Raw genomic sequence first — 57,671 nt, forward strand, 5'->3', positions numbered from 1 at the left:
GGAACTGGGGATCTAGGTCTCGGTGCCGGAGGCGACGCCGGTTTCCCATTCGGCTAGTGGATCGACGGGGAACGGTGGAAAATCAGCTTCAAATGTTCTGATTTGTCCTTCCGAATTCTGTGTGAGCAAGAGCATATTGCCCCGGCGCCTTATCTGGCGCGGGCGAAATGGGTGCAATTGACATCAGACAAGGCCATGATTGACGAGGATATCCGGGCTTATATCCGTGAAGCCTATACAATTGTCTCGGCAAAACTGACCAGGGCGGTCCGAAAGGAACTGGGGATCTAGGTCTCGGTGCCGGAGGCGACGCCGGTTTCCCATTCGGCTAGTGGATCGACGGGGAACGGTGAGATTTTCTTAAAGACAAGTTGTCCGCGCATGCCGGAGATTTCCATATTCTCGCTAAATAATGACAGAATATGTTGTTTCATATGCCCTGGAATTTCCTGCTCGCTGCGCAAGATCAGGTCAAATTGGCGGGGCGAAAAAATACCATCTAGCTGTAGCGGGCCCGATTGCGACAGGCTGAGTTCAATGACGAAACGGGTGGACGGATTGTCTTCGTCCGATCCATCTTGTTGATGGTTCTGGCGGTGGAACATGCGTATCTGGCGCAGGTTCTGCCCGTCGAAAAACGGAAAGTTGAGGCTTTTCCAATCTTGCCCACCGGAGTCGCTCTGCAGCCGTGAAAAAGTCGCAAAGTCTTCATCCAAAGCACGAAGCAAGGCGGTTCGGCCGCTGGCTTCCAGGGCCATCTTGAAGTCCTGCCCCAGCCATTTTTCGACAGAGCCGAGTTTCAGAGCCGCCATAAAGAACAACAAGCCCGAAGAAAGCTGACTGCTGGCCTGCGGAATAATCGCATTGGCAACGGATTGCGCCAGCACCGGATCCTGTAACGCAACGACATTCATGGCTTGCCGTAGATTCTGCCAGTCGCCCATGATCCGCATCATTGGCTCGCGGCTACCTGGTTGTTGAATATCCGTATATGCCAGCGGAAACGCGGTGATCTTGTCGGCGACGGCAAACTCGATGGTGCCACCCACTGCCGGCGGTGATTTACTGCCATAAGACATGACACCCAGCGGTGTATTGAGGTGAACCAGCTGGTTTCCACCGCTGGTCGGTGGTTGAACAGACATGACAGTCCCCCGCAATATGTCGGGGCGATTTACAGTGTTGGCCACCGATTGCTCTGTTCGGAATATCAAGTCGATTTTTTGCGGTTTCACTGCTATCAGCCCTTCTGGCCGGGCAACCGCAGCGGCAGTTGTGTCTGGTGGCGGCATCAGTTCCGCCGTAACGAAATGATACATGCGTGCGGCATTACTCAGTTGTGTTGCCGTCGGCGCGAGGGAAGATGGACCCGGGGTCTGCGGCGGCAGAGCATTTACATAAGCAAGTAGATTACTGAGCCGGGCCGGCACTTCGGGGATGACAGCAGGCGAGATTCCGCCGGTCACAGAGGGGGCCGGGCGATCCGTAATGGAGGACGTTGGCGCCGGGAAAGCAGTCGTTCGTGGCAAATGCGGCAATGCGGCTTTGGCGTCTGGTGCAGGCTGGCTCGATGTTAAATTCTGTAAGCCAGCTTTCAATTCCAGGGGGTGTAATTGACCAGCCCGGATATAATTTTCAGGGCCGGGTATGGCGGCATTGATGACCGGCAACAGTTTAACCTCAATGGGTGCTGAAAAGAGTTTGCCGTCTTTGGAAATCAGCCGTGCCAGGATAATATCTTCAACAGCGTCTATTTCAAATGTGATTTGGCTGCCAACCGCCAGCGGGACTGTTGTCGTTAACCTGAAATTTCCGTATTCAGTATGCAAGATGACGCTTTCACCGGATGTTTTCGCGGTAACGACTGCTGTGATTAACGTGGCTTCCAACGGTTGACCGGGCGTCGCCGGTGCTGGCGTTACCGGCAGGCCTGTCTGTTCGCCAGTAGGTTGCGCCGGGCTTACCGGCGATACCTGGTCTGGGCCTGTTGTGGACGCTTGCCCGGAATTTGAGACGGCGGGCGGAACGCCGGATGTCGAACGAATACCACTCATATATTAGTGCTGCATTTACGCCGCAGCTCCCTTCATGATGGATGCAGCGATGTCTTCAATATTCTGAGCGACATCGCTGGTTGGATAGCGTGTGAGCAAGCCGGATTGCGCTCGGATAGCCGAGGCAACTTTGTCATCTTGCAGAACAATCCCGGCAAGCGCTGGTTCGATACCGAGGAAATTGCTGCAGGCGTTTTTCAGTTTCTCGTATATCTTCTCGCCTTCATTTACAGATTTCGCCATATTGACGATAATTTCCATCACGCAGCCAGGGGATTTTTGTTGCATGATTTTGATATAGGCATAGGCATCTGTAAGAGCCGTCGGATCTCCTGTTGTGACAACCAGTTTGGGCCCATTTCCAGATGATAAGGTCTGAACGGCTTCATCAATACCGGCGCCGAGGTCGAGAATAACGTAATCATAGGTTTCGCTGAGCTGGACGATATCATCGCGGATATGGGTGAGTTCACTTTTATGCAAGGAGCCCAGAGATCCGGAACCGGACCGGCCCGCGATAACATCGAAACCGCCTTCTTCAATTTTGAAGGTGACATCGGCCATTGAAAGTTCACCTGAAATCACCGTCGCGAGATCTTTGCTTGGCATGACGCCGAGCTGAATATCGACATTCGCCATGCCGACATCGCCGTCAAAAAGGAGAACTTTTTTGCCGGCATTGGCCAATGCGTGGCTGATGCTTACTGCCAAAACAGTTTTCCCAACGCCGCCCTTGCCGGAGGCGATAGTGATGAGGTTTTGACCCACGGCAAGCGTGGCTGGATGCGCCATTGGTCGATTGCGAAGAGGGCTTTCTGTTTGCATCATGCGAGTACCTTGTCAAATTCGTTGTTTAACCCGGCTTTTGTAGGATCCCTGAGGATGAGCCGGGCAAGATTTACGGGATTAAGAGTATGAAGACCAGTGGCTACAGACGCTGAAACACTGGTATAGGAAAAGCTCAAATTTGCGCTGTCGGCTGCGGTAAAGAGGCCGCCATAGCGACGTGTCGTATCAAGACGGGTTGCAATCATGCGTTTGGCGCCAAGGGCGGCAAAAGTTTGAGCCATATCGCTCATTTCTGCGGTATCGGTTCCGGCCGCAAGAACGACGACGGGCTCTGCTTTTGCCGAAACGATCTTTAGCGTCAGGTCCTCGATTTCGGCCTTGTCGTAGGAATTGATACCCCCTGTATCGATCAGAATATCGCCCCCGTCATTCAGCTCTGGTTTGTCGCGTATCTGAGCGAGATCTGCCGCGGTTTCGGCGACCCATAATTTGACACCCAGAATGTCTGTATATGCCTGGAGTTGATCGACGGCGCCGGTTCGACTTGTATCCGATGTAATGACATGAATTTGCCGTTCGGCCATTTTCGCCGCTGCTGCAAATTTAGCGATGGCAAGTGTTTTACCAACACCGGGCGGGCCAACGAGCATTAGCGGAAATTTGCCCGCTTTCATGCGTGTTGAATATCGAAAATGATTATCAAGCGAGGCTGCGAGGGCAATTGTCACGTCTTCCGTTTCAACGGCAAGAGCCGTTCGGCAAATGCGTTCTGCCAGGCTCGTTGGGATACCATGATACGCCATGGACTGTATGAGAACATCCATTTTGGCAGAGTTTGGAATTGCTGATTTTGGTGCAGCCACTGGTTTCTTTGCCATCAAGGATTTTATTGGGTTCTTTTGAACCTGTTTGGCTTCGGCTTTCCAGTCATCATCCCAATTCGCCGCCCAGTCAGTTGGGGCCGGCTGAGCGAGAGGCATTTCTGGCTGTTCCACAGCTGCAGTTAGCTGAACACTCCCGGTGTCAGTTTCCTGAGTTGATAAAATGATGGCTTCTGCTCCCATTTCAAGGCGTACCTGATTTATAGCCTTTTCCATGGTGGTGGCCGTGTATGTCTTTATTCGCATTCAGAGGGAGCCTTAAACTTGCGCCAGGGTTTTAAGCTTGGCTTTGGGATGGATTTCGTTTTGTGACATGACAACCGTCGTTGGCCGAAACCGCTCGACAATTGATCTCACATAAGGACGAATAGCTGGGCTGGTAAGCATAACCGGGTTATGTCCCTGGCTCGCTAATGTATCGAAATTCTGCCGCACGGTGGCAATGAATTCCTGCAACAGGCTGGGTGCCATGGAAAGCTGTCGTTCTTCGCCCTGACCGATGATGGCTTCAGAGAAATTCTGCTCCCATTGTGGGGTAAGTGTAATCAAGGGAATATAACCGTCGTCCGCTGAGTTGGTCGCGGATATCTGCCGTGACAGACGGGCCCGCACATGTTCAGTTATCATATTGATATTTTGCGTATAGCCCGTAGCTTCGGAAATGCCTTCCAGAATTGTTGGCAGATCCCGAATAGAGACGCGCTCGGATAGGAGGCTCTGCAGAATCCGTTGAACACCACTAACTGAAATCTGGTTAGGGATAAGATCCGCGACGAGTTTCTGATGCTGAGATGGTAAGTCGTCGAGCAATTTTTGAGTTTCGGCATACGACAGTAAATCTGGCATATGGTCCTTCAAAATTTCTGTCAAATGTGTCGTGATCACTGTTGCCGGATCGACAACAGTATAACCGCGGAAGGACGCTTCTTCACGCTGGCCTTCATCTACCCAAACGGCGGGTAAGCCAAATGTTGGTTCAGTTGTTTCTTCGCCGGGAAGATCAATTGGCAATCCTTGTGGATCCATCACCAACATATTGTTGGGCCGAACATCTCCAGCTCCGGCTTCGACTTCTTTCACCCGCAACAGATAATTATTGGCAGGCAATTGCATGTTATCCAGAATACGAACACTCGGCATGATGAAGCCCATTTCGCTGGCAATTTGACGGCGCAATGCCTTGATTTGATCTGTCAGGCGATAACCTTCGTTATCATTGATCAACGTCAGAAGACCGTATCCAAGCTCAAGCCGAAGATCGTCGATCAGTAGGGCAGAAGCAATAGGCTCTTCGGCTGGGGCGGCGGCCTTTTGGCTTTCGATCATCAGCTGCTCTTCTTCTACCTTTTCCGCAGCTTTGCGTTTGGTGAGCGAATAGGCGGCATAGCCTGTTCCGCCAGCCAATAACAAAAACGGAAGCATCGGAACACCAGGAAGCAAGGACAGGCCAACAAGTAGAAAGGAACTCATACCCAGAGCACGTGGATATCCACCAAGCTGTCCGAGCAAAGCTTTGTCCGCTGTGCCGGTGATACCACCGCGAGATACCAAAAGGCCGGCAGCGACAGAAACGATCAGCGCTGGCACTTGACTTACAAGGCCGTCGCCAACGGTCAAAAGCGTGTAGCTGTTGGCGGCGTCGGTAAAAGTCAGGCCTTCTTGTGCAACACCAATAATAATGCCGCCAATGATATTAATGAAGGTGATTAGCAAGCCGGCAATAGCATCACCGCGCACGAATTTTGAGGCACCATCCATGGCGCCAAAAAAACTGCTTTCATCTTCAAGGTCTTTGCGGCGCGTACGCGCAACATCTTCATTAATCATGCCCGCCGAAAGATCTGCATCAATGGCCATCTGTTTGCCGGGCATGGCGTCCAAAGAAAAACGGGCCGCGACTTCAGCGATACGACCGGAACCCTTGGTGATAACGACAAAGTTCACAAGTACCAGAATGGAGAATACGATAATTCCGATAACGAAATTTCCGCCCATGACAAAGCTACCAAAAGCTTCAATCACATGCCCTGCTGCGTCAGGTCCGGTATGCCCTTCTGATAGGATCAGCCGTGTTGAGGCGAGGTTGAGCGATAGACGTAGCATTGTTGCAATAAGCAGAACCGTTGGAAAAGAGCTGAAATCAAGAGGTTTGGAAATAAACAAACAAGTCATAAGAATGACAACTGAGAATGTGATGGATATGGCCAAGCTAAAATCCAAAAGCCAGCTGGGCATTGGCAAAATCAGGACGACCAGAATGCAAACCACGCCAAGGGCAAGGCCAATATCGCCGCGTCCTAAAACAGCATACATCCGACTTAGAAATTCGCCTGGCGAGCCTGTCGCAGCGTCTGATTCTTGGATATTACTCATTTACTTAGTGTCCTCAGGTCTTCGTCTTGTTCAAACTTATGCAGAGTAGCGATACTCGGAACCAGCCATTGGCACAGCGGCACCCTCACCTGAGTAAAGCTTCAACTTATTGCGAAGTGTCCGGATTGAAATCCCTAAAATATTTGCCGCATGCGTGCGATTTCCCAGGCAATGATCAAGGGTGTTTAAAATCAGGTCTTTTTCAACATCCGCTACCTTGCGGCCAACCAGGCCTGCATCTGTAGAACTCCGGTCTGACGCAGAACCCGCGTGACCAGCTGAACCATTTGCATGATCTGGGGTTGTTGAACCGTCGGGCATTAGAATTGCTTCGGCGGTAATCGTGTCTCCCTGACAGAGCAATACGGCACGATGCATGGTATTCTCCAGTTCTCGTACATTGCCTTTCCAAGGGTTCAGCTGCAATTTTGCCATAGCTTCGTCAGTCACAATCCTTGGAGGTAAGCCATTTGCCTCGGAATATTTTTTGGCAAAATGTTTGGAGAGAACATCAATGTCAACTTTTCGGGCCCGTAGCGGTGGGATTTTCAATGTTACGACATTCAGCCGGAACAACAGATCCTCACGAAATGTTTTCTCCGCAACCGCTTCAGCTAAATCTCGGTTTGATGTGGCAATAATCCGAATATCTACAGGCACGGGCTTAGAACCGCCGACGCGATCAATAACTTTTTCCTGAATGGCGCGCAGCAACTTGGCCTGCAACTGGATGTCCATTTCGCTGATTTCATCCAATAACAATGTTCCACCATTGGCTTCTTCAAATTTTCCAATTCGCCGGGCAATCGCGCCGGTGAAGGCACCTTTTTCGTGACCAAATAGTTCTGATTCAAGAAGGTTTTCCGGAATTGCTGCACAATTGACGCAGACGAACGGTTTATCCGAGCGATTGCTGTGAGAATGCAGATAGCTCGCCATTACTTCTTTACCGGTTCCGGTTTCACCATTGATGAGGACCGATGCAGAAGACGGCGCGATTTGTTCTGCCAGATCAACAACATTCTTCATTGCTGGATCAGCAAATACCAATCGGCTGTCTTCTTGCGCGACCGCTTCAAGAACGGCGGCGATAAGAACAGGGTCGGGTGGCAGCGGCAAAAATTCCTTAGCACCGGCCCGGATCGCGTTCGCGGCTGTCGTGGCATCCGTGTTCACGCCACATGCAATAATCGGCAGATTGATCCGCTCATTTGCGAGACTGTCGACCAACGACTTGATGGCAAGATTTACATCAATCATCGCCATATCTGCGCCTTTACCAGACCGCAGGGAACCAAGGGCCATTTCTATATCATCCACTTGGCTCACTTTCGCACCACGGGACATTGCAATCTGACTTGCTGCGCCAATTTGCCCGTTCAGGGAACCAATTATAAGCAATCTCATTTGCTCACTCTCCTAATAATCTTAAGTAAAATATTGCACACGGTTTGACGGCGGCAGCAGGGTATTGAGTAACATTTCCAGACGACGCGGATTTTCCTGTCGTCCAATCGAGGCGGCGCCCAACATAAAGACGCGATTGAGAAGAACTTCGTTAGATGAATTTCGTTCAAGCTTGGTCGCTAAAGGGCTAAAAAACATGTTGGCAAGAACGGCACCATAAAAAGTCGTCAACAAGGCAACGGCCATAGCCGGTCCGATTGTTGTTGGATCATTCAGATTGCTGAGCATTTGAACAAGTCCAACCAACGTACCAATAAGCCCCATCGCAGGGGCAACTTCGGCGGCTTTGCGTAAAACGCCTGAACTTGAATTATGCCGTGCGACCATGCCATTTAAATCGTTCTGCAAAATGCGATTTACCTCGTCGGCGGGCAGGCCGTCGACAACCAGTTGCAGTGATTTGCGTTGAAAGCTGTCTTCTTCCAAAGCCTGCATATGTTGCTGTAGATGCAAAACACCTTTACCGCGGCATTGTTCAGCCAATTCTAGCATTGCATATGCGGCATAATTAGGTTGAACGCTGCGTCCAAATAATGTCAAACCGATGAGCTTTTGAGCGCGCATAACTTCGCTCATGGAAAAACTGATCGTTGTGACCAAATAGGTTCCACCCAGTACGATTAATACGGCGGGCAGATTGAAAAACGAACTCATAGAGCCGCCAATCAATACTGCGGCCGTGATCAGCGTAAAACTGCCGAAGAGTCCGATAATTGTTGCATAATCTATTTTATTCACGACTAAACCCGTCTCTACTAACGTCGATCTGACTTGATAATTTCCGTCATGGTGACACCAAGACGGTCTTCAACCACCACCACTTCGCCGCGGGCGACCAGGCGGTTATTGACATAGATATCAATTGCTTCCCCAACTTTGCGGTCGAGTTCGACAACAGCACCCCGGCCAAGTTTCAACAGCTGACTAACTTGCATTCTTGATTTGCCGAGGACCGCTGTTACGTTCACCGGAATATCAAATACTGCTTCAAGATCAGTAGCCGTTCGAGCAAGTTCGGTATCTTCTTGGACCGATGGCTCTACCATTTCTGCGGACGCAGGTGCCTCATTGACGGCTACATCACTCGCGGTGTTTGCAGCGCCTCCAAGATCTTCAAGATTTAAATCTTCTTCTTCAGCCACGTTCTTACTCCTTACTTATCGTCGATTGAGGTGTTTACTTGTTCCTCGTCGACCAAATTACCTGTTCCAGTTTTGCCACGAACGAATTCGCTTATAATGGCGTCTAATCTGTTTTCAGTGTCTCGGATATTGCGCTCGACACCGCCATCTGCCCATTCAACCCGGCATTCACTCGGTTGCATTGCGTCTTCCGGCAGGAGAATGATGTTCCCTTGAAACCCGGTTTGCGCCGACATTGCATCAACTTTTCCTTTCAGGAAATCGCATGTCTGTTCTGACGCGCGGACAACAATCCGTGGTTCTTCGGGTAGCTCCGAAAGGCAATCCTTGAGGATTTTCTCAACTTCACTGTTTGGGGAGTGCTGGATTAATGCAGGCGCCAGTTTACCGGCAGCCGCTAAGGCAAGAGAAGCGGCATCTCGCTTGATAGCATGAAGTTGTGACCCTTGAATTGTCATCAGTTGTTGAAGCTGCATTGCGACGGTTTCAAGAGAAGAGGCAAGGGAGTTTTCGAGAGTTTGCATTGCTTGGCTCTGACCGGATTTCACACCTTCTTCAAAAGCTTCAAGCTTTTGCTCAGTAAGATCCTGTTCCGTATATACGGCAGTTCCTTCAGAAACCTTCTGCGCACCATTTGCGGGTCCATCAGAGTCGCTGAATTCTCTATCAAATAGGAATCGGGTGCTCGTGTTCATTGACGCATTCATCCTAATAGACCAACTCGTCATCGCCGCCGCCATCTGCGAGCAGGATGTCCCCATTATCGGCCAGATCTTTGGCGATATTCACAATTTCCATTTGTGCTTCGTCTACATCTTTAAGTCTGACAGGACCCATTGCGTCCATATCTTCCCGCAGAATTTTTGCTGCGCGTTCCGACATGTTGGTGAAGAATAAATCTCGGAGGCTATCGGAAGCACCTTTTAAGCAAATACCAAGGCGTTCCTTGTCGACGTTCCGGAGTAGTGTCTGAACGCCTGCAGGGTCAAGTTTGAGGAGGTCTTCAAAGGTAAACATCAAGGCTTTGATTTTTTCAGCGGAATCTCTGTTTCTTTCTTCCAAAGCTGAAATGAAGCGGCCTTCTGTGTTGCGATCGAAATTATTAAAAATTTCGGCCATCATTTCGTGACTGTCGCGCTTATTGGTTTTTGCCAGATTGCTCATAAATTCACTGCGAAGCGTGTCCTCGATTTTATCGAGCACTTCCTTTTGAACAGCTTCCATTTGCAACATTCTGTTGACGACTTCCAGGGAAAAATCCTCTGGTAAAGTGGCGAGAACTTTCGCCGCGTGACCAGGGTTGATCTTGCTCATGACGACTGCAACGGTCTGCGGGTATTCGTTTTTCAAGTAATTTGCCAATACCTGCTCATTCACGTTGGCCAATTTGTCCCACATGGTGCGGCCGGCCGGGCCGCGAATTTCTTCCATAATGCCTTCAACTTTTTCGCCGGATAAGGCTTTCATAAGCAGGCGTTCTGTCGCTTCGTAGCTGCCCACAATATTCCCGGTTGATGAAATTCTTCCTGCAAATTCGACAAATAGGGATTCCATGGCGTCGGAAGAAATGGACCCTAAGTTAGACATCGCCTGTGAGATCTCTTTGATTTCTTCTTCATCTAAACGCGACCATAATTCCTTGGTGTGTTCTTCACCAAGCGCCAGCATCATTACTGCTGCTTTATCAGGTCCGCTTAGGTATTTTGAGTCAGTTATATTCATTGTTTTTGCTCCCCTTACGCGTCGTGATATAGCCAGTTGCGCAGGATGGAGATTGCCTCATCCGGATGTTTATCAACAATTTCACTTACCTTGTTCAGTGTTGAAGTCTTGACTTGGCCGTCGACCTTGTCGATATCGATCATGCCGTTGACTTCATTTAGAGTTTCCGCGCTGTTACCTCCGCCGGAATGACCAATTGCCGCTGTTCCCGCTGCGGCCGCATCATAGGCCCCATTGCTTGCACCTGGCAGAGCCATTGCAGCCCCAGCTGGGCCCGCCAAAGCTGGTGTCGCGCTGCCAACAGCGAGCGCACGATTAAGAAGCGGACGAACAACTAAGAGCAAAGCCAAGAGCGCAACAACTACCAAAACACCCATTTCTCCCATTTTAAAGAGATCGGCTTTGGTGAGGCCCATGAATATTTCGTCCGTTACTATTTCTTCATCGGAGAAATCTTCAATCTTTTGCGCGAATTGCATATTTACAACTTCGACAACGTCACCCCGTTCTTCATCATACCCAATAGCCGATTTAACCAAGCGGCCAACTTGTAATAGAGCGTTTTCTTCCAACGCGGTGTATGTGGTATTGCCATCGGCAGCTACTTCCGAATTCCCATTGACCAGCACTGCGACAGTTAAACGGCGGACGAGGCCAGATTCTCTTACCTCTGTCGTAATGGTTTTCGAAATTTCATAATTCACAGTTTCTTCTGTGCGCGAAGCTGCGCTTTCAGAATTGCTGCCGTCGCCTGCACCGGCTTCAGCTTCGGGGAGGTTATTGGCAACTGTGACGGCCTGGTCTCCAGCGAGACCTTCATTCGAGGAGCTTGTCTCTTCGACCAGTTGGGTAGAGCGAACAACCTGGCTATCAGGATCGTAAGATTCAGATTGCACAGTCCGTTGATCGAAGTCCATAATGGCACTGACTTCCGCACGAACATTTCCGGCGCCTAGGGTTTTTTCCAAAAGCGCCTCGATTTGCTCCTTTAACCGTGTTTCATAGGTAATTCGCATGAAATCGGTTTGGCTGCTACCGCCTGTACCGGGAGCATCTTTCCCGTCGCCACGTGCTAGCAGGTTTCCGTTTTCATCAACGATTGAAATATGTGTAGGTGTTAGGGAGGGAACCGCAGCTGCAGCAAGATGTTGAATTGCAGAGACCTGATCATCAGTCAGTCGGCCCCGGCCTTTTAGTTTGAGGACGATCGAGGCGCTGGCTTCCCGTTTATCACGACTAAAAACTTCGCGTTTTGGCAGAACAAGGTGAACGCGGGCTGCGGATACATTATTTAATGCCCGGATAGTTCGCGCAAGTTCTCCTTCAAGTGCTCGAATGAAATTAACATTCTGAACGAAACTTGTTGTGCCAAAGGTATCAGAGCTGTCGAAGATCTCGTATCCTACGGAGCCGCCATTTGGTAATCCAACCTCGGCCATTCCAAGCCGCATGCGTGCTACTTGATCTTGCGGGATTAAAATATCGCGCCCATCGTTCTTAATTTGAAAAGGAATTTTGTCAGCTTCGAGTCTGCTAACAATCGATGATGAGTCTGCCGGTTCAAGGCCACCATAAAGAAGCGCATAGTCAGGCGTTGTAATTCTATTCGCCATTAGCATGATGAGGCCGATCAATCCGACGGCAACTACACCGAGGATGATTATTCTTACTGATCCCAAACTTTGGAGAAGTTGGCTTATTCCATTCACGTCGAGCATCCAATGTTTATGTAAAATACGCGTAAAATATTATTTCTATGAAAGAAAGTACGCGGACTTGATAAACAAGAAGTTAACGTGCGGCAAAAATTGCCCAGTCAGAGGAAATTTTTTCCTAGTAAGATTCCGAGAACCAGAAAGGCCGGTTAAGAGCAGTTTTATAAAGCTGACTTAAAATGGGTGCAAATTGTTCATCTATAGGGCGATCAACAATTAAAAAAGCCCGACACCAAATGGGCCGGGCTAGAATAAATTATTTAACAAATAAATTTAATCAATCATCATCCAACATAACTTCGCCGGGACGATACTCTTGTGTTCGCGTAGTACGCAGTCCGGGAAGGCCGTGGCGATCAATAGCCTTCTGCCAAGAAAGAAACTCCTCAACAGAGAGAGTATAGCGTTTACAGGCGTCGTCGAGGCTGATTAATCCGCCTCGTACGGCAGCGACTACTTCTGCCTTACGCCTGATGACCCATCTCTTCGTATTGGTAGGCGGCAGATCATGAATAGTCATGGGCTGCCCGTCCAAGCCGATTATCCGGTTTACTTTGCGGTCAATATGCGACTGCATTTGCATTTTACCTCGTTACAACATTTGTCTTCATTACAGATATTAGCTGCATCGTTTTAACAAACCGCTAACTTGGTTGGTTAATTTTGTCTTCATGGCAAAAGAGGGATTTTTGCCATGAAGATCATTGGAGCTAGGTTAGGAGACCTATCGTTTCAGCCGAATGAGTTCTTCTAGCATTTCATCCGCTGTCGTGATGATTTTACCTGCTGCAGAATATGATCGCTGAGTAATGATCATGCGGGTAAATTCTTCGGCGATATCCACGGTTGATGCTTCGGTCGCAGATGAGATTATTTTACCGGCGCCGCCCATGGTAGCTTCACGTAAGGTGAAAGTTCCTGAGTCAGGCGTTTCGTCATAGGAGTTCCCATCCTGATTTCGCATGCCATTCGGATTGGCAAAGGTTGCGACTGGAATTTTATAGATCTCTTTTGAGGTACCATTGTCAAACTTCGCAATTACTGTGCCTTCTTCGTTAATGAAAACAGAGTTGAAGGCTCCGAAGAGAGCTCCATTTACGTCTGAAGAAACCAGCTCCGAGTTTGAAGCGAATTGCGTAAAGCCATCTGATTGACCATCCGTGCCAAAATTCAGATTGACAACTTGCGGGGAATCGATGCCCAGAGAAGCGGCCCAGGGGACCGTAACCGTGTTGCTTAATGCTGAACCGGCCAAGTCAAGTGTGCCGTCTGAATTAAACGCGGCGACTTGGGAGGCGAGAACATCTTCATTACCATCGCCATCTGTATCTGCGGTGATTTCGACGGTCCATTCATTTGGTGTGCCACCAGAACCAGTTCTCAAGAAATTAAACGTAATCGCATGCGCCGATCCCATACTATCGTACACTTGGAATGAGCGAACGAAATGCGGTGCAGTTGTTCCGTTTGCCATATCACCAGAAACGTAACCAGCGCCAAATGTCGCTTGGTCGGAGGACAGGTTTGCTTTCAGGTTAATAGTAGACGTCGCTTCTGCGTTACCTGTTAGTCCAGTGATATTTACCGGGCTCAGTGCCGCCAAGTCCGATTGGTTCGCTGGAATATTACCGTTGGGATCAATTTCCCAACCTTGCAAGTAATAGCCTTGTGCATTTCGGAGGAGGCCGTCGGCGTCGGGCTCAAACGTGCCTGCACGTGTATATGTATAATTGCCACCAGTTGTTGCTGGATCGGGCACGGTGTTCACGACAAAGAAACCATCTCCGGCAACGGCCATATGAGTTGTTGAGTCAGATGCGGTGATTAGACCTTGTTGGTCGACTTGTGCTCGCGGATGCACCAGGACACCGCCAGCGGAGTAAGATGTGTCCGTGGCGCTTTCTGTAACCAACGTCGAAAAGATCGCATTGGTCCCTTTATAGCCGACGGTGTTTGTATTTGAGATATTGTCGGAAATCATGGCCATCGCTGTTGATTGCGCGGCCAGGCCCGATACACCTGAAAACATTGCTGCTGTTAAACTCATTTTGTTACTCCTTATATAGCGCCCGTCTCAAATGAGATGAAAGCGTATTCGTTAGCCGCTTTTAGGCGGGTGAATTGTTATTGTTTGTGACACTGACGGTGGTTATCTGCTCAAGGGTGAGATAAACACCGCCTACTTTCAGAACGGGCTTACCGTTTACGGTTTCCATACTTTCGGCTTCACCTTCAAAATTGTAAGAAACGTCCACGGTATTTCCGCCAGCAGATTCTGCTTTGACGACAAGATAATATTGACCGTTGCCTGCGGTGGCTCCGCTGGTCTGTTCCCCATCCCAGGAAAAGACCTGGGCACCAGCTGATGCGCCACTAGCTTCTTCTGAATAAACTTTTGTTCCGTTGACATCGTACACTTCGTATTCGACGCTAGCTGCGCCGCTACCGAGATCGATATTCCAAGAAGCACCGGTTTCATCAAGTGCGGCAACATTCAGATAAGAGCCGACGGTCTTGCCAAGATAGTTAATCATGGCAGAAGCAGTTCCATTTTGCTGATTAAGCTGCTGCAATTGAAGCAGCGCTTCCAAATTCTGGTTTGTCGCAATGTTCTGCTCGACGTTGGTGAAATTTACCAGCTGATTGGTGAACTCGTTTGAATCCGTTGGATTGAGTGGATCCTGGTTCGTCAATTGTGTCGTCAGCAATGTTAGAAAATCGTCAAAATTGCTCGCAAGATTTGTTGACGCTGTGTTCGCAGCGCTATTAACAAGCCCTAATCCAGCATTTATTTCTGCTATCGTCATTTGCTTATCCTCATGTCATAAAATCTTGTTTTCATGGGTTTTACCTAGACCTGAATATCCAAATTGCTGTTACCGGTACCGTCGGCCGTCACTCGTGACGGAGCAACTGGCGGAAGATCCTCATTTTCCATTAACGTTTGTAGGGATGGATCGTTGCCGGCGAAGCCCATGGGCTCCTCTTGGCCGTCTTTGCTTAAACTGAAATTCAAGCTTCCCGATCCCGTTTCGAAACCGGCGTCCTGCAGCGCTTTTTCAAGGCTACGGGAATCGCGTTGCAACAAATCAAGGGTTTCTTGTTTGTCGACCGCGATGGCGGCAATTAAGCGTCCATCCTGACCAATTTCCAATTTGACATCGACCCGACCCAATTCAGATGGATGAAGGCTGATTTTGATCCGATCGGCACCTTCCTTGGCAGCGTTGCTAATCTGTAGGGAGATCTGTTCCGTGGCCGGTGTTTGTCCGGCAATCCGGGCGGCGTTGCTTGCTTGGCTTGCCGAATTGGTCGCCGTTGCATCAACACCCTGAACCGCTGCTACGGGAGGTGGCGGTGCCAGGCTTTGAGTGGTGTCTCCGGGCATCATCTGTGCCTGTGCAGCCCCTGCGATTGTCTGGCCGAACGGAATATCACTCTTAACGGCGCTTGCCTGTACCGTCATTCCAAAGGGTGTCGGGGTTGCATCGGCCGTTGCGGCAGTTATCAAGTTTGTACTAGAAGCTAGTGACGACTGGAATGACTTAGCCGCATTATTTGATACAAGAGAAATTTTGCCTTTTCCGTCCTGTAACAACTCAGCAACTTTAGACGACAGAGTAACTTTTTCAGACACTCCAGCGGCTGCTTCAGTTCTGATTTTCTCTAACGCGTCTGTCGGTGCGGGTTTAACCGTCGCAGCATTTTCAGGGATAGTGATTGGCGTTGCCTTTTTAGCGTCTGTAGAAGGTTCGGTCTTTTTTGCGGGTGTCGTTGCCTGCGCTATGTTGGGCGCAGTAATTTGATTTGTTGCCTGATTGGTTACCTGCGCAGCCGCACCATCTTTAGCGAGTGTGGCCAAAGGTGATGTTTGGTTAGCGGTTGCCGTCTTCTGTCCACTGTTGGTAGGAGCGACGCCATTTGCAGGTAACGCGGCATTTCCAGCGGTGTGAGCGGGAGCTGTCGCAGAATTGACTGCGGCAACCGCAGAACTAACAGCAAGGTTCGGCTGCGGTGCCATGACGTGTGAAATTGTTGCTGATGTTTTATTGGAAGCGGCATCTGTTGTCGCTGATGTTGGCTCCTTAGCAGGGCTTTCAAGGGCTATCGCCGGTTTAGTGGGCTCAGTGTCAGCCGGGGTGGCCTCTGATTTTACAGTAGGGGTATGAGCATCTTCAGAAACAGGGCTTTCGCCATCCATAGCAGCAGCTTCCACCATTGAGGAATGATGCTCCTGATCTGGCGCGCGCACCGTTTTCACGGGCGCTTCATGCGGCGTGGCCTGATCTTCCAGATAATTTGAAAAATCATCATAATCTTCGTCTCGTACTTCCGGATTCTGCCGGTTAGCAGTCGAAGTGGTGCCAATTATTTGCCCAACATCCATAGTATAAACTCTTCTTTTCTCGCAACTGTGCCAAAATGTGGCTCGCCCTTTACTAAGCAAAGTTTGGGCCAGTTTTGAAATCTGAAATAATTTCAATTAAAACAACGTGTTATGAAATTTAGATGTTCGGGTATGCGGGTAAAAAGGTTCCTGTTCGGCAAGATGTTCCGACAAAGACAGTCGTTTTTGCCGCAATAAACCGTCGGGATAGTCGCAGCGCTGATCAAAGGTCAATTTCACACCCCCCTATATAGAAGTGTTGTTTTTGTCGGGTCGGGGCATGTGGACAAGCTCTTCCAGCATAAGTTGGCATCGATATTGCTTATTAAAGGGGTGAAGGGCCTGCATAAGGGTTCACTATAAGTGCCACTAAAATCGGTAAATTTGATGAAATATGAAATAGAACAACGAGTTAGATGTTTTGTGGCGGACGAAAGATCTGACCAGATCAGAAAGCCTAAACAGGTAGTAATTACCCGGTGTGGGCTGAATTTACCGTTGATCGACCGAAACTTCCGGCAGTTGAAGGATAATTGATATGAGCTTGAATGCCATTTTAAATGCAGGTGTGACGGGGATGCTGAGCCACCAGGCCGCTCTCAATGTGACAGCGAACAACGTTGCCAATGTTCAGACAGAAGGATATGCCCGCAAGGTCGTGGACTACGGGGCAATTGTGGTCGATGGCATCGGTGCTGGTGTGGAAATCTCAGAAGTGCGTAGGGTAACTGACGAATTTATTGCTAAAGAGCTTCGGTTAGCGACTGCCGGATCTGAGCAGTACAAAGCCATGTCGGAAATACATGCGCAATTACAATCCCTGCTTGGTGATCCCGCAGACAATAAGTCCCTTACCGGTAAGCTGGATAGCATGAACGCTGCCTTTGCCGCATTATCTGTCGATCCAACAATGTCTATAGCCCGGTCATCAGCATTATCTCAGATCGAAAATTTTGGCGTCGAGACGAACCGGTTACTGACACAAATACAGGACCTCCGCAAAGAAGCGGACTCCCACATCGCCGAAGAAGTTGAGGTTGTAAATCAGGCTATCTTGAGGATTTACGACTTAAACCAGGAAATCAAATCGGCAACATTGAGTGGTCAGCCTGTAGGCGAATTGCTGGATCAACGCGATCAGGCGCTTACGGATATTTCCAAAATCATGGATGTTAAAACATATCCAATGAATGACGGCGCCATTGCGGTTGTTACAGATGCCGGACAGCAGCTTCTTGATTTTCAGCCAAGACAGTTGGTCTATTCACCCGCCGCAATCGTGACGGCTGAGACCCAGTTCGAACAGGTTTCTATTAATGTATATGACGTGACAACGAAGACGGTCGCGGCAACCGGTCAGCCACTTGACCCAGAATTGCAAAGCGGATCGATGCGCGGTTGGCTTGATATGCGTAATATTGAGCTGCCTAACATGGCTGCGCAGATTGGGGCCTTGGCGTCTGGTGTCGCTGAACAATTCAATGCTGTTCATAATGATAATATTTCGGTTCCGCCACCGGCCAGCATGACGGGTCGGAGTTCCGGTGTTGTGGCTGGTGACGCTCATGGTTTTACAGGCCAAGCAACTTTCTACAGCTTTGATGCCGCAAACAATATTCAGTCTTCCTATACCGTGGATTTTGACAATCCGGGTACGTCGACAGTGGCCAATGTACTGGCCGAGGTAAATGGTGCGCTTGGTGGGGGAACCTTATCTCTTGCCAACGGAGTGTTGACCATGACGGCGCAGGGCGGTGCGACGGGCGTCGGCATTGCGCAAGATGCGAGCAGTCCTTCAGAGCGTGGTGGCCGCGGGTTTTCCCATTTCTTCGGTATGAACAACTTGATTGATGCCAAAATTGATACGTCGTTCGACACTGGACTGAGTGCTTCGGATGCGCACGGATTTACGGGCGTCTCTGAGCTTACTTTCCGTGGGCCAGACGGACAGGAGCCCATATCAGTGACCGTGAATTTCGGTGCTATCGGTGGCACTATGGGTGATGTTGTAACGGCTCTTAATGCGGGGCTTTCTCCGTATACGACGGCCTCTTTGGATGCTGATGGTGCCTTAAAGTTTTCCAGTGGTTCTGGTTTTGATACGTATTCAATAAATGTTGTATCGGACAGCTCGGACCGCGCTGGAACAGGCACAAGTTTTCCTGATATGTTCGGTGTCGGGGTTAGGTATCCCAGTGATGCCGGGCTTGAATATGGTGTGATGTCGAATATTGGCGACAATCCAGAATTGCTGGCATTGGCAAAAATTGATCCAACAGGAACCCCGGCCATAACGCTTGCGGATAACCGCGGCGCATTGGCGTTTCAGGATCTGGCAACAACGGCCATGACTTTCGATTCGATTGGTGGCCTGGTTGGTTCGACCGTAACCGTCACGGATTTTGCTGCTCAGGTTCTTGCCAAAGCAGGCCTTGATGCCGCACGGGCTGACAGTTTGCAGTCTGACAGGGCGGCGCTGTCCGGGGCTTTGAACAGCCGCATGCAGGAGGTGTCCGGCGTTAACATGGACGAAGAGCTTGCCAATCTTATTATTTATCAGAACGCGTACAACGCTTCTGCGCGGCTTATTACTACGGCGCGCGAAATGTATGACGTTTTGCTGACCATGGTTTAGGAGAAATAAAATGACTCGAATTTCGACCGCACAGCAAAGCCAGATGCGTATCACGGACATGATGAATAGCCAGAAACAGGTAGCTGACGCCCAGCGGCAAGTTACCACTGGACACGTTGCCGAATTTTACAAAGATATCCACATGGATGTCACAAGTCTTGCCGGCGCTAAATCCTTGCTGGCAAGGTTGGACCAGCATGAGGCCAATAACAGTCTCATCCTTAATCGGTTATCCAGCTATGACCAGGCCATGGCCGGCATCGAAAGTTCGGGTAATGATATTAGAGGCGCCGTTATGTCCGCCATTAACACGGCATCAACACAAGGACTTTATGCGACCGTCGAAGGCGCATTCGAAAATGTTCTGAATTTCCTTAACAGTCAAAACACTGAAGGTTATCTTTTCGCCGGTACCAACCGTGATGTTGCACCTGTGAATATTTCGTCAATTAATGATCTCCTGTTAGCAGCGGAGCCGCCGACAGATATATTCCAGAACAACGATCTTAAATCCGCCGTTCGCATTGATGAGAATAGAACCTTGGAAGTTGGTGTTCTCGCTGAAGATTTGGGGCTTGAAATTATGACGGCCTTTCAGCGCATGGCCATGTGGCAGAATGGTATCGTACCAACGACAACGCCGGTTCCAACCGGTCCTTCAGGAAATTTTACAACGCCCCTGAGTTCAGAAGATCAGGATTTCCTGATTGGTGAAATAGCCAATATCGAGCAGCTCGTGAATAACATAAGCGCCTTTCGCGGGGATAATGGTTTGAATCAAAAAACCATAGAGGAAGCGCAAGAAGTTCTCTCCTTGCAGATTAATCAGGCTAAAGGGTTGGTTAGCGGTATTGAAGATGTCGATTCTGCAGAAGCTATTACTAATCTAAATCAAAAGAACTTTGCGCTGGAAGCTTCCTACAATGTGTTAAGCCAGATTAACCGGTTGAGCTTGCTCAACTTCATCTAGTTTGGATCTTTAAGATAATCTCGGATATTCCTCGCCTTTCGGCGAATTTTGCCGAAATACTTGCATAATCACTGGCGGCGCCTATATTGCGCGCCATGAATTCATTAGGTTTTGATACAGCACCAGAAGATACCCGTATCGTCGTCGCCATGTCAGGTGGTGTCGATAGTTCGGTAACGGCTGCGTTGTTGAAAGATCAAGGTTATGATGTGGTTGGCATTACCCTGCAACTTTATGACCATGGCGTGGCCGTGCAGAAAAAAGGCGCCTGCTGCGCTGGGCAGGATATTCATGATGCGCGCCGTGTCGCTGAAGCCATTGGTATTCCCCATTATGTTCTGGATTATGAAAGCCGGTTTCAGGACAGCGTTATGGAGGAATTTGCCGACAGTTATCTTCGTGGTGAAACGCCAGTTCCTTGCGTTCGCTGCAATCAAACAGTGAAATTCCGCGACTTGTTGGAAACGTCTCGAGATCTTGGGGCCGTGGCGCTGGCCACAGGTCATTATATCCGGCGGGATGATTTAAATGGATCCGCACGTCTTTATCGTGGTCGAAATGCTGTCAAAGACCAGAGTTATTTCCTGTTTGCAACAACCCAGGATCAAGCAGATTATTTGCGTTTTCCACTCGGCGATTTGACGAAAGAGGAAACGCGGGCCTTGGCCGATAAGTATAACCTGGAAGTCGCTGCGAAGCCTGAAAGCCAGGATATCTGTTTTGTACCGAACGGGAATTATGCGCAAGTGATCGAACGGATGCGCCCCGGTGCCGGTGTCGCTGGCGACATTGTCGATTTACGAGGACAGATCCTGGGTCGGCATACGGGCATTATAAATTACACGGTTGGCCAACGCCGCGGTTTGGGTGTGGCGACGGGAAGTCCACTTTATGTGACCCGCATCGACCCAGATCAAAACCGAGTAGTTGTGGGCCCCGCAGACGCTTTGCTTGTATCCAAATTGACATTGCGCGACATGAACTGGATCGGCGATGCTTCGCTTAGTCTCAATGGAACAGAAGTTCTGGTCAAAGTACGCTCTACGCAGACGCCGATGAAGGCAACTGTTTACGGGGCGCAGAAAGATTGGGCGGAGGTTCATCTGGAGAATCCGGAAGGCGGCGTTTCACCGGGACAAGCTTGCGTTATGTATGAAAATGACCGCTTGCTGGGTGGAGGCTGGATTGTCGGAACCGAGGCGCCCATAACAATTGCAGCAGATACAGCGCTACAGGCGTAATTATTCTTATTTCCTCGCTTGACAGCGCACCGGAAAAACCCTAAAAACCGGGCTTCGAAACGCCCCCTTGCGTGTATTTGGTTGGTGAGGAGGGCGCCTCTCGGCTCCTTAGCTCAGTCGGTTAGAGCAATGGAATCATAATCCATGTGTCCCCAGTTCGAGTCTGGGAGGAGCCACCACTACCCTCGTTGCAATAGCCGATCTTGCATCCGCTGTCCGAACCTCTCCAAAAACCATAGTCTTTAGACGCAAATGCGTACACATTTAGGCGCCTCACTGTGGTGTTCACGCCTAATTCCCGCCCGAGTTTTGCCACTATTTTGACATTTTGTTACAATGTAAAGCTTCAAATATCCAAATCTTTTACACATATTAAGAGCATTAGGAAACCGAAAGACGTGCGTTGTTGTATTGCCGAACGTCGACGCAAAATTATTGCCGAAACTCAAAGTAAAAAACGTTGAACGAGCTTTTGGGGGATTGCCTGTTCAGTATTTTTGGAGAAAAGCGTGTACAACAGAGTTTGGTTTTTCAGGACCGTCATAGTTCTTTTAATGGCGGTTTCGCCGTCCCACGCGTGGGCGCAGAGTTCGGCAAACCCCAGTCGAATTGACGAACGGGTTCGCCCACGACCGGAAACGCCGACGTTGCAGGCCCCGCTGAAGCTCCCGGCCGTGCCGGAAACGCGGCCAGAGGGCAGCACGAACTTGCAAAAGTTTGAAATTGAGGGGGTCGTATTTGAAGGGTCGAAAACCCTGCCAGATGCGCAGTTGCAGGAGACAGCCAAATCTTACCTCAACCGCGAGATAACCTTGCAGGATGTCTATGATTTGGCAGACAAGGTTACGGCCTTGTATCGGGCAAGTGGGTATGTTTTGTCACGGGCAATTGTGCCGGCCCAACAGATCGACGATGGTTTTTTGAAGATCCAGATCGTTGAGGGTTTTATCGATAAGATTGACATTCAAGGGGACGCTGGCGGTGCCCGCAGGTTGCTGGAGGAGCAAGCCCAACGCATCAAAGAGACCCGTCCGCTCACCGCCGCCATTCTAGAGCGCGAGTTGTTACTCGCGGGGGATCTTGCCGGATTGACAGTTCGTAGTGTGCTGACGCCGTCGGAAGCCGAGATCGGTGCCGCGGATTTGACTTTGATCGTCGAGATGAAACCCTTTGATGCCTATTTAGCGGTGGATAATTACAGTAGCCGATATCTTGGACGTGAAGAAATCATTGGCCAGGTATTTGCCAATGATATGTTCGATTTGGCAGGGCAGGTTGGTGTAACCGCAGTGGTTACGCCAGATACAGGCCCGGAAATGGCCTATGGGGCCTTGAGTTACCAAGTGCCTCTAACGGCCGACGGTTTGTCGCTTTTTTCCTCGTACAGTTATTCACGAACTCGGCCAGGAGAGGAGCTGAAAAATATTGACACGAAAGGCAAGGCTGAGGCGCTGAGGGTCGAGCTATCCTATCCTTTCTATCGTGCCCGGGATTTCAACTTTAGTGGAACAATAGGTATGTATGGCGGCAATGTGTCGTCAGAAAACGTCGTGTTGCAGCCGGCATTCGATGATAAGATACGACATGCCTATCTCCGGCTGTTTGTAAACGGACTGGACGATCAGGGAGGGTATAATACCGCCTCTGTCAGCTATTATCGCGGCGTGTCCTGGTTTGGGGCGTCGAAAAATGGGGATGCCAATCTTTCTCGGGCAGGTGCAGATAATGATTATCAAATCCTGAATTTCGATGTTTCTCGGTGGCAGCCGCTTGTCGGCGATTTCAGCCTCTTGTTAGCGGCAGCCGGACAGACTTCTTTTAACGATACTTTATTATCATCGGAAGAGTGGAGCGTTGGCGGCAGTTATTTCAGTCGCGCTTTTGATCCGTCGGAAATCTCTGGTGAAAAAGGTTTGGCTGGCAGTATTGAGCTTCAATACACGCCACCAGAACAAGCTCCCTGGATGTCCAATTCTCAGTTTTTTGGATTTTATGAGGGTGGCGTGGTTGCCCAAACCGACACGTTGGCAGGAGACAATACAAGGGAGTCAATCCTATCTCTGGGCGCCGGGTTTCGCACAACGATCAATGATCAGGTGAATGCCGAAATGTTTGTTGCCCAACCCTTTAGTCGCAATGTCAATGCGGAAGGGGATCGCAATACTCGATTGTTCTTCTCTGTCAGTACCTCTTTTTGAGTTTTTTAATGTTCGCGCCGCCCATTCAGGTCAGGAAATAAAATGAAGACAAATTTTAGAAAAGAAATTTTAAGCTCGCTTCGATGCTCGACGATTCTGACGCAATCTGTGGCAACGGCCAGTATGATGGCGGTTGCTTTTGGCAGCACCGGTGCGATGGCGCTGGATAATAATGCCTTGCCGACGGACGGAAAGGTGACAGGCGGCGCCGCAACTTTCAAGCAGAGCGGTGCGAAACTCAATGTTAAACAAACGTCTAATCGCGCAGTGATCGATTGGCGTACCTACGATATTGGTGAAAAGGCGCATGTAAATTATGACCAACCGAATTCAAGCTCAATTGCGGTCAATCGCGTCTCCGCCTCAAGTAACGCGTCGCAGATAAACGGAAATCTGACAGCAAACGGCCAGGTATGGATCCTGAATGCCAATGGTGTGATGTTCGGACGCAATGCAAAAATTGATGTGGCCGGCCTGATTGCGTCGACCGCGAAAATAAATACCAACAAATTTATGGCAGGGGATAATAGGCTTGTTCTTTCCAAAGGTGGCCGTGGCTCGGTTGTCAACGAAGGGCAGATCACCATCAGGGAAGGCGGGCTTGCTGCCTTTGTCGCACCACATGTCAGAAATAACGGTGTCATTCTGGCCAGTCTGGGCAAGGTCACATTGGCCGCTGGCGAAACCTTTACCTTGGACCTTGCCGGCGACCAATTGATTGAAATCGGGCTTGGCGCGGATACGGCGAAAGCCGAACAGCTTGGTGAAATTATTGCGGCGGGCGGGACAATAGAAATTTCCGCCAGGGCCGCTGGCGATCTGGTCGATGCGATTATTAATCTTGATGGCGTGACAAGTGCCGCATCGGCAACAATTGTTGGCGGAAAGATTATTCTAGGCGGCGACCAAGTGATGATCGCAGGGACCCTAGATGCATCCGGTGCCCAGGGCGGCGGGGAAATTTCCGTCACCGGTGACAAGATAACCACTCAGGCGGCAGCGAACATAAAACTTGATGCAGGGGAGTCCGGCGACGGCGGTACTTTTGTTGCTTACGCTGACGAACTTGGCGAATATTCCGGTAGCTTCTCTGCCCAAGGCGGCGCGAAGGGCGGCGACGGCGGGTTCATCGAAACCTCCGGCAAGGCGGTTAAAATCGACGACGGTATTACTGTGAATACGCTTGCGGCGGCTGGTAAAACGGGTAGCTGGACTATTGATCCGGATAATCTGACCGTAATTGAAACGGGCGGGGATGGAACATCTACCATCGGTGCTAATACGATTGTCAGCAATCTGGCAAGCTCAAGTCTAATCTTAAAGGCGAATGAGAGCATTACTGTTGACGCGGAAATAGACAGTTCCAACCAAACCAACAGTAATACATTGTCGCTGATTGATGAGAATAATGACGGTGTGTTGACTGTCAACCTGAACGCAGACATCAACCTCGGCTCGAAACAATCGCTGGAAGGCGAGGCCAGCACCGTAAACATTACCGACGGTGCCGATATTCAGGATGGTGTGGATATCGCGGTTGCAAATTCTCAAATTAATGTAGCTGAGGGAGAATATAGTGAATTCAATACGAAAACAAATGGGCCAGAAAATGTAATCATCACCGGGAGTGAAGGTGCGACGATTAAACGAGAAGCCTCTGGCGATATACAGAAGGTTGTTTGGTTGAGAGCAGACGGGACAACGCTTGCCGGGTTTAATATTGACGGTGGTGGCCAGCATGTCGGCGTCGCCGTTGTCGGCGAAGGAATTACCGTTTCCAACAACAAAATTGATGATGTTTTGACGGGGATCCAGACGCAGACAGCGATTGTCGAAGGAAACAATGTTTTTACTGATAATTCCATTACTAACGCCGTCGTCGGCATCAGCCTGCAAAATAATTCAAACACCGTGACAGGCAATATAATTAGTGTCGACACCAAGGACATTGTTGTGAACGGTAATCCCGTTGATGTGCCGGTGGAAGCATTTGGCATCGGCTCGTCCAAGAATGTCTTTAAGAACAATGACGTGACTATGGGTAATGAGGGTGTGGTGATCAAAGTTTACACGACGGCCGACTATGACGCGCTGCCGGGGGGAGACGTTGACCTTCTCAATTTCATCAATAACAACACCCTGAATAAGGGCGTCTATATAATGGATGGTAATGATGTCACGGTCCAGACGATATTTGCGAACATTCAGGATGCTGTCGATGCCGCCTCAACAGGTAATACGGTTGAGGCCTTGGCAGGATCTTATGCCGCCGACGTGTCGATTGAGACAAGCGGTCTAACACTAAATGGGGCGCAATCGGGTGCTAGTGCAGTTGGCCGCTCTGGGGATGAAACCATTTTGACCGGGAGCATCAAAATTTCCGGTGATGCGGATGGAACGACCATTGATGGTCTCACGTTAGCAGAAGGATCTGTGGTTGAAGGATCCAAAACCGCTATTTATATCAAAGCCGGCGCAAAAGACACCACCATTCAAAACACTATTTTTACCCGCTCCGGAGATGTGGATGGTGATGCATATCGCGGTATCCTGACTGTTTCGGGTGGGGATCAAACCGGGCTTCTTATTCAAGATAACAGCTTCTCCGGCTGGGCGACGGGTGTTTACCTCAATCCCGGTGCGACCGGCGCGCAAGTATTGAACAACGATTTTAACGGAAATTATGTTGGCATGTCTGTGGACGGGCCAAGTGGCGTAAGCATTTCAGGCAATAAATTCCGCAATAACAAGTTTGAAGGATTGGGACTGGGCGCGGGATCGGATCCAGTTTCGGCGACGGTCACGAATAATGATTTCTCCTCCAATACTGTAAATATCGGTCTTTATACTGGCTCCGGAACCGAGTTCGATTTCAGTGGCAACAGTTTTGACGGCGTTACTGCTGAAAGCATGACAGTGGCGGAACTCTCGGCAGTCGCTGAGACAATAAAGGACGGCACGAATTCCGCAGATGGATATTCTGGTCTGGCGCGCCTTCGGGATGGATATGTATTCGTTACTGAAGGGGGGAGTATCAGTGACGGCATTGGCTTAGCGTCAACATCAGATATCGTCCATGTTGGGAGCGGGACATATAGCCTGTCATCCACTCTTCGAATATCAACAAGCATCTCCGTGCAAGGCGCAGGTGAAGACAGCACTATATTGGATGGGTCGGCGATTTCCGGTTATGGAATTTCTGTTTCCGCGAATAATGTCAGCTTGAGCGATTTCACTTTGTACGGTCCGGTGGCGAATGTTTCGACCAGTTATGGTATCAAGGTTAGCCCCGGCGGGGCAGCCTCTAGTCGTTTGACGGACTTTGCTATTTCAAATGTGACTGTTCGGGGATCTGGGCGAGCTGAGCTAGATCTGAATGGTGTAAATGGTGCGGTAATAACAAACTTTACGGCTGATGGTCGATCTCTCACGGATGAAGCGATCCAGACAAATGGGGCGGGCATCCAGCTGACAGATACGGCCAATGTGACCATATCCGGCTCAACAACGAAAGGAAATGCCTGGGGCGGTGTCGCGATTTATCAGGCAAACAGGTCTTATGATCAACAAACAAGTAATATCAATATTGATGCGGATAATAATACATTTGAAGAAGCCAATGGCCTCTACACACAAGATAGCTCTGACACTAATAATTTCACCGATCTCAATCTGGCTAATTTCGACTATACGGTCTTTAACAGCGATTTCCGGTCCGGCGGGAGCCAATTCACCTTCTATCAAGCGAAACAACAGGCAGCTGTGGATTTAGCTACATCACTGGGTAGCAGCGATTCCAGCTATATCCTCGGTTGGGATGGGACCGCGAATACAAATGTCTACACGGTTGGTACGGGCAGTAATGACACGGCGATGAAAATTAGCAAAGCCCTCGATACGGCTTCGTCCGGAAGTACAATTGAGGTGTTGGCAGGGACCTATGCGGAAGATGTCATCGATAACAAAGTTCTCGCTTTTTCCTTCGAAGACACCACGGTCAACGGATTGACGCTCAATACTTCTGGGTCATCTATCCAGGGAGACATCACAAGTTCCGGTAACGGGATTACGTTTGAGACTGCCGTTATTCTTGATGGAGACACCAGCCTGACGGCCGGTGCCGGTGGAATTAACGTACAGAAGATTGACGGTAACACCGCCGGCGGGCAGGCGTTGAGCATGAGCACAACCGGTACAGTAACAACGGATGCATTGGGATCGACCACCCGATTGGGTACGGTGAATGTTGAAGGAGCGGCGGTTAATCTAGAGGGTAATCAATATTCCGCAAATAATCTCACTTTCTCAGGGCCCGTTACCCTTACCCAGACAGACACGGAATTTAACACGACGCAGTCAGACAGTGCAGCAGGGGATATTATTTTTACGGGTAATATTTTTGGACGTACGAATGGCGCTCAAAGTGCGGCGTTCGTTGCCGGCTCTGGAACCGGTGAGGCAAGTGCCAATGGTTCAGTATCTCTTCAAAACGCCGGAACCAGTGACACAAGGTTAGGGTCAATGACGGTTACTGCCAATAACTTTAACGCGGCGACAGTTTATCTGGAAGGATCCTTTGACGCCGCTCAAACCGGCGATCAGACCTTTACCCAGCAAACGCTGAATGCACTGGGTGCCGTTTCCAGTATGGTGGATGGAACGATTACAGGTCCCATAAAATCCGAAAGCACTGTATCAGTCACCGCGGGACAAAATATTGACGGAAATATAACGGCAGAATCCGTGACGGCAACTGCGACAAACGGTTCTGTGACCGGCTCGTTAGAGGCGACTGATGGAACGGCTTCGGTAGCCGCTGCAACTGGCATTACGGGTGATATTACAGGAACAAATGTTGACGTGACAGCGACGACGATAGATGTGAAAGTTACCGCCACGGAAACCGCCACTGTGACGGCGGTGGAAACCGATGGCACTGTCGGGTCGGTCAAAGGGACAGTTTCAGCAACAAAGGTCGTCGTGAAGGCGAACGAGGTCTTCTCCGAAGTGACCGCGACGGGAACCGCCACCGTTACGGCAGAGGCATCAGAAAGCGGCGCCGGTATCATTGAGGCAAATGTGACGGCAAAGAGCGCCACTCTAAGTGCTGATGACATTACGTCGAATGTACTAGTGGAAGAAACAGCAACGGTGCAGGCGCAGAATACGTACTCCGGTTCAGTCGAAGCCGAAACCGTTGTCGTCGACGCGGATAACATAGAAGCCGATGTTATTGGTCAAACAGTAACCGTGACGGCAGAAAATGATTTTACAGGCTCAGTCGAGGCGGAAAGTGCGACGATTGAATCTAAAACCATCGATGCTGAGGTTAGTGGGGGAACCATAAAAATAGAGTCCGAAACAGGGACCGTCGACGGAGAACCGGACAACTTGGATACTGGCGACGGGATTCTGAAAGTAAATGATGAAGTAGTTCTGGGCGAAAGCGAGGCCGAGGTCAAACAATATGTGGTGGAGGGATTCGAACTTCCGGCTGACGCCTATATAACAGAAACCGGTGCTATTATTTTACCAGACGGTTTTGGATTGGCGGCAATAAGCCCGGCAGGAGGGGGCACAAAACCGAAAATTATAATGGTTCATGATGTTAAAAGTTTAGGGGAATTACTGGAGGCTGGATATACCGCGATTATTATTAATCTTAACCAGAGTACCTTGGTAGATAATCAAGAAGAAAGATCTCTTGATAGCCTTCATACGCTAACAGACGTCGATGCCTGATTGCGCGAATTGGCAGCATTCCATAGGTGAATGAGGGGCGGTGCGGTCGAATGGGGAATATGTTCGATCGCACATTTTTTCTTTGGTATTTGCTGTAAATGTTGAATTAGCTTGACCCTTAACCGGATTGCGTAACAATCACGGTTATGATGAATACTCGGTTTTCTCTGAAGTATACCATGGGGCTGGTGGCAGTGGCTGCCGTGCTTCTCATAGGCACGCTAATTTTTGCCTTGAACGGTGACGCCGATACGACCTCGAAGCCAGATGGGTCAAAGAAGAAAACGGAAGTCTCACAAGAAGACAAAGGCCCGAAATTTGAGCGGTATACGGGCGATTATGATGTTCTTGCAGAAAAACGTATCCTTCGTGTTCTTGTACCCTATAGCAAAACCTTTTTCTTTTTTGATGGTCCGGACCGGAAGGGGCTAACTTATGAATGGCTGAAATCATTCGAAGGGGCGTTGAATAAAGGCAGAAAGAAAAAGGCGCTGAGAATGCGGGTGGCGATAATCCCGACACCACGGGATCAGTTATTGCCGGGCTTGATCAATGGTGCCGGTGATATCGCGGCGGGTAACTTGACCATAACGCCGGAACGCTTGAAGCAAGTTGATTTCGGGGCCCCTGTGATGAGCAATATCCAGGAGATATTGGTTACCCATAAATCGGCTGGACCTTTTCAATCCATTGATGACCTGGCCGGGAAAACTGTTCATGTGCGCCGTTCAAGCAGTTATTTCAATAGTCTTGAAAAGGCCAATGCCGCCCTCAAGAAAGCCAAAAAGAAACCTATCAAACTGGTTATGGTCGATGATCATCTGGAAGATGAAGATCTGATGGCCATGATGAATAGCAAGCTTATCCCGGCGTTAATCATTGATAAGCACAAAGCTGATTTATGGGTTCAGATATATAAAAACCTGGAAATCCATCCAAAGGTAGTTTTGCGCGACGACGGAAAAATAGGCTGGGCATTTCGTAAAAACAGCCCGCTCCTCGCGAAGGCAGTAAACAGTTTTGTTAAGAAGTCCAAAGAGGGGACTTTGTTCGGGAATGTTATTATCAACCGATATTTGAAATCCACCAGCGTGATTAGTCAGGCGTTGGATCCAGGTGAACTTGATAAGGTCTATAAAAATACGGAGTTATTTCAGGAGGCGGCGGAATTATATAATTTGGATTGGTTGCTTTTGCTTGCCCAAGGATATCAAGAATCGAGGCTCGATCAAAAGGCGAAAAGTAAAGCTGGCGCCGTTGGCATCATGCAACTACTGCCCTCGACGGCGGCTGATCCAAATGTCGATATACCTGATATTTCAACAGCGAAAAATAATATTCATGCGGGCGGAAAATATCTCCGCTTCATTATGGATCAGTATATCAGCCACGCCGCAGTTGATCCGTTTAATCAGCAGCTTCTCGCATTGGCGTCTTATAATGCAGGCCCAACCCGCATCCGCAAACTTCGGAAAAAAGCAGAGGCGCAGAAACTTGATCCAGACCGATGGTTTCAGAATGTGGAATATGTCGCCGCCAAGGAAATTGGGCGGGAAACAGTTGATTATGTTTTCAATATTTATCTTTATTATACCGTATATCGTCGAGCCCAATTGCAGAATTCGGCGGCAGAAAACTAGAGCGTCCTAATTGTGACGCCGGAAATACCTTCGCTGAAAGATCAAAGTTGGCGAGTTCGCGGGATTTTGATCATAATGCTGTCTCGTATTTCCGCCTTTTCAAGAAGGTAATTGAAACATCAGACCAGCTTTGCTAGGGTAGGATTCATAAACATACATTCACGTATGAATAAAAATAACAAAGGTGCATAATTCAATGACAATTAACGGAGAAGCCTATATCGCGGGTGCGTTTGAGCATCCAACGCGGAAGGCTGTTGGCAAATCTCTTGCGCAATTGCACGCCGAGGTGGCCAAGGGCGCTCTGGAAGACGCCGGTTTAACCAAAGACGATGTTGACGGTTATTTTTGCGCCGGTGACGCGCCGGGATTAGGCGGATTGTCGATGGCCGATTATATGGGCCTCAACTTGCGGCATTTGGATAGCTCTGAAACAGGTGGGTCGTCTTATTTGTTACATGTGGGGCATGCAGCACAGGCCATTAAGGCAGGAAAATGCAAGATCGCTCTTGTAACTCTCGCCGGGAAACCCCGAGCCGAAGGGATGGCAACCGGTACCAAGCCCAGAATTTATGGAGATGGCGTTCCAGACGTACCGTTTGAATTTCCGTATGGACCGGTTATTGCCAATATGTATGCCATGTGTGCAAAGCGCCATATGTATGAGTATGGAACGACCAGCGAACAGTTGGCCTGGATCAAGGTTGCGGCTTCACATCATGCGCAGCATAATTCCAACGCCATGCTCCAGAATGTTGTGACTGTTGAAGATGTGGTGAACTCGCCAATGATTTCTGATCCATTGCATCGTCTTGATTGTTGTGTGATCAGCGATGGCGGTGGGGCGCTGATCGTGGTTGCACCAGAAATTGCGCGGGAATTAAACCGCCCTTTGATTAAACTTCGCGGAGCAGGTGAATCCCCCAAGCATCAAATGGGCGGGCGCGTTGATCTTACTTATTCCGGTGCCGTTCGCTCTGGCCCAATCGCCTTTGAAGAAGCCGGCGTCACGCCAGCCGATATAAAATATGCTTCCATTTATGACAGCTTCACGATTTCAGTTTTGATTCAGCTCGAGGATCTTGGATTTTGCGCAAAAGGAGAGGGCGGTAAATTTGTCTCTGACGGAAACCTGATTTCTGGCACAGGAAAGCTTCCGTTTAATACGGATGGCGGCGGCCTGTGTAATAACCATCCGGCAAATCGCGGTGGCATGACGAAAGTCATTGAAGCCGTTCGTCAATTGCGCGGAGAAGCACATCCGGCAGTTCAGGTGCCGAACTGTGATTTGGCTCTGGCACATGGAACAGGCGGCTCATTGGGAACGCGTCATGGTGCGGCAACACTTATAATGGAAAGGGTATGAATATGATCGATACTCGTGAAATTCCCGCCCCTCATATTGATGAGGAAACACAGGCTTATTGGGACGGCGCAAGTGCCGGTAAATTGATGGTCAAGAAATGCCGGAGCTGCGGTTCTGCACATCATTATCCCCGAACTATATGCCCCCATTGCGGCAGTGATGACACTTACTACGTGGAATCGAGCGGTAAAGGCGTCATTTATTCTTTCAGCGTGATGCGCCGGGCCCAACCCAATTATGCAATCGCCTATGTAACGGTGGAAGATGCAGAAATCAAAATGATGACGAATATCGTCAATTGCGATTTTGATGCATTGGAAATTGGGCAAGCCGTTAAAGTGACCTTTGTTGAAACAGAAACAGCAGGTGTGTCCGTACCAATGTTTGAGCCCGCATAAAAAAAGAAAAGAAGGAAAGAAAATGATTAATCCTATGAGCCTGGAAGGCCGCAACATTATCGTTACCGGTGCTGGACAAGGCGTCGGTGAAGCTGCGGCAGAGCTTATCGTTTCCCTGGGCGGACGTGCAATTCTTGTCGATATGCAAGCTGATAAAGTGCAAGCGCTGGGCGATAAACTGGGCCCAGAAAATTCAGAAGTCCATGTGGGTAGCGTTGCTGAGCCTGGTTTTGTTCAGGATATGGTGGCAAATGCCATAACGAAAAACGGAGCCATTCATGGCCTGGTCAACAATGCGGGTATTGTACGCGCCGCGATGATCAATAAAATGCCGTTTGAAACGTGGCAACAGGTGATCGATGTAAACCTTACGGGGGTGTTTCTATGCCTGCAAGCCGTCGGTCGACATATGATTGAACGCGCCAAGGATGGAGACAAAACACCGGGTTCCATCGTCAATATTTCTTCCATTGCCGGGCGCCGCGGTACAATTGGGCAGATAAATTACGGTGCGGCCAAGGCTGGTGTTCTCGGCATCACAATGAGCGCCGCAAAGGAATGGGGCCGCTATGGTATTCGGGTGAACAGTGCTTGCTTTGGTGTGGTCGAAACCGAAATGACCGAAACAGTGCGGTCTGAGAAATTCCGAGATGGCTATATGGCGCAAATTGTTTTGCAGCGCTTCTCAACACCGGAAGAAGTATCAAAAAGTGTTTGTTATTTGCTCTCAGAAGCGTCGAGCTACGTTACGGGGCAGCATCTTTCGATCGATGGCGGGGCGCATATCGGATATTAGTTCTTTTTTAGGACGCCTGTTCTATCCGTATCATTTTGATATTGATATAATGCAAAATCCCCGGTTGCGGTTTCTACAATGAAACGTTGCCGGGGATTATTTTGTTTCCCGACATATTTGATTCTTTCCACTTTTAGCGGGCGGCCAAGAGTATCACGGGTGATGACTTTATAGCCATCGGAAGTATAGTCATTAATAACGCTACCCCGGGTGCGGCGCCAGCCGATGAGGGATCCTTGTTCATCATATGAATAATCGTCTCGCCAATCGCGGTCGGCAAAAACCTGCGGATCTACATAGGGTTTTTTACCCTCCACTGCACGGTGGTCAATTGATGCGATTTTATTGTCTTTGGTGAAGCTTCTTCTTTGATTGGTAGGAAACAGGAAGCTGACAAATGCCGGGGCGGAATAGTATGTTCCATTATTCACAAACGCGCCAATCTCCACCCTGTGGGTTTGAAATTCAGGCCTTTCAGGGGCGGAAAACCTGTCATGCCAGGGAACGGTTATCTCCACGACGCTGCCGTCGGCATTCTTTGGGTTTATCTTGATGCGTTTGGCATCGCCACGCAGAACCACCCAATGGTAGGTGAGTTTTTGGCCCGGCGGTATTTTTGTTTTTTCTGCGCTAACCTCAAGCGTTGTATTTTTCGCCGAAGAGCGAACAACCCGCGCAATTGCGCCGGGTGTTTTGAAAAGTGTTTCAGGCAATATCCGGCTAGAATCATCGATCCCGTTCCTTGGCTTGCTTTCATCTACCATTGAAAGGGATACCATCGGAGGGACATCTTCCAGTTTCATTTCCTGTGCCATGACAATCATGCGAATAACATCAAGATTTTGCCCGTCAAACACAGGTGGATGTGCTTTATATGTTAAATAGTCCTCTGCACTCTGTAATGGTATCTGGCCTTCTCGCAGGATCATCTGCACGGTCGGCATGAGCAGACTTCGTTTAACCAAGCCGTCTTTCACATTCGGATCAAACGCCGCAAGAATACTCGCCAAAGCTTTAAGAAACGGTCTGTCGGAGCCAGATTTTCCCAACGAAATGATCATATATGGCGTGGTGGCAGACAAAACATCGCCATTTTTATCGGAGTAGTCAGATACTGCTGGATAAACATATAAATGATTTTGAGCATACTGAATGTAAAGGCGTTGGGCTGCGAATGGGAGAATATAAGCTAAACTTGCCTGACTGCCTAAACCATTTATGCCGGTTGAAGAGTTACCAATTGTTGGGGCATTGAATAGGATTTTTGTATTCAGGCCGTAATCAATTCCGGCGTCCTTCGCCTCTGGGCTATATTCGACAATTCCAAATTGCGGGAAATCGCTTATTCTCAGAGCGGAGTGCTGATGATCCCTGTTATCATACAGGTCACCATTATTCCCAGCTGCGAACCCTCGTCGGAACCATTCATTCAGTTGTTTTGCTATTGGGTCTCCGGTTTCCCTTTGAACGGTCAATGGCGCGACACGGCGTGAGTCAAAATCAAACCTACTAAGCAGTATTCCAAAGCGTGGGTTCCATGTTGTGTTAGAGGCGCTTACGAGGGCGTTATTTGCTTTGACATGATAGGCCTCAATTTTTTTATCAGATTTACCGGTTTCCGTAGCCTTAATCTTCAAGACTCTTTCCGCTAATTCCTTGAAACGCAGAGTGAGTCTTACAGATTTAAGATTTGGGTCCTGTTGCAATCTTTCAGAATTTTGAAAGCCGTTATCTATCGCCAATGTCAGTGCATCGAGTGCCGGGTCTTTTTTGTTTTGAGACGCTAAAATTGTTGCAAGAAGAAAGTGGTTTTCCGCGCGATCAGGGTATTGGGTAATTACTTTTTGTAAGGCTTTCTCTGCAAGTTCAAATTTCCCTGCTTTAAGAGCACCAAGTACGAACGCGAGTTGCGTGGACATTCTCGGCATGTCAAAAACATTAAAAGATTTTTGAACAACTTCGGTCTTTTCCGGTGCCCCCACAGCTTCAAATGTGGCTGGCATTAGGGAAAGGACGGTGACTAGGGAAGCCACGATACCATTCTTGGCGATTGCTTTTGAATTCATCAAGGCTGTTTCCTTATCGCTCCCAAAAAGTAGGTTGTGAAGTTAAGAAATGCGCTTCCTCGTTCAAAAAGAAGCGCACTCTACAATCAAATTATGCTTCGGTCAGAATATGAATTGTACGATTAGCAAGCATATCCTTTGTTTTAGCTCCATAGGCTTTCATATGATCAGAGACAGCATGGGCCATTAGAGCCTCCATGCTTTCCCATTTTTCTATGACAGCAAAACTATTCTCGCCAATTTTTGCTTGAAAACTACCAACGCCTTCAGCATCAACAACTGCGCCATATTCAATACAACCTTGTTCAGCAAGAACAGCTGGAACATTTGCCTTAAACATACTCAATACTTCATCCCTCATGTCGGACTTTGTTTCGATCATGGCAACGACATTTACAATCTGCATTTTTTTTCCTTTTTAGTTTTATTGATTTCGTTAAAATCCTACAGCATTATTCTGGCGGTTGACCATAATTATTATCACTTACTGGCTATTATTTGGAAAGGGTTTGAAATGCCTGTGGACGTGGAAAGTCTTTTAGCGCGCATAGGTTACGCTGGACCTGTCGATGTTTCATTGAGTATTTTGCAGGATTTAAAAAGCGCGTTTTTGCTGTCCGTTCCCTTTGAGAATATTGACGTGCATATTCCCCAGGAAATAAAATTAATTAAAGGCGCAGCAGAAAAGAAAATAGTTCAACATCAACGCGGGGGATTTTGTTACGAGTGTAATTATCTATTCCATCAATTGTTAATTCAAATTGGGTTTGACTCTATTATATGCTCGGCGCAGATGATGAAGGATGGCAATTTGTTGCCGCCTTTTGAGCATATGGTATTGCTGGTGATGATCGAAGGGAAAACGTTCCTAGTTGATGTTGGTAATGGAGAGTCAGTCCGAAATCCGATGGATCTACAAAGCAAGGAAGCGTTCAGAACGCCAGAAGGTAAAAAATACCGAATGGGAGTTCTTGAAGGGCAGCTTGCGCTGGAATGTTGCGATGGAAATGCTTCAAACTGGAGCACTAAATTTGTGATTGATCCGGCGCCTCGCCGGCTGGAAGATTTCTCTGATCGGTGTCGTTTTCAGCAAACCTCTAGACAATCGGTGTTTACAAAGCAACCGATGGCGACACTTGCGCTACCGGATGGTCGCCGTACTATTCGTGGCAGCCAGTATACAGAAACAAAAGGAAAGCATTTGGCGGAGGAATTTACGCTGCGAGATGAGCGCACATATTTTGCTTGCCTGCGAGACAAGTTTGGGCTGGTTTTCACTGAACATGATCAAAAATTCTGGCGTTCATGAGCTATTATGGCGATAATGGTGTTGGGGTCGAATAATGTTACATAAAAGAGGAGAACAGCAATGGCCGGCCCTTTTACCGGAATTCGTATAATTGATCTGACAACGATGATTTCTGGACCATTGGCTACAATGACTTTGGCGGATCAAGGGGCCGACGTCATAAAAGTGGAGTCGCCGGGGGGTGGTGACTATGCACGGCATGTGGCAACCCGACGAGATGGTTTTTCGGCGTCTTTCGTTAATAACAATCGAAATAAACGATCGATTGTTGTTGATCTAAAAAAACCCGAGGGTCTGGAAATTATAGAACAAATGATTTCGGAAGCGGATGTGTTTGTCCAAAATTTTAGGCCTGGTGTTGCTGATCGTATGGGGCTTGGAGAAGACCATATACGCGAAATTAACCCGGCAATTGTCTATGTTTCAATTTGTGGGTTTGGCTTCGATGGCCCATATGCCCAGAAGCCAGTATTTGATCCCTTGATCCAGGCGGTTTCTGGATTAACAACCGTACAAGGCGGGTCCGATGATGAACGTCCGCGGCTTGTGAGGACAATTTTACCTGATAAATTGACCGCCATCCAGGCGTCGCAGGCAATCTCTGCAGCCTTATTCGCGCGAGAACGGAGCGGTGAAGGGCAGCATGTACGATTGTCTATGCTAGATACCGTCGTTTCTTTTTTGTGGAGTTCCGATATGGGAGGGCATACTTTTGTGGGACGCGAATCCTCTTCGGAAGCGGCTCAATCCTTCATCGATCTAATATATGAAACAAAGGATAGTTATATATCTGTTGCGGTGATGCTTGATAAGCATTGGAAAGGATTTACAGAAGCTGTCGATAGTCCAAAATTGCTTGAGGATGAACGGTTCTCAACACCAACAGGGAGAGAGGTCCATAAAGATACTCGAACACGTTTAATGCAAGAAACAATGCTTCCCTTTACGACTGCCGAATTAATGCGAAAACTTGAAGACCTAGATGTTCCGTGTGCACCGGTGCTCAATAGAACAGAAATGCGAACGCACCCACAAGTTACTGCCAACGGAATTATTGTTGAAAATGAACATCCGGAAGCCGGTCTCATTCGTCAGACGCGACAACCTGCCGAATTTTCAGTAACTCAGAATGAGTATCGATTTGGTGCTCCGATTTACGGCAATCATACTCGTGAAATATTGGCAGAAATAGGCTTCGATGCCACGAAAATTTCGAGCTTCGAAACGTCAGGCGTAGCTTGGCAGACAGATGATAAAGAACAAAGGAAGAAAAAGGCATGAATTTAAAAGTGGCGCGCTGTCTTGTTTTAGGGATATCGGTTTCAACAATAGTAGCGACAAGCGCGGTTGCTGATAATCGTGGAAGTGATTGGCAGGTGACGGGGTGTGAAGGTGTCGTCGAAAACGAACTGGCGTCACTTAAACTTGGAACATTGGAGGTGGATAAGGTGCGGTATATTGTTCAAAGTTCTGGCTCTTTCGACTCTGATACGAGCGAAAGTTTAGATGGTTGGGTGAGCTTCAAAAATTGTAAAGGAAACCTGGTCGTTAAACTATCTCAAACCTGTCAGGTGGATAGTCTTTACACAACGGGTGAGTGCAAAATCGAAGGTGTCTCAGACTACTAGGAATGCGCAAGAGATTTGAGGGTTGCACCTGGCCGGCAAATCTCGCTCACGCTGATGTTTCGTCCTGCGGTAAGCAACTTTCGAGCAGCCATATGATCGGCCGGTTGGTTAATGCTTTCAACACCAATAAATTGACCATTTGAAAAGCAGCAAACTGAGAATTTTCCAGTGGCTGGATCACCGGAAATAACTGTTATTTCCGTATTTGACGTGAGTCCAGCAATTTGTATTTTTAAACCGGATTGATCACTCCAGAACCAGGGTACGGATTGATACTTTTTGGAAGCCCCACAGATATTTTCAGCGACAGTTTTTGCATGATCGACTGCGTTTTGAACTGATTCAAGGCGGATATGTTGGGTGGAAAATTCAGATGGAAAACAAGCGCAATCGCCAATAGCAAAAATATCGGGATCTGACGTGCGGAGGCTGGCATCTACATAAACGCCATTATTGACAGATAGGCCGGCTGCTTCGGCGAGTTCTGAATTTGGGGTAACGCCAATTGAAACGAGGATTGAATCACAAGATAGTCGACTGCCATCTTGCATGCGCAGGCCAGTCGCAAGGTCCGCATTCCTGTCTATAGCAACAATTTTCCGCTCCAAAAGTATCTCGACGCCTTTGGCCAGATGGGTTTTCTGGACATAATTCGAAATTTCTGCGCAAACAGCTCTTTCCATCACCCTCGAAGCGGATTCAATTATGCGCACCTGAGCCCCTAATTCGTTGGCTACAGAAGCAAATTCAAGCCCTATGATACCACCGCCGATTATCGCTATTCTGGCTTTCTTGCGGAGTTCGATACGAAGCAGTTTAGCATCGTCGAGATCACGTAATTGAAAAACGTTTTTTAATCCGGCACCATCAATAGGTAAGATACGGTTTCGCGCGCCCATCGCCAGGACTAATTTTTCATACGGAAGATTAATCCCTGTCGAAAGGGAAATTGATTTGAGGCGCCGATTGATTCTTATGGCTATTGTGCCCTGGACAATCTTAATCTTCTTGTCCTTGTAAAGCTGTTCATTTCTGAACAGCAGGTTGTCGTCCGTAGTAGCGTTTTTCAAATAGGATTTTGATAAGGGCGGACGTTGATAGGGTAGGAATGTTTCACCATTTATTAGTGTAATCTCTCCGGGATAGCCCATATCGCGAAGGCTGAAAGCGGTCTGCACGCCGGCTTGGCCTGCGCCAATGATGACCACAGGATCAGGCATCAAATCTGGGATTCTGGGAATGTCACCCTAATTCCATCTATGTCGGAAGTGGCTTCAATTTGACAGCTGAGACGGCTTGTTGGGCGTCGTTCCGAAGAGGTGCATTCCAACATCTCTTCTTCCATATCATCGATTTTGGGGAGCTTTTCAAGGAAAGAGTTATCAACATATACATGGCAGGTTGCGCACATGGCCGATCCGCCACACTCGCCAATTACTCCGTCCATGCCGTTAGAAACGGCAGCCTGCATCAGGCTCGTTCCGTCGGCCACCTCCATGACCGTTTCAGTTCCATCTGTATTCACATAAGTTACTTTTACCATAATCTCAAAACCATTCCGTCGCCTGATGTGTTCGTGGAAACGCCTATTCACAAACGCCGTTTGTACTGAGTTTCATCCTGATTTGATGGGAAAAGCGATCTCCATCACTCAACGTAACTGTTTCAAATCCCAGTAACGTTAAGAGATCTAAAAAAGTCAGGTTTTCGGGCATGCCACTTTCTTCAAATATTGGTGTCGTGCGCGCACTCGTCGTCAGGTCCGCCAACAATGCCCTGGCACGATAGATGGTCTGAAGATGGCCGTCGGTTTTCGCGACAATGATGAGTTTCTGTGAATCACCGCCTTTCGCAAAAACGGCATAAGGGGAATCGTACGGCTTGTTAGTCATTCCTTCCTTAATTCCGATGACAAAACCAATTCTGCGGCGTTTGTCCATATTGGGAAGTTGGGGCACTCGGGCGCAATAAGTTTCAATAATTGCCGGTTGCGGATAGTAATACCCAACATAGCGATCTGTTTTCGCTGCAGCTATTCCAACACCAAGCGTCAGAAACAATAACATTCCGCCGAAAATAACGCGACCGCACAAATTCTGTAGCATATACAGCTATCCCCAAATATTCGAAAACCCATTCGCTAGCATAAAAGTAAAGTCGTGCGGACACAAAGCCGAAAAGCAGCATACAGACACGTTATCTAATTTAGGCTTGGTGCGCCGATGTCCATTCCTCAAGCATTTTTCTTGCGTTTGCCGCAGCGGTTTTATCGTCACTTGTTTTTTCGGGTACTTTCGCCGTTAATTCAATCACATAGCCATTCGGATCTCTGAAATAAATCGAATGAATGGCATGATGGTCAGAGATGCCGCGGGTTTTGATTCCCATTTCTTTACCTTTGGCGAACATGGCGTGCAGACTATCCATATCTACTTCCAAGGCGATGTGCAGGTCATAGTCATGTTGGTCTATAAATTTGAATGACTGCTCCGGAACTTCAAAGAATGCTAGAAACGATCCGTCATCCATGCGGTAGAAAGTATGAAGAGCTTCCGTTTCTCTGCCTGTTTTCGTCGATCCAATAGAAAGAGCATCAGCCAGTGGTAGTCCCAGAAAATCCTCATAAAATTTACGTGTTTCTTCGGAATTACGACATCTATACGCGTTGTGATGCAGCCCTTTAATCATCGGTTTTTCCTTTTCTGAATGCGCGCCCACGCTATTAGTAAACAGTTGAATGTATACGCCATTAAATCAAGAGAAAAATTTGAATGTCTATCGGTTACCGTTTGCCAATGACTTGGCTTCGGGAAGATGTCGCAACTGCATCATCGCAAGAACACCCAGTAAGGGGCCGATCGCCAACGGTGCGAAAGCATACTTCCAAGATACAATGTCTGCTAATAACGGGACGAGATGAATGGTGGTGAGACTGATTAAAAACCCTACACAGGTTTGGATGGTCAGCATTGTCCCCATCATGTTTTTAGGGCTCAGTTCAATAATGCAGGTTGAGAATTGAGCGGAGTCCGCGACGACGGACATGCCCCAAATCAAGCAAATAATAACGAGAAGAATAGGGCTTCCACCAAAAAACAGTCCAACAATCAGCGCGCAAGAGCCACTGATAGCCATTGCCAATATTGTGATAGTTGTTCGGCCTAGGCGGTCTGCGGCGATGCCGGCAGCCAGACTTCCTAACCCTCCAACGGCGATCGTTGCAAATGTTGCGAGATTTGCACCAAACCGGGCATCAGTCATATTGGTCAACTGAAAGCTTTCGTATAGAAAAACGCCTATCCAAGCCCACATCGCGTATAGCTCCCACATGTGGCCAAAATATCCAAAATTTGCTAATCGCAATGGTTTGTATTTCCAGGCATATAAGGCCAATGACAAATCGAGGGGTGGTGCCTTCGGAATATCATGACCAAGGGATACAAACCGGATTAAAAATGCGGAGATGAGTGCCAGCCCGCTTCCGGCAATTAGCGGAGCTCGCCAGTCGAAACCCGAAGTGCCTAGCAAATTTAGAATATGTGGAAAAGCACTCCCTAGTGTTAAAGCTCCAACCAGCAAGCCGACGAGCAGGCCGGTATCATTCTTCGCCCAGGTCGAAACCATCTTCATACCAATGGGATAAACGCCAGCCATACAGACACCAGTTAGCAGCCTTAGGAGGATCACTTCAGGCGATAGCGGATCTAACAGAACTATCGAAACATTTGCTAGTGCCGCAATTACAGTCGATATCGCAAAAAAGGTTTTCGGCGGCATGCGATCTGCGAGACTAAACAAAGCACTGAGAAGTGTGCCAATCACGAAACCAATTGCTACACTGCTGGAAAAGAGAGAGGCGTGAAAACCGCCCAACCCAAATTCGGTTTTCAAGACAGGTATAAGAGCGGTTGCTGAAAACCAAAGGGATAAGGCAAGAACCTGACAAAACGCTAACAGGCTAACGGCTTGCCATTTTTTTTGAGGAGATATTTCAGCCAATTTCCTAGAACAATCGGTTGTGAAAGAATAATGGACTATTCAAAATATTAGTCACGCAACTTATACCGTTGGATCTTCCCCGTTGCCGTTTTCGGAAGCTCGTCAACGAAATCTATCCATCTGGGATATTTGTACGCCGCCAATTTGGATTTCGCATATTCTTGAAGGTCCTTGCGCATGTGGTCCTGATCGATGCTGGAATTTTTCAAGACTATTACGGCTTTTGGCTTTATCAGGTCGTCCGCATCCGCTTTACCGATGACGGCCACTTCCAAAACAGCGTCATGTTCGATCAGGGCTCCTTCAACTTCAAATGGCGAAACATAGATACCGCCGACTTTCAACATGTCATCGGTTCGACCGCAGTAAATATAGTAACCTTCATCATCTTGTCGGTATTTATCGCCTGCACGTGTCCAAGGCCCTTGAAAGGTATCGAGGCTTTTTGATCGTTGGTTCCAATACATCAGGCCGCTGGATGGGCCAGAAATTTCCAGAGCACCCATTTCACCTTTAGCGACCGCGAGCCCGTCGTCGCCGGTCAATCGTATGTCATAGCCTTCGACGGCCTTTCCCGTCGCGCCAGGCCGAACATCTCCGGGTCTATTTGAGATAAAAATATGCAACATTTCTGTGCTGCCGATCCCGTCCAGAATGTCGACGCCGACATGACGTTGCCATCGCGATAACAAATCCGCTGGTAGAGCTTCTCCGGCTGATGTGCAAACCCTGAGATGATGCTCACCAGATTTTGGCAGAACATCACTCGCCAGCAACATGCCGAAAAGCGTGGGGACACCATAGAAGATTGTTGGGGATTGATTGCGGAGTATGTGGCAAATGGCTTCGGGTGTTGGTGGACCTTCCAAAAGAATTACTGTTGCCCCGACGGAAAAAGGAAATGTTAGGCCGTTTCCTAAACCATAAGCGAAGAACAGTTTAGCCGCTGAAAACATGATATCATCTTCACGAATACCCAGCGTCTGTTCGCCATATAGATCGGCGGTTGCCCTCAGGTTTCCGTGCAAATGAACAGTGCCTTTGGGCATACCTGTTGTGCCGGAGGTATAAAGCCAAAAGCACATATCATCGTGGCGAGTCTTTGCCGCCGAAAACTCTGTATTTTCGACTTCCAGCAACGTTGAAAAATTATTCTCCGTTCCGATTTTTTTGCCGGAAATAACAATTGTTTTCAAGGCGCGGTGGTCATCTACATGATTTTCGAAGAGTGGGAATAAATCGTCAGAAACGATGAGAGCGGTCGCACGGCTGTCATTCAAAATATACTTGTAATCTTTTTCCGTGAGGCGGGTATTGATAGGGACGGGAATAACACCCGCCTTAATGGCTCCTAAAAATGCTACCGGAAGATCAAACGTGTCATTGAGGCAAAGGACGATGCGTTGTTCCTGTTCCACGCCCATGTCTTTTAAAGTATTGGCGAAGCGATTAACATTATTACTTAAATCTTGATAGGTATGGGAGCCGCGGGAATCGATGACAGCTGTCTTACTGCCGCGCCCAGCCTCAATATTATGATCGATCAAGTCAACTGCCGCGTTAAAGTGCAGCGTCGATCTATCGTCGATATTTGGCATTTTGTTCTCCCAATAGTTCATAAGCCTTGGGTTATTAATTCCCTTTTGGCTTAAACCGCGCGCCCGCTTTGAACTCTATCGTTACTTATGTTTTGTCAGCAAGCAAAAGAAACGAACTCTTACATTCTATGGAGTTTTTCTAGCCATTCCTCCGCCCATTCACCGGCCTGGTCTTCCGGCAATTCACCGGATGATGCGTCATGTTTCATGATGTCACCGATCCGCTTGGCCCCAAATTTCCCAAGTGCTTCGTCAAAAAGGACGCCGGCATTGCAAAAGGTTTGATCGTAAGTGATGTCGCCAAGAGCGAATACTCCATACTTAATGTTCCCCAAATCTATTTCAGACGCTTCAAGATCATCCATAAATGCCTGGCCATTATCCGGTACATCTCCTTGTCCGTAGGTCGATGTGCAAATTACGTATGCGGCTCCGGTCTCAAAAACATCCGCAGCAAGATCATCCATCAGCAATATTTCAGTATCTTTCCCTTTTGCATTGAGGGCGTCAGCGATTTCGTCGGCGACAAGCTCAGCTGTGCCGGTCATAGTGCTGACAAGAATTTTAATGCTGTCGACCAATGCCATTTTTCTCCAAATAAAACTACTCAAGTCAGGAAATAGGAAATATAATGCATCTTGTCCAGTATTTTATGAAGAGAGTGCGAATATATGGCGGCCACTAATCATGCGGCAGATCTATCGCGACGGGAAGACGCCTCAGCAGTCGACTATTTAACAGAACTTGGCGCACGCGTTCGAGCGGCGCGCGCGCGCCGCGGGATGACACGTAAAATACTTGCGAATGACTCCGGCGTGTCAGAGCGTTATTTGGCGAAACTCGAAACCGGAGAGGGAAATATTTCGGTGCTCGTGCTTCGTCAAATAGCTGATGCGATGGATATGAAGATGTTAGATCTTGTTTCTGTAGGAGAGCAATTGAGTCCGCAAATGCAATCGCTTTATCAGTTGGCCCGACAAATGACGGACCAAGAATTGGCCCAGGCTAATTTGATTCTGAAGGAAGCAATGGGTCGTAAGGCCGGCAGGGCAAAAGCGAAACGAATATCCCTGATTGGATTAAGGGGCGCTGGCAAATCAACGCTTGGTCCCCTTTTATCAGAAAAATTAGGATTCGAATTTGTAGAATTAAACAAGCGCATTGAAAATGAGTTCGGGGCGACACTTGCGGAAATTTTCTCACTGGCAGGCCAGCCCTCATTCCGGCGGTTCGAACGTCGCTGTCTGCAGGACATCATCGATAGTCATGACAATATCGTTATTTCCACCGGTGGCAGTATTGTCGCTGATGAGAAAACCTTTTCACTGCTTTTACAGCACACACACGTGATTTGGTTGCAGGCAACTCCAGATGAACATATGTCCCGCGTTGTCGAACAAGGGGATTTGCGGCCAATGGCTGGTAGCGAGGAAGCTATGGCTGACTTAAGGCAAATTTTGTCTGCGCGGGAGCCGCTATACGGGCGTGCCGATGATGTTTGTAATACCGCGGGACGCACTGTCAACGAAACAGCGCAGGATTTACACCAGATAGCAGAGCGGCTGCTTACATCTGTTTCTGCCCAATCAGCTTGACATGCACTAAAGTGCACTTTATGTAATGGAAATATAATTCCGAAAAACGGGAACCTTGATCATGATCACATTCGACGCACATCCGGACCATTATCGTCACTGGACACTGAAAGTTGACGGTCCTATTGCTCGGTTGATCTTGGAAGTAGATGAAGACGCGGGTCTTATGCCTGGGTACCAGCTGAAACTAAATTCTTATGATCTCGGGGTGGACATTGAACTCCATGATGCTTTACAGCGGATTCGCTTCGAACACCCAACAGTCCGTACTGTAATTGTAACCAGTGGAATGGACAAAATGTTCTGTGCTGGTGCGAATATCTACATGCTTGGAACCTCGTCCCATGGCTGGAAGGTGAATTTTTGTAAATTCACCAACGAAACCCGAAATAGCATGGAAGATAGCAGTGAAAAATCCGGAATAAAATTTTTGGCGGCATGCAATGGAACAACAGCCGGCGGCGGATATGAGCTGGCCCTGGCCTGCGATGAAATTTTTCTGATCGATGACCGCTCGAGTGCCGTCAGTTTGCCGGAAGTACCCTTGTTGGGCGTCTTGCCTGGCACGGGTGGCTTGACACGAATTACGGAAAAAAGAAAAGTTCGGCGGGATCTGGCAGATGTATTTTGTACCAATCCGGATGGTGTGAGGGGGCGACGTGCCAAGGAATGGAAATTTGTCGATGAGGTCGTTCCCAAAAATTCGTTCGATGTAAAAGTAAATGCAAGGGCTGAAGAACTTGGTGCAGACAGTTCTCGCCCTGAAAAGGCTAACGGAATTTTATTAACTCCCCTCGATCGTATAGTTGATGATGCTGGATATCATTATTCACATGTGAAAGCCGAAGTAGATAAACAAGGACGTACAGCAACAATAACCGTTGAAGCGCCGACGGACGACATCGCCGATAACATCGAGGATATTCATTCTGCTGCTGCAAATTGGTGGCCCTTATTAATGGCTCGTGAACTTGATGACGCCATTCTCCTTCTTCGAACAAATAATGAAGAAATAGGCACGATCCTGCTCAAGACGAAAGGTGATCATAAAAAAGTACTGGCGACGGATGCCATATTATCTAAGCATCAGTCGGACTGGTTCGTCAGGGAGGTCATCGGCATGATGCGACGAACATTTGCCCGTCTTGATGTCTCCTCGCGCAGTCTATTTGCTTTGGTGGAGGAAAACTCATGTTTTGCTGGATGTCTGTACGAATTAGCCCTTTCGGCCGATCGTATTTATATGCTGGATATTACTCAAGAAGAAGGTGAGCCGACGAATATTGCTCTCAGTGAAATGAACTTTGGTGGCCTGGAAATGGTCAATGATCGGACGCGCCTTGGAAACCGCTTTTATGAGGATGAGAACATACTCAGCATTCTTAAGCAGCAAGTTGGGGTGGATATTGGCGCAGCGGATGCGGAAGAAAAAGGACTTGTGACATTCATTCCTGACGATATCGATTGGGAAGAAGAAATCAGGCTTTTGGTGGAAGAACGGGCAAGCCTGTCTCCGGACGCATTGACAGGGATGGAGGCCAATCTCAGATTTGGTGGGCCAGAGAACGCGGCGACTAAAATCTTTGGCCGCCTTTCAGCGTGGCAAAACTGGATATTCAATCGACCAAATGCTGTCGGGGAAAAAGGTGCCTTGAAATTGTTTGGTAGTGGCACGAAAGCAGAATTTGACCGAAGGAGAGTATAATGGCAATCAATTATCAGGAAAGAATCCCCAATAATGTCGATTTAGGAAATGATCGCCGTTTGCAGCGAGCCTTAGAGCATTGGCAACCGCGATTCCTGGATTGGTGGCAGGAGCTGGGACCGGAAGGTTTCCAGACGAAAGATGTTTACTTAAGAACTGCGACATCCGTAGATGCGAAGGGCTGGGCAACTTTCGGGGCGGTCAAAATGCCGGACTACCGCTGGGGTATATTTCTTGCGGATCAAGTAAATGATCGGACCATCGGATTTGGTGATGATTTCGGAAAACCGGTCTGGCAACAAGTCCCAGGGGAATATCGCTCCATCTTGCGTCGCCTAATTGTAACACAAGGAGATACGGAGCCGGCGTCTGTCGAACAACAACGCTTGCTGGGGCTTACGTGCCCTTCCTTATTTGATTTACGCAATTTATTTCAAGTGAATGTAGAAGAGGGGCGACATCTTTGGGCAATGGTCTATCTGCTGCATGCTTATTTTGGCAGGGATGGTCGGGAAGAAGCCGAAGATTTGCTGATGCGCCATTCCGGAAGTGAAGATAATCCTAGGATACTAGGGACCTTTAACGAACCAATTAGCGACTGGTTATCATTTTTCATGTTCACGTATTTTACCGATAGAGACGGAAAGTATCAGTTGAAATGTTTGGCAGAATCCTCTTTTGATCCTTTGGCGCGTACCTGCCGTTTCATGCTGACGGAAGAAGCACATCATATGTATGTCGGCGAAACGGGGATTAGTCGTATCGTCAAACGCACTATCAATAAAATGACAGAGCTCAAGACAGATGATCCGGCCACTTTGCGCAAAGCTGGCGTCATCGATTTACCTTTACTACAAAGATATGTGAATTTCTGGTTTTCCTCCTGTATGGATTTATTTGGAGCGGAGATTTCATCTAACGCGGCTATAAGCTTTGCGAACGGCATTAAAGGCCGGCCAGATGAGAAACAATATGAGGACCATATCGCGAAAGACACCAGTTTGGAGCTTGAGGTTCCAGACGATAAAGGCGGCGTTCGCTTGGAAGAAATTGCGGTACGAAGCGCGGTTAATGACCAGGTGAGAAATGCTTATATCAAAGATTGTCAGGTCGGCGTTACACGCTGGAACCGATTAATCAAGAAAGCAGGATTTGATTTCGAAATTGCACTACCCTCCAACCGCTTTCGCCGTAACATAGGTGCCTGGGCGGGCCAAAGTGTAACCCCAAAAGGGGATTACCTGTCAGAAGAAGAATACCATAGACGGCATGACGAGTTTTTGCCGTCAGATGATGACCGGACATATGTCCAGAGCCTAATGCAGCAAGTAACCGAACCCGGAAAAATGGCGGGCTGGATTGCGGCTCCGGATCGCGGCATCAACAATATGCCTATTGATTACGAGTATGTGAATTTGAAGTAATGCGCCGCAATTCAGATACTACCGTCCGTTTCTATTACTAGTATACGGGCGGTACCAATGGGAAAAGCCTTGTGTTCGTCGCCCGCCTCAGCATGGAATATTTCACCGGCTTGTAAGGAAAATATCTTTTCCTTCGATGCTTCACGAACATGCATATTGACTGTGCCTTGAAGCACCACAAATACTTCGGGACCATCATTAATATGCCAAATATATGGCTCATCCGTCCAATGTAGCCGGACAGAGGCATTCTTTATTTTCTCGATATCCATTGCGTCCCAGGCTTTGTCACCGATAAAATCCGTTGGCTTTATTACGCGCATATCTGCTTTCCTTTTTTATCGTTTTCTTGTTTGATATGACGTATTCGAAAATGTGTGATTTGCCAAAGGATATTTGCCATGATTATCGAAACTGAAAGGCTTCGATTGCGCCCGTTTCGTGAAGCTGATTTTCCAGTCATTACCGCTTATGCCACCGATCCTGTATTTTACCAATACCTCCCTATTGAGGAACAAACAGAAGAAACCCTTCGCATTTTTTTCGCCGAGCGAATGGCTGACCAAGAGCAAAAGTCGAAAACAAGGCGGACTTTTGCAGTTGCCCTAAAAGCGGACGACAGGATTTTTGGGACTATCAGACTTGGCATCTTTGACGAAAAGGAACGATTTGCCGATATCGGTTATGCGATGGATCTTGCCCGGCAAGGGCATGGGTTTATGGCTGAAGCTGTGCAGCGGGTGCTATATTATGGCTTTTTGGAACTTGATATGCTGCAAATATGGGCAACGGTCGATAAAGAAAATTCAAGATCCTGGAAACTTATGGAGAGCTTGGGCATGCGGCGCTCAAGCGGATTGCCGTTGGGATTGGATTTTCCCTCCGGATTTGAGCAAGATTTTGCCTACAGCATTTCAAAAACCGAATTTACGCAGTCGAAAACTAGTGAATACTAATCTTAGAAATTAGGCCTTGATTTCACCGTGCTTTCACGTTTCTTGATACTGCCCCACCATCGCGACAGTTTGGGGTAATCAGATAGCATAGCGCGTCCTTCTTTCGTGACCGTAAAACAATCCATCATCGGGACAAGATGTGCATCGGCCAAAGAATAAGTATCTCCAACTAAAAACGCGTCATCACCCGAAATATTTTCAATTGCAGCAAGAAAGCGGGCCGAATTTTGTAGCCCTTGTTGCAATATTTCCGTATTTGTCGTTTCTCCGGAAACGGGCTTTTCTGAACTTTCAACATAAACCTGCCAAACAAGCGGCTTATACCCATAGTTGTCAATCACTGCCACTATTTGTCGCATTCTGGCTCGCCCGATTGCATCGCCCGGCAACAATGTTGGATTCGGAAAACGGTCTTCCAAATATTCGGTGATAGCCCGTGTTTCGTATAGAACCAGATTATCGTGTTGTAGAACAGGAACACGCTTAAAAGGGTGCAATTTCAAATATTGAGGGGAGAGGTCATCTGCAAAAGGATTGACCTCTTCATGTTCACATTCAAGCGCCTTTTCCGTCACTATAATAACGGCGATCCGACCATATGCGCTTCTATGATAGTTGTATAATTTCAGCACGGTAATCCTTCACCAAGTTTTTGTCGGAAGTTGTCATTTCCAATAAGTCTTGGCTCTAGGATTTAATATGAAACATCAGACTTTTAATGTCAAATCCGCGCGACGAACAGCCCTTTCAGGTGCCATTGGAAGCGTCATGGAGTGGTATGATTTCGCGATTTTTGTTTATCTAGCCCCAGTTATCAGCAGCCTTTTCTTTCCGTCTAAAGACTCAGTTGGTTCGCTAACAGCCACTTACGCAATTTTCGCTTTCGGTTTTATATCACGACCGTTCGGTGCCTTTGTCTATGGCCATATCGGAGATAGTATGGGGCGTAAACCGGTATTAATACTGTCCGTCGCAATGATGGGAGGCGCAACATTTTGTGTCGGTTTGTTACCGACCTTTGATCAACTTGGCCCAATGGCTGTTGTTGCCCTTATTGTTCTTCGTATATTTCAGGGGTTTTCTGTAGGCGGTGAATTTCCAGGTTCAACGGCATTTATCATTGAACTTTCGCCCCCTGAAAAGCGCGGGTTTTTTGGTAGCTGGATTGTTAGCGGTAGCGGAATTGGATTTCTTATTGGATCTGCATCTGCTGTCTTTACGGCTTATATATTGGGTCCAGAAGATTTAGCAGACTGGGGATGGAGAATTCCCTTTCTGGGCGGAGGAGTTATAGCGATTGTTGCCTATTACTTTCGATCTGGCATCGACGAAACCCATCAAAATAAAGAGGCCGTCGCTGACAAAGGAAGTCCGTTGCTCGTCGCATTTCAAGAGCACTGGTTGGATATGCTCCGAGTAGGAGGGCTGGCTTTGACGGTCAATGCTGGTTTCTACCTGATGTTTGTCTACGCAATCACGTATTTGACTAATAACCTGCATCTTTCTGCGACCTCAGTGATGGGAATAAATACACTATGTCTTCTTGCAATCGCCTTTTGCCCTCTTTGTTTTTCAATACTGAGTGACAAAATCGGCCGCAAACCGATATTACTTTTTGGAACCATCAGTATACTGTTACTATCTTGGCCGCTCTTTTGGCTTTTAAACCACAACAATTTGTACTTCGTCTTTTTTGGGCTTTTTGGTTTTGCCGTAATATTTTCGATGGTTTTTTCGATTAATCCGGCAGTTATGGCGGAGATACTTCCGCATAAAATCCGAGTTAGTACCTTGTCGGTGGCCTACAATTTGACTTTAACCTTCTTCGGCGGAACTGCGCCCTTAATTGCTTTGTTTCTGGTGACTTGGACTGGAAGCGAGTTCTCGCCGGTATATTATTTGATGGGCCTCTCGATCGTTAGTTTGGTGACAATATTTTCGATACCGGAAACAGGTGGTAGAAAATTGCGAGATTAAGTGGATTTTCATGTTGTGTATATTATCCTTTGTCACGCGATTTTTGCAGCCAGCTTTTCACTTTTTATGATACTTAAATTTAGAACGATTTTTATATGGGAGTGACGAATGACGGCCGCGTCATATAATACTAAGTATGTGAGGCGAACAGCCTTTTCCGGAGCTGTCGGCAACGTTATGGAATGGTATGACTTCGCCGTCTATGCCTATTTGGCGCCCGTCCTCAGTAATTTGTTTTTCCCATCTGACGACGCTTTTATATCCCTAATGGCAACATTTGGCACGTTCGCCGCGGGATATGTTTCTCGGCCTTTAGGCGCGATAATTTTTGGGCACATTGGTGACAAAATGGGGCGAAAGCCGGTTTTGATACTTTCTGTTGTTGTAATGGGAGGTGCGACAGTGGGTGTCGGCCTGCTGCCGACAACTGAACAAATTGGGATCTATGCCGCCGTTGCTCTTGTGTGTTTACGTATTTTTCAGGGATTGTCTGTTGGGGGTGAGTATACAGGATCGGCAGCATTTGTTGCCGAACTTTCGCCCCCGGAAAAACGAGGATTTTATGCAAGTTGGATTTTCAGCGGCAGTTTTTTCGGTTTTCTCTTGGGCTCAGCTGTTGCCGCTATTTTTACTAACTTTATAGATGAAGCGACGCTAAATGGATGGGCATGGCGTATTCCTTTTATAGGTGGCGGCGTCATTGGCATAATGGCGTTCTATTTTCGATCGCGCATAGATGAACCAGAAAGCGTTAAAGAAAGAACCGTTGTAGACGGAATTCCTTTACTAGTTGCCTTACGCGATCACTGGTTGGATATGCTCCGTATCGCCGGACTAGCTGTTACAGTGAATGTAGGATTTTATCTTATGTTTGTTTATGCGATTACGTTTCTTACAAATAAAGTGCATCTTTCCAACATAGCAGCGATGACAATAAATACCGTTTGTCTGGTATTTGTCGCGGTATTTTTGTTGGGATTCGCTATTCTCAGTGATAAAGTCGGCCGAAAACCTGTGCTGCTTGTTGGAACGTTTGGTATTTTGTTTCTTTCTTGGCCCCTATTTTGGTTGATGGATCACCATAACATTGTCTATGTATTTTTCGGGCAATTCGGCTTTGCCGTTCTATTCTCGATGGTGTTTTCTGTTAACGCCGCGGTTATGCCAGAAATTCTTTCTCGTAAAGTTAGAATTAGCGCTTTATCGGTCGCCTATAATGTAACCTTGTCGATATTTGGCGGTACGGCGCCAATCGTTGCGCTGTATTTGGTTAATCGAACCAATGACGATTTTTCACCGGTATATTATCTAATGGGCTTGGCGGTTCTCAGCCTGGTAGCGATATTCTCCATATCGGAAACGGCGGGAAAAAAGCTTCGAGATTAGTTCATGGTAGATTGATACAAACATCATACGTATCTGAAACAAATGAAATTTGTTTTCCTGTATTCAGACAACAAGCTGCAACATAGCTCCCCTAAATTTACGTCTAGTTACGGAATAACTTTAGATGGAGAATGTATCATGATCGCGACACAACCAGACTACACGGCAATTAAAACTAAACAGCAGGCAACTTGGGGCTCTGGCGATTATGCCACGGTGGGAACCACACTTAATATCGTTGGAGAGCAGCTTTGTGAGGCAATGGATCTGCATTCCGGCCAAACTGTCTTGGATGTTGCTGCCGGAAATGGAAACGCTACTCTAGCGGCCGCCCGACGATGGTGCGAAGTAACTTCGACGGACTATGTTGAGTCTCTTCTAGCGCGCGGGAAGGAGAGGGCGGACGCAGATCGGCTTGAAGTGGCTTTCCAGCAGGCTGATGCTGAAGAACTTCCTTTTGAAACCGGAAGTTTTGACGCGGTCATGTCAACCTTTGGCGTAATGTTTACACCAAATCAGATGCAGTCCTCCTCGGAAATGGCACGGGTATGCCGTTCGGGTGGAAAAATCGGCATGGCCAATTGGACACCCGAAAGTTTCATTGGCCATCTTTTCAAAACGATCGGAAAACATGTGCCGCCGCCAGCTGGAGTTCAATCACCAGCCCTTTGGGGAACTAAAGATCGTTTGGCTGAAATGTTTGGTGAAAGTGCAACAACGATAGAAATTACTTCTCGCCTGTTTAATTTTCGGTACCGATCAACTGATCATTTTTTGGATGTTTTTCGCAATCTATATGGCCCGGTTCACAAGGCTTTCAGTGCGCTGGATGCCGCGAGCCAGGAAGCTCTTACAAGGGACATAACAGGTCTCGTTGAAACCTTTAATGTCGCGACAGATGGTACAATGATCGTTCCGGCGGAATATGCGGAAGTCGTCATTACCAAAAAATAGTCATTTCAATTTCAAGATAATGGGCTCTGGGAGAAAATATCCCGGAGCTTTTTACTCATATTGCGGCACATGATACTGATCTCTAAAGCGTACTTTTTTCTTGCATGAATTTGGCATCTCCCGCATAACGCGGCACCTGAGGTTATGGGTGGTTTATCGTAAGAAATTGGGCGAAGTTTGATGAGAGATACTCTCGAGAAAATTGATATAAAAAGCGAGCAGGCGGATGAACGTCTTGACTACTTTGTTCACAAAGACGGACTGGTTTTCGCAGGTACGCATCTTATTGTCGATTTATGGGGCGCTAAAGGCCTCAATGATTCGGATCTCATTGAATCAACATTGCGACAGTGCGCCGAGATCGCCGGCGCAACTATCCTACATTTCCATATGCATGCTTTCGAACCCGATGGGTTGTCGGGTGTTCTGGTACTCGCAGAAAGCCATATAAGTTTCCATAGCTGGCCTGAACGTGGATTTATGGCTTTGGATATTTTTATGTGCGGGGAGACAGATCCTCATAAAGCAATTCCGGTTTTAAAAGAAGCGTTCGAGCCGCAGACACTGCAGCTTAATGAATTGAAGCGGGGGATAGTAAATTGATGGAGCTGTTTGACGAGGGACTACACTCAGGCGTCAATTTGGCGTTGGATGTGGAAAATGTTCTCTATCGCGAAAAGACAGAATTACAAGACTTGATGATTTTCGAAAATAGTCAGTTTGGTCGAGTCATGTCGTTAGACGGGGCTATTCAAACGACGGAAAAAGACGAATTTATTTATCACGAAATGTTCGTTCATGTGCCAGTTTTTGCCCATGGTAACGTCAGGAAAGCATTAATTATTGGCGGGGGTGATGGCGGCGCGGCGCGGCAGTTTATGAAACATGATGGCATAGACGTCACCTTGGTCGATATTGATCGAACTGTGATAGAACTCAGTCAGAAGTTTATGCCGAGTATTTCAGGAGGCGCTTTCCAAGATCCGCGATTGAATGTCGTCATTGCGGACGGCTGCCAGTTCGTAAAGAACACAGATAAAAAATGGGATGTGATTGTCGTTGATAGTACAGATCCGCATGGCCCAGGAGAGGTCTTGTATACTGAAGAATTTTATTCAGATTGTAAGTCGTGTTTGTCCGAGGGAGGCATCATCGTAACACAGAACGGCGTACCCTTCGTTCAGGAGCCCGAGCTTCGGTCAAGTTACGATCGTCTGAATTCGCTGTTTTCGGATGTGAGTTTTTATCTGACAGCTATTCCAAGCTATGTTGGTGGCGCAATGGCTTTCGGTTGGGCTACAGATGATATAGCGCTTCGTAAATCGGCACTGTTGGGTTTAACCAATCGTTATGTGGAGGCCGGGATAGAAACGGACTACTACACACCTGAAGTGCATCAAGCGGCTTTTTCTTTGCCCCTGCATATTCAAAGGATGCTCACGAAGGACATTGCCTAGATCAGCATTCGACGACGTTTACAGCCAGCCCGCCCTGCGAAGTTTCTTTATATTTACTGAGCATATCGATACCGGTTTGACGCATGGTCTCAATAACCTCATCTAACGAAACCACGTGTGTACCGTCACCAGATAAAGCAAGCCGCGCTGCATTGATGGCTTTCATTGCCCCCATTGTGTTCCGTTCGATACATGGAATTTGAACCAATCCACCAATCGGATCACATGTCAGTCCTAAATTATGTTCCATGCCGATCTCTGCGGCATTTTCAACCTGCTCATTAGAGCCACCGAGGACTGCGGTTAGAGCACCAGCGGCCATGGAACAGGCTACACCAACTTCACCCTGGCATCCCATTTCCGCAGCGGAAATGGAGGCACGCTTTTTGTAAATTGCACCAATGGCCGAAGCTGTCAGGAGAAAATCCCGGCTGCCTTTTTCCGTAGCGCCGGGGCAAAAGCGTTGATAATATTTGAGGACTGCCGGGATGACGCCAGCCGCACCATTTGTGGGCGCAGTGACGACACGACCTCCCGCAGCATTTTCCTCATTAACAGCTAAGGCATATAAATTAACCCAGTCAAGAACAGTTAAAGGGTCGCGAGATGCCCGCTCTGGGTTTTCCATCAAATCCCTAAATAGCTGGTGGGCGCGACGTTTTACTTTTAGGCCACCCGGCAGGATACCTTCCGTTTCACATCCCCGCCGGATGCAATTGATCATGGCCTCAGTAACCTGGTCCAGAAATTCAAAGGTTTCTTTTTCCTTTCGCCAACAGGTCTCATTGGCGAGCATAATTTCGGCGATCGTTAATCCTGTTTCCTGACCGATCGCGAGTAATTCCGCAGCCGAGGTAAAAGGGTGGGGGAGTTGAATATTATGGCCGCGTGTTTCCGCCCGATCTCCCTCATCATGGGAAACCACATATCCGCCACCCACTGAAAAATATTCTTTTTGCAAGAGCAATTCGCCTTCGGCTGAAAATGCAGAAAACCGCATACCGTTGGCATGCTCGGGGAGAACCTCTTCTTTTAGGAATAGGAGGTTGTCTTCTTCATAAAACGGGATTTCATGATGGCCATCCAATAGGATCTTGTTGTATTCCCGAATTTCAGCAATGAGCGGTAAGACGTCTTCAGGATCTATTCCGGAGGGGCGAGCGCCGCTGAGTCCGAGTAAAATAGCGTGATCTGTCGCGTGACCGTGCCCGGTAAGGGCGAGGGAGCCATAGAGTTGAACCAGAACCCGATTGGTTGTATTCATGTGGGCTTGTAAAGTAAGTTGCTCAACAAACCGCTTCGCGGCCCTCATTGGCCCGACAGTATGTGAGCTGGAAGGGCCGATCCCGATAGTATAAAGGTCGGTCACACTGATATTGACATTTAGCTGTGATGTCGGATCCGAGGTTTTTGCCGGTTTAGAAGGCACTACTGGTGTTACGTTTCCAAGACCGCTTTTAGGTAAACTATTCATTTTGGCACCCCTTCTCCGTCCGGTCAAAACGACCAGCTCGTTAAACGATGCCCCCTCTGTCCGGGTACCTGAAAGATTACACCAGATCGTAAGTCTGGTTTACCTCTTCGGTGACGTGCAAGATTTTCACCTACACATACTCTCCAGAGCCTTCCCACCCAACGGTACTTTTTGCCTGAGAGTTTCCGGGGCGGTTGCTCCTTCGGCGCTGGCACGGCCAGTCTCTCCCATTGGGTAGATAAAGGTAAAATATAACAGTTTCTTTATCGAAACAAACCATAGACAGATTGGATTGGCATCTGTCAAGTTTCCTTTATACGGATGATCAGATTACCCTTGTCCTGCGGTTGCGCGACACTGCAGGCGACGGTATATACTTTACGCTCGCCATTTGTACGTCAACGGCTACCGTATTTAAGCACCCATAACGGTAGTAGTGCCGCAACATCAGCGCTTTTTTCATCAAGTTCGATAGCCGTTGTCATCATATTGTTGTTAAGGCGCACAATATGGCCATTAAACCGGCACATCTCAACCGACCCGACAGGTCCAAAGATTCCCTCAATCGGCATTTCTGTTTCGTAACCAGGTGGAATGCCATTTAGAAGTAGGCCACTTAAAGACCAG

Annotated in this window: 50 protein-coding genes, 1 tRNA gene and 2 riboswitches (1 of these 53 running past the window's edge); of the genes, 23 read left to right on the forward strand and 28 right to left on the reverse strand. The window is 48.1% G+C overall.

Annotated features, from left to right (window positions below):
- Window positions 1–12: 12 nt before the first annotated feature.
- Entirely contained in the window at window positions 13–135 is a 123-nt protein-coding gene (locus V7723_RS14650; protein ID WP_335685282.1) for a hypothetical protein, read from the reverse strand.
- Between V7723_RS14650 and V7723_RS14655 the strand changes: the two genes are divergently transcribed.
- Entirely contained in the window at window positions 103–291 is a 189-nt protein-coding gene (locus V7723_RS14655; RefSeq protein ID WP_335685233.1) for an MmcQ/YjbR family DNA-binding protein, read from the forward strand. The two genes, V7723_RS14650 and V7723_RS14655, sit on opposite strands and share 33 nt — an antisense overlap.
- On the opposite strand, the gene V7723_RS14660 is transcribed toward V7723_RS14655, so the two are convergent.
- From V7723_RS14660 to V7723_RS14725, 14 genes are all read right to left on the reverse strand, one after another.
- Window positions 288–2,054 (reverse strand): hypothetical protein, encoded by a 1,767-nt coding sequence (locus V7723_RS14660; protein ID WP_335685234.1) that lies wholly within the window; start codon window positions 2,052–2,054, stop codon window positions 288–290. The genes V7723_RS14655 and V7723_RS14660 overlap by 4 nt on opposite strands.
- Before the next feature lie 15 nt (window positions 2,055–2,069).
- Complete coding sequence (locus V7723_RS14665) at window positions 2,070–2,882, reverse strand: nucleotide-binding protein (RefSeq protein WP_335685235.1); 813 nt, start codon at window positions 2,880–2,882, stop codon at window positions 2,070–2,072.
- Window positions 2,879–3,970, reverse strand: a complete 1,092-nt coding sequence (locus V7723_RS14670) for a hypothetical protein (protein WP_335685236.1) — start codon at window positions 3,968–3,970, stop codon at window positions 2,879–2,881. Before V7723_RS14670 ends, V7723_RS14665 begins: the two co-directional genes overlap by 4 nt.
- A gap of 12 nt (window positions 3,971–3,982) precedes the next feature.
- Entirely contained in the window at window positions 3,983–6,037 is a 2,055-nt protein-coding gene (gene flhA / locus V7723_RS14675) for a flagellar biosynthesis protein FlhA (protein WP_443024234.1), read from the reverse strand.
- A gap of 96 nt (window positions 6,038–6,133) precedes the next feature.
- Window positions 6,134–7,504 carry a sigma-54-dependent transcriptional regulator FlbD gene (gene flbD, locus V7723_RS14680; protein ID WP_335685238.1) on the reverse strand — a complete coding sequence of 457 codons (1,371 nt, stop codon included), beginning with the start codon at window positions 7,502–7,504 and terminating at the stop codon, window positions 6,134–6,136.
- A gap of 21 nt (window positions 7,505–7,525) precedes the next feature.
- On the reverse strand, window positions 7,526–8,302 hold the full coding sequence (locus tag V7723_RS14685) for a motility protein A (protein WP_335685239.1): 777 nt from the start codon (window positions 8,300–8,302) through the stop codon (window positions 7,526–7,528).
- 17 nt (window positions 8,303–8,319) lie between these two features.
- Window positions 8,320–8,610 carry a flagellar motor switch protein FliN gene (gene fliN / locus V7723_RS14690; RefSeq protein WP_443024235.1) on the reverse strand — a complete coding sequence of 97 codons (291 nt, stop codon included), beginning with the start codon at window positions 8,608–8,610 and terminating at the stop codon, window positions 8,320–8,322.
- A gap of 107 nt (window positions 8,611–8,717) precedes the next feature.
- A complete protein-coding gene (locus tag V7723_RS14695) occupies window positions 8,718–9,401 on the reverse strand; it encodes a hypothetical protein (RefSeq protein ID WP_335685241.1) in 684 nt (227 codons plus the stop codon).
- 13 nt (window positions 9,402–9,414) lie between these two features.
- A complete protein-coding gene (gene fliG / locus V7723_RS14700) occupies window positions 9,415–10,428 on the reverse strand; it encodes a flagellar motor switch protein FliG (RefSeq protein ID WP_335685242.1) in 1,014 nt (337 codons plus the stop codon).
- Between the two features lie 14 nt (window positions 10,429–10,442).
- Window positions 10,443–12,137 carry a flagellar basal-body MS-ring/collar protein FliF gene (gene fliF, locus V7723_RS14705; RefSeq protein ID WP_335685243.1) on the reverse strand — a complete coding sequence of 565 codons (1,695 nt, stop codon included), beginning with the start codon at window positions 12,135–12,137 and terminating at the stop codon, window positions 10,443–10,445.
- 283 nt (window positions 12,138–12,420) lie between these two features.
- Window positions 12,421–12,720 carry a CtrA inhibitor SciP gene (gene sciP, locus V7723_RS14710; protein WP_335685244.1) on the reverse strand — a complete coding sequence of 100 codons (300 nt, stop codon included), beginning with the start codon at window positions 12,718–12,720 and terminating at the stop codon, window positions 12,421–12,423.
- Between the two features lie 147 nt (window positions 12,721–12,867).
- Complete coding sequence (flgE, locus tag V7723_RS14715) at window positions 12,868–14,190, reverse strand: flagellar hook protein FlgE (RefSeq protein WP_335685245.1); 1,323 nt, start codon at window positions 14,188–14,190, stop codon at window positions 12,868–12,870.
- Between the two features lie 61 nt (window positions 14,191–14,251).
- Window positions 14,252–14,950, reverse strand: coding sequence for a flagellar hook assembly protein FlgD (locus tag V7723_RS14720; RefSeq protein WP_335685246.1), 699 nt, complete (start codon window positions 14,948–14,950; stop codon window positions 14,252–14,254).
- A gap of 44 nt (window positions 14,951–14,994) precedes the next feature.
- Window positions 14,995–16,530: a flagellar hook-length control protein FliK gene (locus V7723_RS14725; RefSeq protein WP_335685247.1), complete on the reverse strand. Its 1,536-nt coding sequence runs from the start codon at window positions 16,528–16,530 to the stop codon at window positions 14,995–14,997.
- Between the two features lie 538 nt (window positions 16,531–17,068).
- Here V7723_RS14725 and flgK point away from each other — a divergent pair.
- From flgK to V7723_RS14775, 10 genes are all read left to right on the forward strand, one after another.
- The gene (flgK, locus tag V7723_RS14730; protein ID WP_335685248.1) at window positions 17,069–19,165 is read left to right on the forward strand and encodes a flagellar hook-associated protein FlgK; all 2,097 of its coding nucleotides are present in this window, start codon (window positions 17,069–17,071) and stop codon (window positions 19,163–19,165) included.
- A gap of 10 nt (window positions 19,166–19,175) precedes the next feature.
- Window positions 19,176–20,135: a flagellin gene (locus V7723_RS14735; RefSeq protein WP_335685249.1), complete on the forward strand. Its 960-nt coding sequence runs from the start codon at window positions 19,176–19,178 to the stop codon at window positions 20,133–20,135.
- 95 nt (window positions 20,136–20,230) lie between these two features.
- Window positions 20,231–21,376 carry a tRNA 2-thiouridine(34) synthase MnmA gene (gene mnmA / locus V7723_RS14740; RefSeq protein ID WP_335685250.1) on the forward strand — a complete coding sequence of 382 codons (1,146 nt, stop codon included), beginning with the start codon at window positions 20,231–20,233 and terminating at the stop codon, window positions 21,374–21,376.
- A 102-nt stretch (window positions 21,377–21,478) separates the two neighbouring features.
- Window positions 21,479–21,555, forward strand: a tRNA-Met gene (locus tag V7723_RS14745).
- Window positions 21,556–21,885: 330 nt separating this feature from the next.
- Window positions 21,886–23,574 carry a ShlB/FhaC/HecB family hemolysin secretion/activation protein gene (locus tag V7723_RS14750; RefSeq protein ID WP_335685251.1) on the forward strand — a complete coding sequence of 563 codons (1,689 nt, stop codon included), beginning with the start codon at window positions 21,886–21,888 and terminating at the stop codon, window positions 23,572–23,574.
- 42 nt (window positions 23,575–23,616) lie between these two features.
- Window positions 23,617–29,316, forward strand: coding sequence for a two-partner secretion domain-containing protein (locus V7723_RS14755; protein WP_335685252.1), 5,700 nt, complete (start codon window positions 23,617–23,619; stop codon window positions 29,314–29,316).
- 179 nt (window positions 29,317–29,495) lie between these two features.
- A complete protein-coding gene (locus tag V7723_RS14760) occupies window positions 29,496–30,956 on the forward strand; it encodes a lytic transglycosylase F (RefSeq protein WP_335685253.1) in 1,461 nt (486 codons plus the stop codon).
- A gap of 196 nt (window positions 30,957–31,152) precedes the next feature.
- The gene (locus V7723_RS14765) at window positions 31,153–32,322 is read left to right on the forward strand and encodes a thiolase domain-containing protein (RefSeq protein WP_335685254.1); all 1,170 of its coding nucleotides are present in this window, start codon (window positions 31,153–31,155) and stop codon (window positions 32,320–32,322) included.
- Window positions 32,319–32,720, forward strand: coding sequence for a Zn-ribbon domain-containing OB-fold protein (locus V7723_RS14770; RefSeq protein ID WP_335685255.1), 402 nt, complete (start codon window positions 32,319–32,321; stop codon window positions 32,718–32,720). The genes V7723_RS14765 and V7723_RS14770 overlap by 4 nt, the downstream gene beginning before the upstream one ends.
- Window positions 32,721–32,742: 22 nt before the next feature.
- The gene (locus V7723_RS14775) at window positions 32,743–33,516 is read left to right on the forward strand and encodes an SDR family NAD(P)-dependent oxidoreductase (RefSeq protein ID WP_335685256.1); all 774 of its coding nucleotides are present in this window, start codon (window positions 32,743–32,745) and stop codon (window positions 33,514–33,516) included.
- On the opposite strand, the gene V7723_RS14780 is transcribed toward V7723_RS14775, so the two are convergent.
- Entirely contained in the window at window positions 33,513–35,582 is a 2,070-nt protein-coding gene (locus tag V7723_RS14780; protein WP_335685257.1) for a tetratricopeptide repeat protein, read from the reverse strand. The genes V7723_RS14775 and V7723_RS14780 overlap by 4 nt on opposite strands.
- Window positions 35,583–35,673: 91 nt before the next feature.
- The gene (locus tag V7723_RS14785; protein ID WP_335685258.1) at window positions 35,674–35,988 is read right to left on the reverse strand and encodes a putative quinol monooxygenase; all 315 of its coding nucleotides are present in this window, start codon (window positions 35,986–35,988) and stop codon (window positions 35,674–35,676) included.
- 108 nt (window positions 35,989–36,096) lie between these two features.
- On the opposite strand from V7723_RS14785, the gene V7723_RS14790 reads away from it, so the two are divergent.
- The 3 genes from V7723_RS14790 to V7723_RS14800 are packed head-to-tail and all read left to right on the forward strand — an operon-like array spanning window position 36,097 to window position 38,519.
- Complete coding sequence (locus tag V7723_RS14790) at window positions 36,097–36,891, forward strand: arylamine N-acetyltransferase family protein (protein WP_335685259.1); 795 nt, start codon at window positions 36,097–36,099, stop codon at window positions 36,889–36,891.
- A 60-nt stretch (window positions 36,892–36,951) separates the two neighbouring features.
- Window positions 36,952–38,172, forward strand: coding sequence for a CaiB/BaiF CoA transferase family protein (locus V7723_RS14795; RefSeq protein ID WP_335685260.1), 1,221 nt, complete (start codon window positions 36,952–36,954; stop codon window positions 38,170–38,172).
- A complete protein-coding gene (locus tag V7723_RS14800) occupies window positions 38,169–38,519 on the forward strand; it encodes a hypothetical protein (protein ID WP_335685261.1) in 351 nt (116 codons plus the stop codon). Before V7723_RS14795 ends, V7723_RS14800 begins: the two co-directional genes overlap by 4 nt.
- Here V7723_RS14800 and V7723_RS14805 read toward each other — a convergent pair.
- From V7723_RS14805 to V7723_RS14835, 7 genes are all read right to left on the reverse strand, one after another.
- Window positions 38,516–39,739 carry an NAD(P)/FAD-dependent oxidoreductase gene (locus tag V7723_RS14805; RefSeq protein ID WP_335685262.1) on the reverse strand — a complete coding sequence of 408 codons (1,224 nt, stop codon included), beginning with the start codon at window positions 39,737–39,739 and terminating at the stop codon, window positions 38,516–38,518. The genes V7723_RS14800 and V7723_RS14805 overlap by 4 nt on opposite strands.
- Window positions 39,739–40,062, reverse strand: coding sequence for a 2Fe-2S iron-sulfur cluster-binding protein (locus V7723_RS14810; protein WP_335685263.1), 324 nt, complete (start codon window positions 40,060–40,062; stop codon window positions 39,739–39,741). Before V7723_RS14810 ends, V7723_RS14805 begins: the two co-directional genes overlap by 1 nt.
- A gap of 43 nt (window positions 40,063–40,105) precedes the next feature.
- Window positions 40,106–40,624 carry a hypothetical protein gene (locus V7723_RS14815; protein ID WP_335685264.1) on the reverse strand — a complete coding sequence of 173 codons (519 nt, stop codon included), beginning with the start codon at window positions 40,622–40,624 and terminating at the stop codon, window positions 40,106–40,108.
- 100 nt (window positions 40,625–40,724) lie between these two features.
- Window positions 40,725–41,207, reverse strand: a complete 483-nt coding sequence (locus V7723_RS14820; protein WP_335685265.1) for a VOC family protein — start codon at window positions 41,205–41,207, stop codon at window positions 40,725–40,727.
- 87 nt (window positions 41,208–41,294) lie between these two features.
- Window positions 41,295–42,518, reverse strand: a complete 1,224-nt coding sequence (locus V7723_RS14825) for an MFS transporter (protein ID WP_335685266.1) — start codon at window positions 42,516–42,518, stop codon at window positions 41,295–41,297.
- 47 nt (window positions 42,519–42,565) lie between these two features.
- Window positions 42,566–44,116 carry a benzoate-CoA ligase family protein gene (locus V7723_RS14830; protein WP_335685267.1) on the reverse strand — a complete coding sequence of 517 codons (1,551 nt, stop codon included), beginning with the start codon at window positions 44,114–44,116 and terminating at the stop codon, window positions 42,566–42,568.
- A 119-nt stretch (window positions 44,117–44,235) separates the two neighbouring features.
- Entirely contained in the window at window positions 44,236–44,703 is a 468-nt protein-coding gene (locus tag V7723_RS14835) for a flavodoxin domain-containing protein (RefSeq protein ID WP_335685268.1), read from the reverse strand.
- Window positions 44,704–44,787: 84 nt separating this feature from the next.
- Between V7723_RS14835 and V7723_RS14840 the strand changes: the two genes are divergently transcribed.
- From V7723_RS14840 to boxB, 3 genes are all read left to right on the forward strand, one after another.
- Window positions 44,788–45,711, forward strand: a complete 924-nt coding sequence (locus V7723_RS14840) for a helix-turn-helix transcriptional regulator (protein WP_335685269.1) — start codon at window positions 44,788–44,790, stop codon at window positions 45,709–45,711.
- A gap of 61 nt (window positions 45,712–45,772) precedes the next feature.
- Window positions 45,773–47,416 carry a 2,3-epoxybenzoyl-CoA dihydrolase gene (boxC, locus tag V7723_RS14845; RefSeq protein WP_335685270.1) on the forward strand — a complete coding sequence of 548 codons (1,644 nt, stop codon included), beginning with the start codon at window positions 45,773–45,775 and terminating at the stop codon, window positions 47,414–47,416.
- The gene (gene boxB, locus V7723_RS14850) at window positions 47,413–48,840 is read left to right on the forward strand and encodes a benzoyl-CoA 2,3-epoxidase subunit BoxB (protein WP_443024236.1); all 1,428 of its coding nucleotides are present in this window, start codon (window positions 47,413–47,415) and stop codon (window positions 48,838–48,840) included. The genes boxC and boxB overlap by 4 nt, the downstream gene beginning before the upstream one ends.
- A gap of 11 nt (window positions 48,841–48,851) precedes the next feature.
- Here boxB and V7723_RS14855 read toward each other — a convergent pair whose 3' ends face one another.
- Window positions 48,852–49,163, reverse strand: a complete 312-nt coding sequence (locus V7723_RS14855) for a cupin domain-containing protein (RefSeq protein ID WP_335685272.1) — start codon at window positions 49,161–49,163, stop codon at window positions 48,852–48,854.
- Between the two features lie 78 nt (window positions 49,164–49,241).
- Between V7723_RS14855 and V7723_RS14860 the strand changes: the two genes are divergently transcribed.
- Window positions 49,242–49,796 (forward strand): GNAT family N-acetyltransferase, encoded by a 555-nt coding sequence (locus V7723_RS14860; RefSeq protein ID WP_335685273.1) that lies wholly within the window; start codon window positions 49,242–49,244, stop codon window positions 49,794–49,796.
- Between the two features lie 2 nt (window positions 49,797–49,798).
- Here the strand turns inward: V7723_RS14860 and V7723_RS14865 are convergent, their stop codons facing one another.
- Window positions 49,799–50,428, reverse strand: a complete 630-nt coding sequence (locus V7723_RS14865; RefSeq protein ID WP_335685274.1) for a glutathione S-transferase family protein — start codon at window positions 50,426–50,428, stop codon at window positions 49,799–49,801.
- Between the two features lie 67 nt (window positions 50,429–50,495).
- Here V7723_RS14865 and V7723_RS14870 point away from each other — a divergent pair, with 67 nt between their 5' ends.
- The 5 genes from V7723_RS14870 to speE all read left to right on the forward strand — a co-directional run bounded on the left by V7723_RS14870 (window position 50,496) and on the right by speE (window position 55,570).
- Window positions 50,496–51,773, forward strand: coding sequence for an MFS transporter (locus tag V7723_RS14870; RefSeq protein WP_335685275.1), 1,278 nt, complete (start codon window positions 50,496–50,498; stop codon window positions 51,771–51,773).
- A gap of 108 nt (window positions 51,774–51,881) precedes the next feature.
- On the forward strand, window positions 51,882–53,159 hold the full coding sequence (locus V7723_RS14875; RefSeq protein ID WP_335685276.1) for an MFS transporter: 1,278 nt from the start codon (window positions 51,882–51,884) through the stop codon (window positions 53,157–53,159).
- 138 nt (window positions 53,160–53,297) lie between these two features.
- Window positions 53,298–54,113, forward strand: coding sequence for a class I SAM-dependent methyltransferase (locus V7723_RS14880; protein WP_335685277.1), 816 nt, complete (start codon window positions 53,298–53,300; stop codon window positions 54,111–54,113).
- Between the two features lie 180 nt (window positions 54,114–54,293).
- Window positions 54,294–54,716, forward strand: a complete 423-nt coding sequence (gene speD, locus V7723_RS14885; RefSeq protein WP_335685278.1) for an adenosylmethionine decarboxylase — start codon at window positions 54,294–54,296, stop codon at window positions 54,714–54,716.
- Window positions 54,716–55,570: a polyamine aminopropyltransferase gene (gene speE / locus V7723_RS14890; RefSeq protein ID WP_335685279.1), complete on the forward strand. Its 855-nt coding sequence runs from the start codon at window positions 54,716–54,718 to the stop codon at window positions 55,568–55,570. The genes speD and speE overlap by 1 nt, the downstream gene beginning before the upstream one ends.
- A gap of 1 nt (window position 55,571) precedes the next feature.
- On the opposite strand, the gene V7723_RS14895 is transcribed toward speE, so the two are convergent.
- Together V7723_RS14895 and V7723_RS14900 are read right to left on the reverse strand one after the other, a co-directional pair.
- Window positions 55,572–57,044: an L-serine ammonia-lyase gene (locus V7723_RS14895; RefSeq protein ID WP_335685280.1), complete on the reverse strand. Its 1,473-nt coding sequence runs from the start codon at window positions 57,042–57,044 to the stop codon at window positions 55,572–55,574.
- 54 nt (window positions 57,045–57,098) lie between these two features.
- Window positions 57,099–57,193: riboswitch (glycine riboswitch) on the reverse strand.
- Window positions 57,194–57,196: 3 nt separating this feature from the next.
- Window positions 57,197–57,284: riboswitch (glycine riboswitch) on the reverse strand.
- 158 nt (window positions 57,285–57,442) lie between these two features.
- A protein-coding gene (locus V7723_RS14900; protein ID WP_335685281.1) for a hypothetical protein crosses the window boundary here: on the reverse strand, window positions 57,443–57,671 show its 3' portion. The gene runs 131 nt beyond the window's last position; the window shows 229 of its 360 coding nt (coding positions 132–360); its start codon lies off the right edge, out of view; its stop codon occupies window positions 57,443–57,445.

The organism is Sneathiella sp., assembly GCF_036960985.1.
GTDB lineage: Bacteria > Pseudomonadota > Alphaproteobacteria > Sneathiellales > Sneathiellaceae > Sneathiella.

What these genes read in the sequence shown, in the direction of transcription:
- fliN (WP_443024235.1), bottom strand. Translation starts at nt 8,610, where the DNA reads ATGGTAGAGCCATCGGTCCAAGAAGATACCGAACTTGCTCGAACGGCT.
- V7723_RS14650 (WP_335685282.1), bottom strand. Translation starts at nt 135, where the DNA reads ATGCTCTTGCTCACACAGAATTCGGAAGGACAAATCAGAACATTTGAA.
- mnmA (WP_335685250.1), top strand. Translation starts at nt 20,231, where the DNA reads ATGAATTCATTAGGTTTTGATACAGCACCAGAAGATACCCGTATCGTC.
- V7723_RS14800 (WP_335685261.1), top strand. Translation starts at nt 38,169, where the DNA reads ATGAATTTAAAAGTGGCGCGCTGTCTTGTTTTAGGGATATCGGTTTCA.
- V7723_RS14835 (WP_335685268.1), bottom strand. Translation starts at nt 44,703, where the DNA reads ATGGCATTGGTCGACAGCATTAAAATTCTTGTCAGCACTATGACCGGC.
- V7723_RS14665 (WP_335685235.1), bottom strand. Translation starts at nt 2,882, where the DNA reads ATGATGCAAACAGAAAGCCCTCTTCGCAATCGACCAATGGCGCATCCA.
- flbD (WP_335685238.1), bottom strand. Translation starts at nt 7,504, where the DNA reads ATGAGATTGCTTATAATTGGTTCCCTGAACGGGCAAATTGGCGCAGCA.
- V7723_RS14770 (WP_335685255.1), top strand. Translation starts at nt 32,319, where the DNA reads ATGAATATGATCGATACTCGTGAAATTCCCGCCCCTCATATTGATGAG.
- flhA (WP_443024234.1), bottom strand. Translation starts at nt 6,037, where the DNA reads ATGTATGCTGTTTTAGGACGCGGCGATATTGGCCTTGCCCTTGGCGTG.
- V7723_RS14840 (WP_335685269.1), top strand. Translation starts at nt 44,788, where the DNA reads ATGGCGGCCACTAATCATGCGGCAGATCTATCGCGACGGGAAGACGCC.
- V7723_RS14875 (WP_335685276.1), top strand. Translation starts at nt 51,882, where the DNA reads ATGACGGCCGCGTCATATAATACTAAGTATGTGAGGCGAACAGCCTTT.
- boxC (WP_335685270.1), top strand. Translation starts at nt 45,773, where the DNA reads ATGATCACATTCGACGCACATCCGGACCATTATCGTCACTGGACACTG.
- V7723_RS14760 (WP_335685253.1), top strand. Translation starts at nt 29,496, where the DNA reads ATGGGGCTGGTGGCAGTGGCTGCCGTGCTTCTCATAGGCACGCTAATT.
- speE (WP_335685279.1), top strand. Translation starts at nt 54,716, where the DNA reads ATGGAGCTGTTTGACGAGGGACTACACTCAGGCGTCAATTTGGCGTTG.
- V7723_RS14795 (WP_335685260.1), top strand. Translation starts at nt 36,952, where the DNA reads ATGGCCGGCCCTTTTACCGGAATTCGTATAATTGATCTGACAACGATG.
- V7723_RS14860 (WP_335685273.1), top strand. Translation starts at nt 49,242, where the DNA reads ATGATTATCGAAACTGAAAGGCTTCGATTGCGCCCGTTTCGTGAAGCT.
- flgE (WP_335685245.1), bottom strand. Translation starts at nt 14,190, where the DNA reads ATGAGTTTAACAGCAGCAATGTTTTCAGGTGTATCGGGCCTGGCCGCG.
- V7723_RS14855 (WP_335685272.1), bottom strand. Translation starts at nt 49,163, where the DNA reads ATGCGCGTAATAAAGCCAACGGATTTTATCGGTGACAAAGCCTGGGAC.
- speD (WP_335685278.1), top strand. Translation starts at nt 54,294, where the DNA reads ATGAGAGATACTCTCGAGAAAATTGATATAAAAAGCGAGCAGGCGGAT.
- V7723_RS14820 (WP_335685265.1), bottom strand. Translation starts at nt 41,207, where the DNA reads ATGATTAAAGGGCTGCATCACAACGCGTATAGATGTCGTAATTCCGAA.
- V7723_RS14870 (WP_335685275.1), top strand. Translation starts at nt 50,496, where the DNA reads ATGAAACATCAGACTTTTAATGTCAAATCCGCGCGACGAACAGCCCTT.
- V7723_RS14695 (WP_335685241.1), bottom strand. Translation starts at nt 9,401, where the DNA reads ATGAACACGAGCACCCGATTCCTATTTGATAGAGAATTCAGCGACTCT.
- V7723_RS14755 (WP_335685252.1), top strand. Translation starts at nt 23,617, where the DNA reads ATGAAGACAAATTTTAGAAAAGAAATTTTAAGCTCGCTTCGATGCTCG.
- V7723_RS14830 (WP_335685267.1), bottom strand. Translation starts at nt 44,116, where the DNA reads ATGCCAAATATCGACGATAGATCGACGCTGCACTTTAACGCGGCAGTT.
- V7723_RS14735 (WP_335685249.1), top strand. Translation starts at nt 19,176, where the DNA reads ATGACTCGAATTTCGACCGCACAGCAAAGCCAGATGCGTATCACGGAC.
- V7723_RS14785 (WP_335685258.1), bottom strand. Translation starts at nt 35,988, where the DNA reads ATGCAGATTGTAAATGTCGTTGCCATGATCGAAACAAAGTCCGACATG.
- V7723_RS14880 (WP_335685277.1), top strand. Translation starts at nt 53,298, where the DNA reads ATGATCGCGACACAACCAGACTACACGGCAATTAAAACTAAACAGCAG.
- V7723_RS14765 (WP_335685254.1), top strand. Translation starts at nt 31,153, where the DNA reads ATGACAATTAACGGAGAAGCCTATATCGCGGGTGCGTTTGAGCATCCA.
- V7723_RS14805 (WP_335685262.1), bottom strand. Translation starts at nt 39,739, where the DNA reads ATGCCTGATCCTGTGGTCATCATTGGCGCAGGCCAAGCCGGCGTGCAG.
- V7723_RS14725 (WP_335685247.1), bottom strand. Translation starts at nt 16,530, where the DNA reads ATGGATGTTGGGCAAATAATTGGCACCACTTCGACTGCTAACCGGCAG.
- V7723_RS14790 (WP_335685259.1), top strand. Translation starts at nt 36,097, where the DNA reads ATGCCTGTGGACGTGGAAAGTCTTTTAGCGCGCATAGGTTACGCTGGA.
- V7723_RS14810 (WP_335685263.1), bottom strand. Translation starts at nt 40,062, where the DNA reads ATGGTAAAAGTAACTTATGTGAATACAGATGGAACTGAAACGGTCATG.
- V7723_RS14720 (WP_335685246.1), bottom strand. Translation starts at nt 14,950, where the DNA reads ATGACGATAGCAGAAATAAATGCTGGATTAGGGCTTGTTAATAGCGCT.
- fliG (WP_335685242.1), bottom strand. Translation starts at nt 10,428, where the DNA reads ATGAATATAACTGACTCAAAATACCTAAGCGGACCTGATAAAGCAGCA.
- V7723_RS14775 (WP_335685256.1), top strand. Translation starts at nt 32,743, where the DNA reads ATGATTAATCCTATGAGCCTGGAAGGCCGCAACATTATCGTTACCGGT.
- sciP (WP_335685244.1), bottom strand. Translation starts at nt 12,720, where the DNA reads ATGCAGTCGCATATTGACCGCAAAGTAAACCGGATAATCGGCTTGGAC.
- V7723_RS14660 (WP_335685234.1), bottom strand. Translation starts at nt 2,054, where the DNA reads ATGAGTGGTATTCGTTCGACATCCGGCGTTCCGCCCGCCGTCTCAAAT.
- V7723_RS14670 (WP_335685236.1), bottom strand. Translation starts at nt 3,970, where the DNA reads ATGCGAATAAAGACATACACGGCCACCACCATGGAAAAGGCTATAAAT.
- V7723_RS14815 (WP_335685264.1), bottom strand. Translation starts at nt 40,624, where the DNA reads ATGCTACAGAATTTGTGCGGTCGCGTTATTTTCGGCGGAATGTTATTG.
- V7723_RS14895 (WP_335685280.1), bottom strand. Translation starts at nt 57,044, where the DNA reads ATGAATAGTTTACCTAAAAGCGGTCTTGGAAACGTAACACCAGTAGTG.
- V7723_RS14780 (WP_335685257.1), bottom strand. Translation starts at nt 35,582, where the DNA reads ATGAATTCAAAAGCAATCGCCAAGAATGGTATCGTGGCTTCCCTAGTC.
- flgK (WP_335685248.1), top strand. Translation starts at nt 17,069, where the DNA reads ATGAGCTTGAATGCCATTTTAAATGCAGGTGTGACGGGGATGCTGAGC.